General features: G+C 51.5%; 57 protein-coding genes, 1 tRNA gene and 1 pseudogene (2 of these 59 only partly in view). 39 read left to right on the top strand and 20 right to left on the bottom strand.

Annotated elements, in window-relative coordinates; all coding sequences use genetic code 11:
• Positions 1–336 carry the 3' end of a DMT family transporter gene (locus GFB57_RS19800; RefSeq protein WP_003035345.1) on the top strand. Its footprint begins 594 nt before the window's first position, so the window shows 336 of its 930 coding nt (coding positions 595–930); its start codon lies off the left edge, out of view; the stop codon is at positions 334–336.
• Here the strand turns inward: GFB57_RS19800 and GFB57_RS19795 are convergent.
• From GFB57_RS19795 to GFB57_RS19785, 3 genes are all read right to left on the bottom strand, one after another.
• A complete protein-coding gene (locus GFB57_RS19795; RefSeq protein ID WP_003035347.1) occupies positions 333–1,130 on the bottom strand; it encodes an SDR family oxidoreductase in 798 nt (265 codons plus the stop codon). The genes GFB57_RS19800 and GFB57_RS19795 overlap by 4 nt on opposite strands.
• Positions 1,131–1,294: 164 nt before the next feature.
• The gene (locus GFB57_RS19790) at positions 1,295–2,506 is read right to left on the bottom strand and encodes a multidrug effflux MFS transporter (protein ID WP_003035349.1); all 1,212 of its coding nucleotides are present in this window, start codon (positions 2,504–2,506) and stop codon (positions 1,295–1,297) included.
• Positions 2,507–2,978: 472 nt separating this feature from the next.
• Complete coding sequence (locus tag GFB57_RS19785) at positions 2,979–4,664, bottom strand: aspartate:alanine antiporter (protein WP_003035354.1); 1,686 nt, start codon at positions 4,662–4,664, stop codon at positions 2,979–2,981.
• A 269-nt stretch (positions 4,665–4,933) separates the two neighbouring features.
• On the opposite strand from GFB57_RS19785, the gene GFB57_RS19780 reads away from it, so the two are divergent.
• The gene (locus tag GFB57_RS19780; protein WP_003035356.1) at positions 4,934–5,314 is read left to right on the top strand and encodes an inner membrane protein YbjM; all 381 of its coding nucleotides are present in this window, start codon (positions 4,934–4,936) and stop codon (positions 5,312–5,314) included.
• A gap of 34 nt (positions 5,315–5,348) precedes the next feature.
• On the opposite strand, the gene GFB57_RS19775 is transcribed toward GFB57_RS19780, so the two are convergent.
• The gene (locus tag GFB57_RS19775; protein ID WP_003035358.1) at positions 5,349–5,612 is read right to left on the bottom strand and encodes a GrxA family glutaredoxin; all 264 of its coding nucleotides are present in this window, start codon (positions 5,610–5,612) and stop codon (positions 5,349–5,351) included.
• A gap of 172 nt (positions 5,613–5,784) precedes the next feature.
• Between GFB57_RS19775 and GFB57_RS19770 the strand changes: the two genes are divergently transcribed.
• The 10 genes from GFB57_RS19770 (at position 5,785) to rlmC (ending at position 14,650) form a co-directional block, all read left to right on the top strand.
• Positions 5,785–6,075, top strand: coding sequence for a YbjC family protein (locus GFB57_RS19770; RefSeq protein ID WP_003035362.1), 291 nt, complete (start codon positions 5,785–5,787; stop codon positions 6,073–6,075).
• Positions 6,059–6,781, top strand: coding sequence for a nitroreductase NfsA (gene nfsA, locus GFB57_RS19765; protein WP_008320183.1), 723 nt, complete (start codon positions 6,059–6,061; stop codon positions 6,779–6,781). Before GFB57_RS19770 ends, nfsA begins: the two co-directional genes overlap by 17 nt.
• A gap of 59 nt (positions 6,782–6,840) precedes the next feature.
• Positions 6,841–7,743 (top strand): 30S ribosomal protein S6--L-glutamate ligase, encoded by a 903-nt coding sequence (gene rimK, locus GFB57_RS19760; RefSeq protein WP_003836932.1) that lies wholly within the window; start codon positions 6,841–6,843, stop codon positions 7,741–7,743.
• Positions 7,744–7,833: 90 nt separating this feature from the next.
• Complete coding sequence (locus tag GFB57_RS19755) at positions 7,834–8,310, top strand: YbjN domain-containing protein (protein ID WP_003035368.1); 477 nt, start codon at positions 7,834–7,836, stop codon at positions 8,308–8,310.
• A 433-nt stretch (positions 8,311–8,743) separates the two neighbouring features.
• The gene (gene potF, locus GFB57_RS19750; protein WP_003035370.1) at positions 8,744–9,856 is read left to right on the top strand and encodes a spermidine/putrescine ABC transporter substrate-binding protein PotF; all 1,113 of its coding nucleotides are present in this window, start codon (positions 8,744–8,746) and stop codon (positions 9,854–9,856) included.
• Positions 9,857–9,994: 138 nt separating this feature from the next.
• A complete protein-coding gene (gene potG, locus GFB57_RS19745) occupies positions 9,995–11,128 on the top strand; it encodes a putrescine ABC transporter ATP-binding subunit PotG (protein ID WP_003035373.1) in 1,134 nt (377 codons plus the stop codon).
• A 9-nt stretch (positions 11,129–11,137) separates the two neighbouring features.
• Positions 11,138–12,091, top strand: a complete 954-nt coding sequence (gene potH, locus GFB57_RS19740) for a putrescine ABC transporter permease PotH (RefSeq protein ID WP_003035374.1) — start codon at positions 11,138–11,140, stop codon at positions 12,089–12,091.
• A complete protein-coding gene (gene potI / locus GFB57_RS19735) occupies positions 12,088–12,933 on the top strand; it encodes a putrescine ABC transporter permease PotI (protein ID WP_003035376.1) in 846 nt (281 codons plus the stop codon). The genes potH and potI overlap by 4 nt, the downstream gene beginning before the upstream one ends.
• Before the next feature lie 59 nt (positions 12,934–12,992).
• The gene (locus GFB57_RS19730) at positions 12,993–13,481 is read left to right on the top strand and encodes a YbjO family protein (protein WP_003035378.1); all 489 of its coding nucleotides are present in this window, start codon (positions 12,993–12,995) and stop codon (positions 13,479–13,481) included.
• Positions 13,482–13,522: 41 nt separating this feature from the next.
• Positions 13,523–14,650, top strand: coding sequence for a 23S rRNA (uracil(747)-C(5))-methyltransferase RlmC (gene rlmC, locus GFB57_RS19725; protein WP_003035379.1), 1,128 nt, complete (start codon positions 13,523–13,525; stop codon positions 14,648–14,650).
• Positions 14,651–14,792: 142 nt separating this feature from the next.
• On the opposite strand, the gene GFB57_RS19720 is transcribed toward rlmC, so the two are convergent.
• From GFB57_RS19720 to GFB57_RS19710, 3 genes are all read right to left on the bottom strand, one after another.
• Positions 14,793–14,880 (bottom strand) — tRNA-Ser (locus tag GFB57_RS19720).
• Positions 14,881–15,029: 149 nt separating this feature from the next.
• Positions 15,030–15,707 (bottom strand): isochorismatase family protein, encoded by a 678-nt coding sequence (locus tag GFB57_RS19715; RefSeq protein ID WP_003035382.1) that lies wholly within the window; start codon positions 15,705–15,707, stop codon positions 15,030–15,032.
• A 16-nt stretch (positions 15,708–15,723) separates the two neighbouring features.
• Positions 15,724–16,584, bottom strand: coding sequence for a pirin family protein (locus GFB57_RS19710; RefSeq protein WP_003035384.1), 861 nt, complete (start codon positions 16,582–16,584; stop codon positions 15,724–15,726).
• 108 nt (positions 16,585–16,692) lie between these two features.
• Between GFB57_RS19710 and GFB57_RS19705 the strand changes: the two genes are divergently transcribed.
• Positions 16,693–17,604, top strand: a complete 912-nt coding sequence (locus tag GFB57_RS19705; protein ID WP_003035386.1) for a LysR family transcriptional regulator — start codon at positions 16,693–16,695, stop codon at positions 17,602–17,604.
• 79 nt (positions 17,605–17,683) lie between these two features.
• Here GFB57_RS19705 and infA read toward each other — a convergent pair whose 3' ends face one another.
• From infA to trxB, 6 genes and pseudogenes are all read right to left on the bottom strand, one after another.
• Positions 17,684–17,902 carry a translation initiation factor IF-1 gene (infA, locus tag GFB57_RS19700; protein WP_002211347.1) on the bottom strand — a complete coding sequence of 73 codons (219 nt, stop codon included), beginning with the start codon at positions 17,900–17,902 and terminating at the stop codon, positions 17,684–17,686.
• A pseudogene (locus GFB57_RS19695) lies at positions 17,830–18,187 on the bottom strand (hypothetical protein). The gene infA and the pseudogene GFB57_RS19695 overlap by 73 nt, the downstream one beginning before the upstream one ends.
• Positions 18,188–18,892 carry a leucyl/phenylalanyl-tRNA--protein transferase gene (gene aat, locus GFB57_RS19690; RefSeq protein ID WP_003035721.1) on the bottom strand — a complete coding sequence of 235 codons (705 nt, stop codon included), beginning with the start codon at positions 18,890–18,892 and terminating at the stop codon, positions 18,188–18,190.
• A 44-nt stretch (positions 18,893–18,936) separates the two neighbouring features.
• Positions 18,937–20,658 carry a cysteine/glutathione ABC transporter ATP-binding protein/permease CydC gene (gene cydC / locus GFB57_RS19685; protein WP_003035722.1) on the bottom strand — a complete coding sequence of 574 codons (1,722 nt, stop codon included), beginning with the start codon at positions 20,656–20,658 and terminating at the stop codon, positions 18,937–18,939.
• Positions 20,659–22,425 (bottom strand): cysteine/glutathione ABC transporter permease/ATP-binding protein CydD, encoded by a 1,767-nt coding sequence (gene cydD / locus GFB57_RS19680; protein WP_003035725.1) that lies wholly within the window; start codon positions 22,423–22,425, stop codon positions 20,659–20,661.
• Positions 22,426–22,539: 114 nt separating this feature from the next.
• On the bottom strand, positions 22,540–23,508 hold the full coding sequence (trxB, locus tag GFB57_RS19675) for a thioredoxin-disulfide reductase (RefSeq protein ID WP_003035727.1): 969 nt from the start codon (positions 23,506–23,508) through the stop codon (positions 22,540–22,542).
• Between the two features lie 547 nt (positions 23,509–24,055).
• On the opposite strand from trxB, the gene lrp reads away from it, so the two are divergent.
• The 8 genes from lrp (at position 24,056) to GFB57_RS19635 (ending at position 36,343) form a co-directional block, all read left to right on the top strand.
• Positions 24,056–24,550, top strand: coding sequence for a leucine-responsive transcriptional regulator Lrp (lrp, locus tag GFB57_RS19670; RefSeq protein WP_002439523.1), 495 nt, complete (start codon positions 24,056–24,058; stop codon positions 24,548–24,550).
• Between the two features lie 134 nt (positions 24,551–24,684).
• Entirely contained in the window at positions 24,685–28,707 is a 4,023-nt protein-coding gene (ftsK, locus tag GFB57_RS19665) for a DNA translocase FtsK (protein WP_153983856.1), read from the top strand.
• A gap of 111 nt (positions 28,708–28,818) precedes the next feature.
• Positions 28,819–29,430: an outer membrane lipoprotein chaperone LolA gene (gene lolA, locus GFB57_RS19660; protein WP_003035732.1), complete on the top strand. Its 612-nt coding sequence runs from the start codon at positions 28,819–28,821 to the stop codon at positions 29,428–29,430.
• 10 nt (positions 29,431–29,440) lie between these two features.
• A complete protein-coding gene (gene rarA, locus GFB57_RS19655) occupies positions 29,441–30,784 on the top strand; it encodes a replication-associated recombination protein RarA (protein ID WP_003035735.1) in 1,344 nt (447 codons plus the stop codon).
• A 92-nt stretch (positions 30,785–30,876) separates the two neighbouring features.
• Positions 30,877–32,169: a serine--tRNA ligase gene (gene serS / locus GFB57_RS19650; RefSeq protein WP_003035737.1), complete on the top strand. Its 1,293-nt coding sequence runs from the start codon at positions 30,877–30,879 to the stop codon at positions 32,167–32,169.
• 236 nt (positions 32,170–32,405) lie between these two features.
• Positions 32,406–34,850 (top strand): dimethylsulfoxide reductase subunit A, encoded by a 2,445-nt coding sequence (dmsA, locus tag GFB57_RS19645; protein ID WP_003035739.1) that lies wholly within the window; start codon positions 32,406–32,408, stop codon positions 34,848–34,850.
• A 10-nt stretch (positions 34,851–34,860) separates the two neighbouring features.
• A complete protein-coding gene (locus GFB57_RS19640; protein ID WP_003035741.1) occupies positions 34,861–35,478 on the top strand; it encodes a DMSO/selenate family reductase complex B subunit in 618 nt (205 codons plus the stop codon).
• 1 nt (position 35,479) lies between these two features.
• Positions 35,480–36,343 carry a dimethyl sulfoxide reductase anchor subunit family protein gene (locus GFB57_RS19635; RefSeq protein WP_003035744.1) on the top strand — a complete coding sequence of 288 codons (864 nt, stop codon included), beginning with the start codon at positions 35,480–35,482 and terminating at the stop codon, positions 36,341–36,343.
• 109 nt (positions 36,344–36,452) lie between these two features.
• Here the strand turns inward: GFB57_RS19635 and ycaC are convergent, their stop codons facing one another.
• Positions 36,453–37,079, bottom strand: coding sequence for an isochorismate family cysteine hydrolase YcaC (gene ycaC, locus GFB57_RS19630; RefSeq protein ID WP_003035746.1), 627 nt, complete (start codon positions 37,077–37,079; stop codon positions 36,453–36,455).
• 385 nt (positions 37,080–37,464) lie between these two features.
• On the opposite strand from ycaC, the gene GFB57_RS19625 reads away from it, so the two are divergent.
• A complete protein-coding gene (locus GFB57_RS19625) occupies positions 37,465–38,613 on the top strand; it encodes an MFS transporter (RefSeq protein ID WP_003035748.1) in 1,149 nt (382 codons plus the stop codon).
• 213 nt (positions 38,614–38,826) lie between these two features.
• The gene (locus GFB57_RS19620) at positions 38,827–40,248 is read left to right on the top strand and encodes an amino acid permease (protein WP_003035749.1); all 1,422 of its coding nucleotides are present in this window, start codon (positions 38,827–38,829) and stop codon (positions 40,246–40,248) included.
• Between the two features lie 43 nt (positions 40,249–40,291).
• Here the strand turns inward: GFB57_RS19620 and pflA are convergent, their stop codons facing one another.
• The 3 genes from pflA to GFB57_RS19605 all read right to left on the bottom strand — a co-directional run bounded on the left by pflA (position 40,292) and on the right by GFB57_RS19605 (position 42,512).
• On the bottom strand, positions 40,292–41,089 hold the full coding sequence (pflA, locus tag GFB57_RS19615; RefSeq protein WP_048231800.1) for a pyruvate formate lyase 1-activating protein: 798 nt from the start codon (positions 41,087–41,089) through the stop codon (positions 40,292–40,294).
• A 31-nt stretch (positions 41,090–41,120) separates the two neighbouring features.
• Positions 41,121–42,116 (bottom strand): tyrosine-type recombinase/integrase, encoded by a 996-nt coding sequence (locus GFB57_RS19610; RefSeq protein WP_290366896.1) that lies wholly within the window; start codon positions 42,114–42,116, stop codon positions 41,121–41,123.
• Positions 42,117–42,209: 93 nt separating this feature from the next.
• On the bottom strand, positions 42,210–42,512 hold the full coding sequence (locus GFB57_RS19605; protein WP_290366895.1) for a helix-turn-helix transcriptional regulator: 303 nt from the start codon (positions 42,510–42,512) through the stop codon (positions 42,210–42,212).
• A 201-nt stretch (positions 42,513–42,713) separates the two neighbouring features.
• Here GFB57_RS19605 and GFB57_RS19600 point away from each other — a divergent pair, with 201 nt between their 5' ends.
• The 6 genes from GFB57_RS19600 (at position 42,714) to GFB57_RS19575 (ending at position 47,545) form a co-directional block, all read left to right on the top strand.
• A complete protein-coding gene (locus GFB57_RS19600; protein ID WP_290366978.1) occupies positions 42,714–42,983 on the top strand; it encodes a Cox family DNA-binding protein in 270 nt (89 codons plus the stop codon).
• Between the two features lie 20 nt (positions 42,984–43,003).
• Positions 43,004–43,339 (top strand): hypothetical protein, encoded by a 336-nt coding sequence (locus GFB57_RS19595; RefSeq protein WP_153983853.1) that lies wholly within the window; start codon positions 43,004–43,006, stop codon positions 43,337–43,339.
• Between the two features lie 9 nt (positions 43,340–43,348).
• Positions 43,349–43,918: a 3'-5' exonuclease gene (locus tag GFB57_RS19590; protein WP_290366894.1), complete on the top strand. Its 570-nt coding sequence runs from the start codon at positions 43,349–43,351 to the stop codon at positions 43,916–43,918.
• 260 nt (positions 43,919–44,178) lie between these two features.
• Positions 44,179–46,842 carry a toprim domain-containing protein gene (locus tag GFB57_RS19585; RefSeq protein ID WP_290366893.1) on the top strand — a complete coding sequence of 888 codons (2,664 nt, stop codon included), beginning with the start codon at positions 44,179–44,181 and terminating at the stop codon, positions 46,840–46,842.
• A gap of 10 nt (positions 46,843–46,852) precedes the next feature.
• Positions 46,853–47,179, top strand: coding sequence for a hypothetical protein (locus GFB57_RS19580; protein WP_290366892.1), 327 nt, complete (start codon positions 46,853–46,855; stop codon positions 47,177–47,179).
• The gene (locus GFB57_RS19575) at positions 47,180–47,545 is read left to right on the top strand and encodes a DUF2528 family protein (RefSeq protein ID WP_290366891.1); all 366 of its coding nucleotides are present in this window, start codon (positions 47,180–47,182) and stop codon (positions 47,543–47,545) included.
• Between the two features lie 36 nt (positions 47,546–47,581).
• Here the strand turns inward: GFB57_RS19575 and GFB57_RS19570 are convergent, their stop codons facing one another.
• The 3 genes from GFB57_RS19570 to GFB57_RS19560 are packed head-to-tail and all read right to left on the bottom strand — an operon-like array spanning position 47,582 to position 50,715.
• On the bottom strand, positions 47,582–47,851 hold the full coding sequence (locus GFB57_RS19570) for an ogr/Delta-like zinc finger family protein (protein WP_048231788.1): 270 nt from the start codon (positions 47,849–47,851) through the stop codon (positions 47,582–47,584).
• Positions 47,852–47,908: 57 nt separating this feature from the next.
• A complete protein-coding gene (locus GFB57_RS19565) occupies positions 47,909–48,937 on the bottom strand; it encodes a phage portal protein (protein WP_290366890.1) in 1,029 nt (342 codons plus the stop codon).
• Positions 48,934–50,715 carry a terminase family protein gene (locus tag GFB57_RS19560; protein WP_290366889.1) on the bottom strand — a complete coding sequence of 594 codons (1,782 nt, stop codon included), beginning with the start codon at positions 50,713–50,715 and terminating at the stop codon, positions 48,934–48,936. The genes GFB57_RS19565 and GFB57_RS19560 overlap by 4 nt, the downstream gene beginning before the upstream one ends.
• Positions 50,716–50,895: 180 nt before the next feature.
• Between GFB57_RS19560 and GFB57_RS19555 the strand changes: the two genes are divergently transcribed.
• The 10 genes from GFB57_RS19555 to GFB57_RS19510 all read left to right on the top strand — a co-directional run.
• Entirely contained in the window at positions 50,896–51,759 is an 864-nt protein-coding gene (locus GFB57_RS19555) for a GPO family capsid scaffolding protein (RefSeq protein ID WP_290366888.1), read from the top strand.
• Between the two features lie 9 nt (positions 51,760–51,768).
• Complete coding sequence (locus GFB57_RS19550; protein WP_290366887.1) at positions 51,769–52,815, top strand: phage major capsid protein, P2 family; 1,047 nt, start codon at positions 51,769–51,771, stop codon at positions 52,813–52,815.
• Between the two features lie 8 nt (positions 52,816–52,823).
• Positions 52,824–53,525, top strand: coding sequence for a phage terminase small subunit (gene gpM / locus GFB57_RS19545; RefSeq protein WP_153983844.1), 702 nt, complete (start codon positions 52,824–52,826; stop codon positions 53,523–53,525).
• 96 nt (positions 53,526–53,621) lie between these two features.
• Complete coding sequence (locus GFB57_RS19540; RefSeq protein WP_153983843.1) at positions 53,622–54,074, top strand: head completion/stabilization protein; 453 nt, start codon at positions 53,622–53,624, stop codon at positions 54,072–54,074.
• Positions 54,075–54,127: 53 nt separating this feature from the next.
• Positions 54,128–54,577, top strand: coding sequence for a phage tail protein (locus tag GFB57_RS19535; RefSeq protein WP_319886309.1), 450 nt, complete (start codon positions 54,128–54,130; stop codon positions 54,575–54,577).
• Complete coding sequence (locus GFB57_RS19530; protein ID WP_290366885.1) at positions 54,550–55,257, top strand: phage virion morphogenesis protein; 708 nt, start codon at positions 54,550–54,552, stop codon at positions 55,255–55,257. The genes GFB57_RS19535 and GFB57_RS19530 overlap by 28 nt, the downstream gene beginning before the upstream one ends.
• Positions 55,258–55,259: 2 nt before the next feature.
• Positions 55,260–56,783 carry a DUF2586 family protein gene (locus tag GFB57_RS19525; protein ID WP_290366884.1) on the top strand — a complete coding sequence of 508 codons (1,524 nt, stop codon included), beginning with the start codon at positions 55,260–55,262 and terminating at the stop codon, positions 56,781–56,783.
• Entirely contained in the window at positions 56,783–57,241 is a 459-nt protein-coding gene (locus GFB57_RS19520; RefSeq protein ID WP_048231771.1) for a phage protein, read from the top strand. Before GFB57_RS19525 ends, GFB57_RS19520 begins: the two co-directional genes overlap by 1 nt.
• A 14-nt stretch (positions 57,242–57,255) precedes the next feature.
• Complete coding sequence (locus GFB57_RS19515) at positions 57,256–57,465, top strand: HP1 family phage holin (RefSeq protein WP_290366883.1); 210 nt, start codon at positions 57,256–57,258, stop codon at positions 57,463–57,465.
• A protein-coding gene (locus tag GFB57_RS19510; RefSeq protein ID WP_290366882.1) for a lysozyme crosses the window boundary here: on the top strand, positions 57,449–57,671 show its beginning. The gene runs 287 nt beyond the window's last position; only the first 223 of its 510 coding nucleotides appear in the window; its start codon is at positions 57,449–57,451; the stop codon falls past the right edge of the window. The genes GFB57_RS19515 and GFB57_RS19510 overlap by 17 nt, the downstream gene beginning before the upstream one ends.

Raw genomic sequence — 57,671 nt, 5'->3', positions numbered from 1 at the left:
GCTCTGGAGTTGATACGCAATGGTATGCCGGGATGGAATAGCTATGCCAATACAGGCGTTGTTACTGGGCTGGCATACCTTGTTATTTTTCCTTCGTGGCTGTCATATCTATTATGGAACAAAGGGATTAGCGCCATCGGCGCAACGCGTGGAGAGATTTATTCACACTTGATCCCATTGAGTGGCGGATTATTTAGCGTGATGTTTTTGCACGTCATTCTGCATTCATATCATCTGGTGAGCGCGTTGGTTATTATGTGCGGTATAGCATTGTGTTCCCGTCCGAGTGCAAAAAAAGCTCGTAGCAGCGCATGGCGTGAAAAGCGGGTAAATTAACTTACGGTGGCGCCCCCGGTAATATTTACCACTGTGGCGGTCATGGCGCTGGCATGGTCTGAAGCGAGAAAGGTTGTAACCTCAGCGATTTGTGCAAGCGTAGGCAGGCGCGCGAGCATGGTACTTTGCGCCGCCCCCCCTAACCATTGATCGACGGTTAAACCCATTGACTGTGCTTTAGCGGTGAAAATTTCTCCGGTATAGGAGCCAGCCGCTACAGCATCCACAATCGCATGCGACCGCACGCCGACGACACGAATGTTTATTGGTCCCGTCTCGCTGGCGAGCGCCTTAATAAAAGCCTCTGTTCCTGCACAGCCGACGATATGGCCGAGATGCCCGGGCATCGCCATCGGGGCTGCGGGCGCAACGATGGTGAGAATAACGCCCGCTCGATTGCCGCCCATGTGCGGCGTTACGGCTTTTGCGATATTGAACTGCGCCGCAAGAAAAGGGGTGATACCGCTCATAAACTCAGAGAGGGATAATGCATCGATGCGCTTGCCCTGTTCGTGCATAAATCCCGTTGCGTTTACCACCACATCTATTCCACCGGTTTGCTGTACAAGGCGGGTAACTTCCTTCGATGCGTTGTGCTCGTCGAGTACATCGGTGATAAAGGTTTCGACTGTACCACCCGCCGTTCGGATGCCACTGGCGGTCCAATCCAGCTTTTCCTGACGGCGCGCGCCCAGATACACATGGGCTCCTTCGCGCGCCATAGTATGCGCAACTGCACTACCAATAGCGCCGCTGCCACCGAAGATCATTGCGACTTTGCCTGAGAGTAACATAGCAACCCCATCACCATTTAGCACCGAGTAAAGTATGTGCCATAACGGGCATGCTGCAAATTTGAGAAAGCGTTTCCGGGGAACCTCACTCAGCGATGAAAATCAGGTTATGTCGGGGACATTGCTGCTATAGGTCTTATAGCAGCAATGTCTATCAGCTCATTTTAACGCCGATTAGTTACTGTAAGTGTTTGATATTTCTTTAACATGTATATCATTATCAAAATTATCAAAAGCAAGTACATCATCCAGATGCTGGTATTTAGCTCAATTAAAAAACTACCGACACCTCCGATAACTGACGGAATAACCAGCGAGGCGGCTCCCATCAACGCAGAGGTCGCTCCCAGGTTGGTGCGCTGGCTGGACATGGTCAGGTAGGTATAGAGTGATTCGAACATCCCTCCAGCAAACATCAGGATAATAAAGAAGAATATAAAAATATTGACGTGATAACTAAGTATTATTAATGGAATACACAGTACAATAAATGAGGCGATGATTTTCAGCCACGAATTCAAAATTTGCGGCGCAGACCGTTTCTTAAGAAGTTTACCTGATAATGCAGCCCCCAGCAGTAGGAAGCCTCCAATAATTGATGAAAGCACACCAAATTGCGTTGATGAGTATCCAAACGTAACCATAAAAATAAATGGGGAGGCTGTAACATAGCAATAAATCAGCGAAAATGACAGACCAAGAGACAGACAAGGTAGATAAAATCGAGGTTGTTTGCTGATCTCTTTATACGTATTAAATGATGATTTTAATGAATAGGCAACCCTTCTCTCATGACTGAGTGTTTCAGGGAAGTTAAAATAAACGTATATTAACGTTATAATAGCATAGCCACATATCATTAAAAAAATTGCGCGCCATCCCCATAAGTCATTAATTATCCCTCCCAGCAGGGGCGAAGCAATGGGAACGACACCTTCGATAGTGATGATGATGGCATACAGCGTCGCGGCCACTGAACCACGAGTTACATCTCGAACTGCGCTGATTGCTGTAACCAGCGTTATTGATATAGAAAGACCTTGTATGACACGGATCGCCAGAAACATAACCAGATCGGTTGAGAGCGTGAGACAATATGTTGTCACGCCATAAATAACCGCACCTGTAAGCATAATTTTTCGCCGGCCAATAGCATCAGATAATGGACCAAAAATTAGCTGTCCAAAACCAATGCATAGGGTATAAACCATAATCGACAACTGCGTGGTTGAGACATTTTTTTCAAATTCTTTTGCGATGTCGGGAATTGAAGGTAAATAAGTGTCCACTCCCAGAATTCCCATTATCGTCAACATGGCCAGGCCGACAGTAAAGTAAATTATGTTCTTTCTATGAATAACAGTTTGCAGCTTCATTACTTATCACCATGAGTAAATTAAAAGCATGAAAAAGTTCACTATTTAAATAGAGATGTTGTGGATAATTATCGTGTAGGCAATAAAACAGAGTTGAAATGAACTGTCAAACTTTTGACTCAAAAAATTGAGATATGAGTCACAGGTATATAGCCATAATTTTCGATGGTAGGGTTCCAGTTAAATTTAATTGTGTTTGATTGCCAGGCAGCACGAGGAACCATAAGTACACTGACTTCGAATACGGGCATACTGCTGGTGTTGGTGTTGGTGTTGGTGTTGGTGATTGATTTTTTCAGTAGTGAATTTCAGGCAACAAAAAACCCATCAACCTTGAACCAAAACGGCGGGGTTGATGGGCTCCACAAATTGGGGACATCAAAGAAAAGCAGTGGCAATAGTTATGACTGACGCCTTGAAGAAAAGTTCTGCTTACCTGCAAAAAATTTTCGTTTAAGGGTAAATTTCAGCGCTAACCAAGGCCAGGCCAGACAATGACGATGAGTGTCCCCGCTAATGTCAGCAGAACGTTGGCTATCGCGTAGGTTCCGGCATAGCCTAACGCAGGGATGTTGCTGCGTGCGGTGTCGCTGATGATTTCCATTGCCGGAGCACAGGTACGTGCGCCCATCATGGCACCAAACAGCAGGGCGCGGTTCATGCGCAATACGTAAGCACCAAACAAGAAACAGATAACAACCGGAACCAGGCTGACTACCAGACCGGCAATCAACATTTGACCACCGACGGCCCCCAGGCCATTACCAATGCCACTGCCTGCGCTTAAACCGACACCAGCCATGAATACCATCAGGCCAAACTCTTTCACCATGTTCAGCGCACCCTGTGGGATGTAGCCAAACGTTGGATGGTTGGCTCGCAGGAAACCCAGCATGATGCCGGCGAACAGCAGTCCAGCCGCATTCCCGATGCCGAAGCTGAAATTACTGAATTGGAAGGTGATCATCCCGATCATCAGACCGATGATAAAGAAGGCGCAGAAGGCCAGCAGATCGGTCACCTGACTGTGAATCGAAATGAAGCCGATACGATCGGCAATGGTTTTCACGCGACGAGCATCACCGCTGACCTGCAATACGTCACCTTTGTTGAGCACGACGTTGTCATCAATAGGCATTTCAATCTGGCTGCGGATCACGCGGTTCAGGAAACAACCGTGGTCGGTCAGTTTCAACTGGGCCAGGCGACGACCAACGGCATTGTGGTTTTTCACTACAATTTCTTCAGTGACGATGCGCATATCGAGCAGATCGCGATCGAACACCTCTTTACCGTTACGGAAGCTGGGATCGAGGCGGGCATGGGCGTCCGGATAACCCACCAGGGCTATCTCATCGCCCATTTGCAGCACCGCGTCACCATCCGGGTTGGCAAGAATGCCGTTGCGACGGATACGTTCAATGTAACAACCGGTCTGACGATAAATACCCAGTTCGCGCAGATTTTTACCATCGGCCCATGCCACCAGCTCCGGGCCAACGCGATAGGCGCGAATCACTGGGAGGTAAACTTTACGATTGGCGTCAGTATCCAGGCCCCGTTCACGCGCGATTTGTTGGGCGCTGGTTTGCAGGTCCTGATGCTGAAGTTTCGGCAAATAGCGCGCACCAACAATCAGACTGACCAGACCAATCAAATAGGTGAGGGCGTAACCCAAGCTCAGGTTATCGAGAGCGCTTGAAAGTTGTGTTCCTGACATTCCTGAATGGCGCAAGGTGTCACCTGCGCCGACCAGCACCGGCGTTGAGGTCATCGAGCCAGCCAGCATACCCGCCGTCAGGCCGATGTCCCAGCCAAATAGCTTACCCAGCCCCAGGGCGATCAGCATTGCGCTACCGACCATCACCAGGGCAAGCATTAGATAATTTTTCCCATCGCGAAAAAAAATCGAAAAAAAGTTGGGGCCGGCTTCGACGCCGACGCAAAAAATAAACAGCATAAAGCCGAGATTTAATGCATCGGTGTTAATACTAAAGTGCTGCTGACCTAATAATAGGGAGACCACTAAAACGCCAATGGAATTACCGAGTTGGACTGAACCCAGACGTAATTTGCCCAGACACAGGCCCAGAGCCAGGACCACAAATAATAACAGGATGTAATTCCCATTTAACAAATCTGCGACGTTTATATTCACGGAGACTAACTTCTTGTTTACTAGTAAGCTATTGAAAGAAATGGCAATTTACGCTAATGTTTTTGCCAGAAATTAAGGGGCGATAGCATCGTACACAGCCCCGAATAATGCAGCATAACAATATATGCGGCTAGTTTAATCTCATTACGTATCAACGGCTATAAGAATCGTGTGGGTGTGTTTTTGGCATGGAATGCCGAGTTACTTTATCTGACTGGACGCCTGCGGGCGAAAAGAGTGTTCGATAGAGAATGTGTCAGGAGGAACGATTGAAACATAAGCAAAGTTGGGCGAGTGCGGTCTGCTGCTTTGTGCTCTTTATTGTGGTGTGTCTTTCATTAACGCTGAACGTGAAAGGGGCATTCAGAGCAGCAGGGCATCCTGAGGTCGGATTGTTGTTTTTTATCTTACCTGGTGCTGCAGCAAGCTTTTTTTCCCATCGTCGGGAAGTACTCAAACCCCTTCTTGGTGCAATGTTGGCGGCGCCGTGCTGCCTGTTACTGATGCGGTTCGTTTTTATGCCGACGCGTTCATTGTGGCAAGAGCTGGCGTGGTTGTTTAGTGCGGTGTTTTGGTGCGCGCTTGGCGCATTATGTTTTTTATTTATCAGTAGCTTATTCAATCAGCATCAACGGCGGAAAAAGAACTGATGACGCCCTCAAGCTGAGGGCGTAGAAACAGCTATCAGGCGAACAGATTCATATTCTCTTTTGCCCATGCTTCAAAATCCGTGCAGCCGCCGATGTGTTTTTGATCGACGAAAATCTGCGGAACGGTTTCAACTGGCTTACCTACTGTTTTTTCCAGATCTGCTTTAGTAATTCCTTCAGCATGGATATCAATGTAGCGGAAGTTAAAATCGTCATGCTCACTGCTTAATTTTTCTGCTAATTCTTTTGCGCGCACGCAATACGGGCACCCTGGGCGACCAAAAATAACGGCAAACATCTCTTTCTCCTCGAACTTATCAGGCCGGATGGCAATACTTGTTATGATGCCGCGATTTGTGACGGATGGAAAGCAGGTTCAGCCTGTTGCTTTGATATCCTCAAGCTATATCTGTTAAACACGGCAAGCTGGAACGTTTTATAATGAAAGCCATTTCACCGGGAGGCCGCGTATGCGCACAATTGGTGTATTACCCAAAAGCGTATTGATGCTGGAAATAGTTGGGATGGTTTTGTTATCGCTGGCGCTGCTATCGCTTAACGATTACCTCACCTTGCCCGCACCGCTTAACAGCCCGTTAGCCTGTGTGGTGATGATATTTCTGGGCGTACTGCTGATGCTCCCTGCTGCGGTGGCGTTGATGTGGCGTATTGCTCAACTGCTGGCACCGCAACTTATGTCACGCGCACCCGGTGATTCAACTGATTTAGACAGAGACAAAAGAGATGACACCAACCATTGATTTACTCCGCAGCCACCGTTCCATTCGCCATTTTACCGATGATGCTATTTCGGATGCACAGCGTGAGGCGATTATTGCCGCAGCTCAGGGAACGTCAAGCTCCAGTTTTCTACAGTGCACGACGATCGTTCGTATAACGGATAAATCTCTGCGTGAATCGCTGGCTACCTTATCTGGCGGCCAAAAGCATGTGGCGCAGGCTGCTGAGTTCTGGGTGTTTTGCGCTGATTTTAATCGTCATTTGCAGATTTGCCCTGATGCGCAACTTGGGCTGGCGGAACAGCTGCTGCTGGGCGTGGTTGATACTGCAATGATGGCGCAAAATGCGTTGACGGCGGCAGAGTCGCTGGGACTTGGCGGCGTATTCATTGGCGGTCTGCGTAACAATATTGAGCCGGTCACCGAACTGCTGAAGCTGCCGCAGCACGTTCTGCCGCTGTTTGGTTTGTGCCTTGGCTGGCCTGCGGATAACCCGGATATCAAGCCGCGCCTGCCTGCGTCGCTTGTTGTGCACGAAAACCAGTATCAGCCGCTCGATACAGACGTTTTGTCGCAGTATGACGAACAGCTTACACAGTACTATCTGACCCGCGGCAGCAATACGCGTCGTGACACCTGGAGCGATCACATTCGGCGTACCATCATTAAAGAAAGTCGCCCCTTTATCCTGGAATATTTGCATAAACAGGGATGGGCCACGCGCTAAAGATTTTAACCCAGTGTATGATACGCCAGCTTTTACCAGGTCATTCAGAGAGGTGCAGGGTGAAAATTGCCATTTTGTCCCGGGACGGAACGCTCTATTCTTGTAAACGCCTGCGTGAAGCGGCGATGCAGCGCGGTCACCTGGTTGAAGTTATCGATCCCCTTTCTTGCTATATGAACATCAGTCCGGCGGCATCTTCTATTCATTACAAGGGCCGTCAGCTTCCCCATTTCGACGCGGTGATCCCGCGGATTGGTTCCGCGATTACCTTTTATGGGACGGCGGCGCTGCGCCAGTTTGAGATGCTGGGTAGCTATCCGTTGAATGAGTCGGTAGCGATTACACGAGCGCGCGATAAGCTGCGTTCGCTACAGCTGCTGGCGCGTCAGGGAATTGATTTACCCATCACCGGGATAGCCCACTCTCCCGACGATACCAGCGACATGATTGACATGGTTGGCGGTGCGCCGTTAGTGGTGAAACTGGTTGAAGGCACCCAGGGTATTGGCGTGGTGTTGGCGGAAACGCGGCAGGCTGCAGAAAGCGTGGTAGATGCCTTTCGTGGGCTGAATGCCCATATCCTGGTTCAGGAATATATCAAAGAAGCGAAGGGGCGCGATATCCGCTGTTTCGTGGTGGGCGATGAAGTAGTGGCCGCCATTGAACGACGGGCTAAAGAGGGCGATTTTCGTTCTAATCTCCATCGCGGTGGTGTGGCGACTATTGCGAGTATTACGCCGCGCGAAAGAGAAATTGCGCTCAAAGCCGCCCGGACTATGGGCCTGGACGTTGCAGGCGTTGATATTCTGCGCGCTGATCGAGGGCCACTGGTCATGGAGGTCAACGCGTCTCCGGGGCTAGAAGGCGTGGAGAAAACTACCGGGATAGACATAGCTGGCAAGATGATCCAGTGGATCGAACGTCACGCTACACCTGAATTTTGCCTTAAAATCGGCGGCTAAGCGCAATATCGATTGCGATCGTGGTATGACACGCTCTTTTTGCGTAAGCTGTGCCGGTATTTTTTTCATCAATAGAGGTCGCACATTATTATGACATCACTGGTCGTTCCCACTCTGGATACGTTGCGTCAATGGCTCGACGACCTGGGCATGAGTTTTTTTGAATGCGATACCTGTCAGGCGCTGCATTTGCCGCACATGCAGAATTTTGACGGCATCTTTGATGCAAAAGTTGATTTGGTCGATAACGTCATTCTGTTTTCCGCGATGGCAGAAGTCAGACCTTCTGCACTGCTGCCGCTGGCCGCCGATCTGTCCGCGATCAATGCCAGCTCACTGACGGTGAAAGCTTTTCTGGATATGCAGGATGATAATCTGCCAAAACTGGTGGTTTGCCAGTCTTTATCCGTTATGCCGGGCGTGACGTTTGAGCAGTTTGAATGTTTTGTTCGCCAGAGCGAAGAGCAGATATCGATGGTGATCCTTGAAGCCGGTGCGCATCAGCTGTTATTTAATGCTGAAGAAGATGCGCAGAATAGCACCGCTGAAATTCATTTCCTCCATTAATTCTTCCTGAATCTGGACATATATTGCGCAGCCGCTGCCAGAGCGGTTGCGTATTGCCCGTTTTTATTCTGTATTTAACCTTTTATTAAAGAATTATTCACCTCTATTCAGCGCCTTCCGCTTTACGTCATAGACAATTCCTGCATAAAAAATTGATAAAAGACGTTTTTTAATCTGGGCTATATCCACAATTCCTGGCTAAAGTTATTCTTGCGAAGCTTACCAACGTCATCATTTAAACAGCCCCTTGTGACCTGTTCTACGGCCACAATGTATGTTGAATGCATGGACGGATGCCAGCGAGCAATAGCGGCGTGAGGAGAGGTCTCTCTTTACATCGGTGCCGCATGAAAGAATATGCACGTTTCTTGCATATCATTAGAGTGTGACATTTTTGTTCGTTTGTTAACGAACTTTCAGAAGGAAAGAGATTATGACCGCCTTAAATAAAAAATGGTTATCAGGCCTGGTTGCGGGTGCTCTGATGGCCGTCTCTGCCGGCACGCTCGCTGCTGAACAAAAAACGCTGCATATATATAACTGGTCTGATTATATTGCCCCGGACACGGTGGCTAATTTTGAAAAAGAGACCGGAATTAAAGTCATCTATGACGTATTTGATTCCAATGAAGTGCTGGAAGGTAAGCTCATGGCTGGCAGTACCGGCTTTGACCTTGTCGTTCCATCCGCCAGCTTCCTTGAGCGTCAACTGACCGCGGGCGTATTCCAGCCGCTGGATAAGAGCAAATTGCCGGGCTGGAAAAACCTTGATCCTGAACTGCTGAAGCTGGTGGGCAAACACGATCCGGACAACAAGTTTGCGATGCCGTATATGTGGGCTACGACCGGTATTGGTTACAACGTGGATAAAGTTAAAGCTGTGCTGGGGCCGGATGCGCCGGTTGACAGCTGGGATTTGATCCTCAAGCCAGAAAATCTGGAAAAACTCAAAAGTTGCGGCGTCTCTTTCCTTGATGCCCCCGAAGAGGTGTTCGCCACAGTGCTGAACTATTTGGGTAAAGATCCAAACAGTACCAAAGCGGATGATTACACCGGGCCGGCAACGGATCTGTTGTTGAAACTGCGACCGAATATTCGCTATTTCCACTCTTCGCAGTACATCAACGACCTGGCAAACGGTGATACCTGCGTCGCAATCGGCTGGGCTGGGGACGTATGGCAGGCCGCAAACCGTGCGAAAGAAGCGAAAAATGGCGTCAATATCTCCTTCTCAATTCCTAAAGAAGGTGCAATGGCGTTCTTTGACGTATTCGCGATGCCTGCCGATGCGAAAAACAAAGACGAAGCCTATCAGTTCCTCAACTACCTGCTGCGCCCTGATGTGATTGCGCATATCTCCGACCACGTGTTTTATGCCAATGCCAACAAAGAAGCGACGGCTCTGGTCAGCCCTGAAGTTCGTGACAACCCGGGTATTTACCCGCCTGCGGATGTGCGAGCTAAGTTGTTCACACTGAAAGTACAGGATCCGAAGATCGATCGTGTACGTACCCGCGCATGGACGAAGGTAAAAAGCGGGAAATAAACCGATGTTTGGGACATGACCCGGCAGGGTTTGTGCCTGCCCGGCAGCGTTGAGCCCGGACACATATAACCCGGCAATACGCACCGTTATGGTGCGTTATTTGCACCGTTTCTTTGTTTTATGCCGGAGAGCACCTGAGTGAATGATGCAACCCCACGCCCACAAGCGAAAATCCGCAAGGCGCTGACCCCGCTGCTTGAAATTCGCAATCTGACCAAGTCATTTGACGGTCAGCACGCCGTTGATGACGTCAATCTTACTATCTACAAAGGTGAAATATTTGCTCTGCTCGGCGCGTCCGGCTGTGGCAAATCGACACTGCTGCGGATGCTGGCGGGATTTGAACTGCCGACTACCGGGCAAATCATGCTTGATGGCGTCGATTTAGCGCATGTCCCGCCTTATCTGCGTCCAATTAATATGATGTTTCAGTCCTACGCCTTGTTTCCGCATATGACTGTCGAGCAGAACATTGCCTTTGGTCTCAAGCAGGACAAACTGCCGAAGGCTGAAATCGCCAGTCGGGTGAATGAGATGCTGGGACTCGTGCATATGCAGGAGTTCGCTAAACGCAAACCACATCAGCTTTCTGGCGGCCAGCGTCAGCGCGTGGCATTGGCGCGCAGCCTGGCAAAACGTCCAAAACTGCTGCTGCTGGATGAACCAATGGGGGCGCTGGATAAAAAACTCCGAGACCGCATGCAACTGGAGGTAGTGGATATCCTGGAACGCGTCGGTGTGACCTGCGTGATGGTGACGCACGATCAGGAAGAAGCCATGACGATGGCGGGTCGTATTGCGATCATGAATCGTGGAAAATTTGTCCAGATTGGTGAGCCAGAAGAGATCTACGAGCATCCGACCACGCGTTACAGCGCAGAGTTTATCGGTTCGGTAAACGTTTTTGAGGGACTGCTGAAAGAACGTCGGGAAGATGGTCTGGTGATTGAGTCTCCAGGACTGGTACATCCGCTGAAAGTGGACGCCGATGCTTCTGTTGTCGATAACGTCCCGGTGTATGTTGCGCTACGTCCGGAAAAAATCATGCTCTGCGAAGCGCCTCCGCCAGAGGGTTATAACTTCGCGGTAGGCGAAGTGGTGCACATTGCCTATCTGGGTGATTTGTCGGTGTACCACGTACGTTTGAAAAGCGGTCAGATGTTGAGCGCCCAGCTACAAAATGAGCATCGTTATCGTAAAGGGTTACCAACCTGGGGTGACGAAGTCCGTTTATGTTGGGATGCGGACAGCTGTGTGGTGTTGACGGTTTAAGGAGCGAAGATGAGTACACTTGAACCTGCGGCACGCGTGGATAACGCGGGGCGATTCAGGCTGTTTATGTCGCGGCTACAAATGAAGCACGGGCGCAAGCTGGTGATCGCACTGCCGTATGTGTGGCTGCTGCTCCTGTTTCTGCTGCCTTTTCTGATCGTCTTCAAAATCAGTTTGGCTGAAATGGCGCGCGCTATTCCACCCTATACCGACCTCGTTTCATGGGCTGACGATCAGTTATCCATCACGCTCAACTTAGGCAACTTCCTGCAACTGACGGACGATCCGCTCTATTTCGATGCCTACCTGCAATCGTTACAGGTGGCGGGAATTTCGACAATCTGTTGTCTGCTGCTGGGATACCCGCTGGCATGGGCCGTCGCGCACAGTAAACCCTCAACGCGTAATATTCTGCTGTTGCTGGTGATCCTACCGTCCTGGACCTCGTTTTTAATTCGCGTGTATGCCTGGATGGGGATCCTGAAAAACAACGGCGTCCTGAACAACTTTCTAATGTGGCTGGGCGTCATCGACCAACCGTTGACTATTTTGCACACCAATCTGGCGGTCTATATCGGCATTGTTTACGCCTATTTGCCCTTTATGGTGCTGCCGATTTATACCGCGCTGACCCGTATTGATTACTCGCTGGTGGAAGCGGCGCTGGATTTAGGTGCCCGACCGCTGAAGACTTTCTTTAGCGTGATTGTGCCGTTGACCAAGGGCGGGATTATTGCCGGGTCAATGCTGGTGTTTATTCCGGCTGTTGGCGAGTTTGTGATCCCTGAGCTGCTGGGTGGCCCGGACAGCATCATGATTGGCCGTGTGCTTTGGCAGGAGTTTTTCAATAACCGCGACTGGCCGGTGGCTTCTGCTGTCGCCATTATTATGTTGCTGTTACTGATTGTGCCGATCATGTGGTTCCACAAATATCAGCAAAAAAGCGTGGGGGAACACGGATGAATAACTTACCGGTCGTTCGCTCGCCGTGGCGTATTTTTATCCTGGTAGTTGGCTTTACCTTCCTGTACGCGCCGATGCTGATGTTGGTTATCTATTCGTTTAACAGCTCGAAGCTGGTGACGGTTTGGGCGGGGTGGTCAACGCGTTGGTATGGCGAGCTTTTTCACGATACCGCGATGATAAGCGCTGTAGGCATGAGCCTAACGATTGCCGCGGGCGCTGCGACGATGGCGGCAATCCTTGGCACCATTGCCGCCGTGGTAATGGTGCGCTTTGGTCGTTTTCGTGGTTCGAATGGTTTCGCCTTTATGATCACCGCGCCGCTGGTTATGCCAGATGTCATTACCGGTTTGTCGCTGCTGCTGCTGTTTGTAGCGTTGGCTCACGCCATCGGCTGGCCGGCTGATCGCGGAATGCTGACCATCTGGCTGGCGCACGTCACCTTCTGTACAGCGTACGTAGCGGTGGTGATTTCTTCACGTTTGCGCGAACTGGATCATTCCATTGAGGAAGCAGCGATGGATCTTGGCGCCACGCCGCTGAAGGTCTTTTTCGTCATCACGCTGCCGATGATTATGCCGGCGGTGATTTCCGGTTGGCTATTAGCCTTCACGCTGTCACTCGATGATCTGGTTATTGCCAGCTTTGTCTCTGGTCCTGGTGCCACAACGTTACCGATGCTGGTGTTCTCCAGCGTACGTATGGGGGTGAACCCGGAGATCAACGCGCTGGCGACGCTGATTCTTGGTGTGGTAGGAATTATCGGATTTATCGCGTGGTATCTGATGGCGCGAACAGAAAAACAACGGATCCGCGATATCCAACGTGCAAGACGCGGCTGAAAAAACTAAAATCTGCCAACCTGTCTATACGGCGCAGCTGTGGTGGTTGCGCCGTTTTCATGGAAGACGACGCGTTGGGATTTTTTAAGAAATCATCCACATCACATGCTCGCTTAAACGTCCCTGCTTTGGTGCAGGTGGCGGCGCTGGCTATTATTATGATCCGCTGTCTCGATCTGTTGATGATTTTTAATACGCTTGGGTTTCGTGGAACCAGTGAGTTTATTCATCGCAGTGTGCAGACCTGGAATTTGACGCTGGTGTTTCTGGGCAGTCTGGTGCTGCTATTTATCGAAATTTACTGTGCATTTTCGCTGGTAAAAGGACGGAACTGGGCACGCTGGATCTATCTGTTGACCCAGATTATCGCCAGCGTCTATCTGTGGGCAGCTTCGCTGGGCTACGGATATCCCGAACTGTTCAGTATTGCGGGGGAGTCCAGACGCGAAATCCTGCATACGCTGGTGATGCAAAAACTACCGGATATGCTGGTATTGCTGCTACTGTTTGTTCCTGCGTCCAGCAGGCGGTTCTTCCGTTTGCAATAACGTGTATAATCTTGGCCCCCGGTTAATTTGTAGGTCTTTGTATGCAGTGCGCACTTTATGACGCCGAACGCTGTCGCTCCTGTCAGTGGATAACACAGCCTGTCGCCGATCAACTCTTCGCTAAAACAGCCGATCTACAGAATCTGCTGGCCGATTATCCGGTCGGAGAATGGTGCGCGCCGGTCAGTGGTCCGGAAAGCGCGTTTCGCAATAAAGCCAAAATGGTGGTCAGCGGCAGTGTGGAAAAACCGTTGCTGGGGATGTTGCATCGTGACGGTACGCCGGAGGATTTGTGCGACTGTCCGCTCTACCCTGAGTCTTTTGCGTCCGTATTTTCCGCGCTTAAGCCGTTTATCGCCCGAGCAGGGTTAACGCCCTATAACGTTGCGCGTAAACGCGGGGAACTGAAATATTTGCTGTTAACGGAAAGCCGGTTCGATGGTGGCATGATGCTGCGTTTTGTCCTGCGTTCTGAAGCAAAACTGGCACAGTTGCGCGCGGCGCTGCCCTGGCTGCAGGCACAGTTCCCACAGTTAAAAGTGATCACTGCCAATATTCAGCCGGTGCATATGGCGATTATGGAAGGGGAGACAGAGATCTTCCTGACGGAACAACAGGCGCTGGCGGAACGCTTTAACGATGTACCGTTGTGGATCCGCCCACAGAGCTTTTTCCAGACTAACCCGGTGGTGGCGGGGCAGTTGTATGCCACGGCGCGCGACTGGGTGCGACAGCTTCCGGTTAATCACATGTGGGATCTGTTTTGCGGCGTTGGGGGTTTTGGTCTGCACTGCGCTACACCGCAAATGAAACTGACGGGGATTGAAATCGCGCCAGAGGCGATTACCTGCGCGAAGCAGTCGGCGCAGGAACTTGGATTGCAGAATCTGCATTTTCAGGCGTTGGATTCAACTCAGTTTGCTACCGCTCAGGACGAAGTTCCGGATCTGGTGCTGGTGAATCCGCCGCGTCGCGGGATTGGGAAACCGCTGTGCGATTTTCTTTCCCACATGGCACCGCGTTTTATTGTTTATTCCAGCTGTAATGCGCAAACCATGGCGAAGGATATTCGTGAGTTGCCTGGGTATCGCATTGAACGCGTTCAGCTTTTCGATATGTTCCCGCACACCTCGCATTATGAAGTGTTAACGCTGCTCAGCCGACAATAACTGCTATGCCTGATGGCGCTTCGCTTATCAGGCCTACAGGTTGTTCGTCATTCGTAGGCCGGATAAGGTGCTTGCACCGCATCCGGCAAATGCAATATGCGAAAAAAAAGCCCGTACTTGCGTACGAGCTCTTCTTTAAATATGGCGGTGAGGCGGGGATTCGAACCCCGGATACGTTGCCGTATACACACTTTCCAGGCGTGCTCCTTCAGCCACTCGGACACCTCACCATATTGTATTGCTGCCTGACCGCTTGGGGGGCAACGGGGCGCTACTATAGGGAGTTGCGCTAAAACGGTCAAGCAGAATTTACGTGTTAACTCTCGTTTGGTTACGCAATATACATATTCCTCCGCCCAGGCAGGCGCGGAGGATAGGATTAGCGCTGAGAGTCCAGTTTTTCACCGTTGGTCACGACTTCCTGGGCTTTACTGTAGCTCTCGATCAGCAACTGATAAGCCGGGAAGACTTTGGTATACACTTCCGCCCATTCGGCGGCGTCTTCACGGTTCCATGTGCCCTGAATTTCAGACGCGACGGCGGCGGTATCCATCGGCACGACGCCAGCCTGAACAACGCGAGCCAGGGTGATTTCCTGCGCCATTTTGCTGTAAGTACCGGAAGCGTCGATCACTGCGAAGACCTTATAGCCTTCCGCAACCGCGCTGATAGCTGGGAAAGCCATGCACACGCTGGTAATCGTACCGGCGATAATCAGCGTCTTGCGACCTGTTGCTTTTACCGCTTTCACGAAGTCTTCGTTATCCCAGGCGTTGATTTCGCCTTTACGCGCCACGTATTGGGCATGTGGCGCATTAGCGTGGATCTCCGGGATCAGCGGGCCGTTAGGTCCCTGCGGTACGGATGCCGTGGTAATCACAGGTATCTTCGCCAGGGTCGCCATTTTAGCCAGCGCGGCGGCACGCGCACGCAGTTCTGGCATTGGCATGTCGCCGACGGTCTGGAACAACCCGCTCTGATGATCGATAAGCAGCATGACGGAATCATTTACATCGATGACCGGACGTGAACCATTAAAGTTTGCAGGACTGGACATATTCTTCTCCTTCGATTCAGATTTGGCCAAAGCGGCCGGAGTTAAAATCGCGTACGGCTTCAGCGATTTCTTGTTTCGTGTTCATTACAAACGGACCGTAACCAACAATCGGCTCGTTCAACGGTTCTCCAGAAAGCAGCAGCACGCTGGCGTCGCTGGAGGCTTCAATATGCAGCGTTTTCCCTTGCTGGCTCAGCACCACCAGTTGCGCTTCACTGGCAGACGTAGTGCCGTTTACGGTGATATTCCCTTTCAATACCACCAGCGCAGTGCTCCATCCTTCCGGCTGGGACAACGTGAGCTGATGATTACGTTGTAAACGCATATCCCAAACGTTCAGCGGCGAGAAGGTATGTGCCGGGCCTTTTGTATCCTGATAGCTGCCCGCAATCACCCGAACGCTTCCTGCTTCATCAGGCAGGGCGACAGAGGGGATCACATCGCTGCTGATACCCTGGTAACCCGGAACGGCCATTTTGTCCTTTGCTGGCAGATTGACCCACAGCTGTACCATTTCCAGTTCGCCGCCCTGACGGGTAAATTCTGGTGAATGGAACTCTTCGTGTAATATTCCTGCACCCGCGGTCATCCACTGCACGTCGCCGGGGCCGATAATGCCGCCGCGACCGGTTGAATCACGGTGTTCAACTTCGCCGCTGTAAACGATGGTCACCGTCTCAAAACCACGGTGAGGGTGCTCGCCTACGCCGCGTTTTTCGTTACCCGGCGTAAACGTATGTGGACCGGCGTAATCCAGCAGCAGGAACGGACTTAGTTGTTCAGCATGAGACTGGTAAGAAAACATCGAGCGAACCGGAAATCCATCGCCAACCCAGTGCGGGCGAGGTGCGGTGTAGACGCCTGTTACGTGTTTCATTTGTGCCTCCTCAGTGGCGTTATCTTGATGTGAATAAGCTTATATTCATGACAGCGAGCTGAGTAGTAGCTAAAATAGTTCTCACTGTCTCATAAATAGGACAATTAGATGACGAAGCCAGATCTCAATGATTTTGCATGGTTTGTGCATGTTGTAGAGGAAGGAGGATTCGCGGCGGCGGGTCGGGCGCTTGATGAACCGAAATCAAAACTAAGCCGACGGATAGCGCAACTGGAAGAGAGGCTGGGAGTTCGACTGATTCAGCGAACCACCCGCCAGTTTAACGTGACGGAAGTGGGGCAAACCTTTTACGAACACTGTAAGGCGATGCTGGTGGAAGCGCAGGCGGCGCAGGATGCCATTGCCGCGTTACAGGTTGAACCGCGTGGCGTGGTGAAGTTGACGTGCCCGGTCACGTTGCTGCATGTGCATATCGGGCCGATGCTTGCTCGTTTTATGGCGCGTTATCCTGACGTATCAGTGCAACTGGAGGCGACAAATCGTCGTGTTGACGTCGTTGGAGAAGGTCTGGACGTGGCGATTCGCGTCAGGCCCAGACCATTTGAGGATAGCGACCTGGTGATGCGCGTGCTGGCGGACAGGGGGCATCGTTTGTATGCCAGCCCGCAGTTAATCGAGCAAATGGGGGCGCTACACTCTCCGGCGGAGCTGACACGCTGGCCTGGTTTGAGTCTCGCCTCGGGCAAACATGTACATCGTTGGGAGTTATTTGGCCCACAGGGCGCGCGGGCAGAAGTGCATTTCACGCCGCGAATGATTACCACCGATATGCTGGCGCTACGTGAAGCCGCAGTTGCCGGTGTGGGGGTAGTGCAGCTTCCGCAACTGATGGTAAAAGATCAATTAGCCGCGGGTGAACTGATAGCGTTGCTCGACGGTTGGGAACCGAAGCGAGAAATTATTCACGCAGTCTTTCCATCACGCAGGGGATTATTGCCGTCAGTGCGCGCTTTAGTAGATTTCTTAACGGAAGAATATGCGCGGATGATTGAGGATTAAATACATATCCTCAGCCCACAAAAAAGGCCGGTTAAACCGACCTTTTATTATCTGGACGCCATTCGGGCGTTAAAAACAATCAGCGACTACGGAAGACAATGCGGCCTTTGCTCAGGTCGTACGGGGTCAGCTCAACAGTCACTTTGTCGCCCGTCAGGATGCGGATATAGTTTTTGCGCATTTTACCGGAGATGTGTGCAGTAACCACGTGACCGTTTTCTAACTCTACGCGGAACATGGTATTAGGTAACGTATCGAGAACGGTACCCTGCATTTCAATATTGTCTTCTTTGGCCATCTAATCCTCTGGGGTATCACTACCGTAATTTGAACCGGCAAGATAATGCCGAAGTTCTTTTAATAAGTAAAGATTTGTGCGTTTAAAACACAGCAAATCGGGTTTGGCGCATTACTCTAACCACACACGGCAAAGCCGCACTTAAAGCGCAACGTGTAAGGGAACGAGGAGATAAACGATAGGCGTTGCCTGACGCGAACTGTTCCTTAACGGCGGCGGGGTAATGGGCTAAACCAACTCTGCGCGACAATTATAACACCCCGACAAAAAATGTGCCGAAAACATTCACCCCTGAGGCGAAAATAACGTCCTGGGAACCCAGAAATGGCTCGGTAGCCGCTGCTGGCGCAGTCTGCTCAGGTGTTCAAGGTACTCCCGACGAGGGGTTTCGACGGCGCCCAGCGAAGCTGTGTGGCTATTTAATACCTGGCAGTCGATTAATTTTCCGCCCTGACGGATAAATTCAGCGCAAAAAACAAGCAGTGCGGTTTTGGACGCATTTTCCTGACGGCTGAACATTGATTCGCCACAAAATAGTGTACCTTGCGCCACGCCATACATACCGCCCACTAATTCATTTTTTCGCCACACTTCAATGGAGTGCGCATGGCCCAGTTCGTGCAGGCGATGGTAGGCGTCCACTACATCATGCGTTATCCAGGTGCCTTCTTCCCGGTCGTTCGCGCAGCCTTCAATCACCTGACCGAACGCGTAATTGAGCGTCACGCGATAAGGCGAGTTTTTATGAAAGCGTTTCATGCTGCGGCTGAGATGAAATTTCTCGGGCCAAAGAATGGCGCGTGGATCGGGCGACCACCAAAGGATGGGGTCGCCAGGCGAAAACCACGGGAAAATTCCGCGCTGATAGGCCATTAATAGTCGGGCTGGACTGAGATCGCCGCCAAGCGCCAACAAACCGTTAGGCTCGCGTAAAGCGCCTTCCGGTGAAGGGAAGGCTATAGAATGACGGGACAATTGCACCAGGCGCATGACTGCGAAACTCCACTACGCGAGTTTGATCGTTCAATAATAGCTTACAGACGTTGCTTAAACTGGTAATAACGTCCCTGCCGGGCTAACAAATCTGCGTGATTACCTTGCTCAATAATGTGTCCGTTGTCCATCACTATTATTTGATCAAAACGTGACAAGCCGCGCAGACGATGTGTCACCATCAGTACGGTTTTATCACGCATGGCATCGCCAATTAATTCAAGCATTTGGCTTTCTGTTGTTGCATCAAGTCCTTCGGTCGGTTCGTCCAGCAGCATCAGTGGGGCATCGTGCAATAAGGCACGGGCGATAGCCAGACGACGAAGTTCGCCACCAGAAAGCTGTCGACCCCCTTCGCCTAACCAGGCGTTGAGTCCATCACCCTCAAGCAGTTTGTCCAGACCGACGCGGCACAGCATTGCAGATAATGTGTCATCACTGGCGTGCGGTGCCGCCAGCAGAAGATTGTCGCGAAGCGTCGCGCTGAACAGGTGCACGCGCTGTGGCACGACGCTGATGCTCTGGCGCAGCGTGGTTTCACTGAGGGCTGAAATCGGCTGCTCATTAATCAGAATTTCGCCGTGCTGCGGATCCCATGCACGGGTAAGCAATTGCAGTAACGTTGACTTACCGCATCCGGTGCGGCCGAGAATCGCAATATGCTCACCGGGCTGAGCCTTCAGGGAAAGGGTGTCGAGCGCTTTTTGTGCTTGTCCCGGATAACTGAATGATACATCGCGTAGCGTGAGAGTGACCTGCTCAGAAACCGGGGAACCGGCATCCGGGAAGGTGACTTCTGGCTGCTGTTCAGTCAGTTCGGTGATGCGCAGCGCAGAGGCAATAACCTGTCCGAGATGCTGAAACGCGCCGGTGACGGGGGCTAATGCTTCAAATGCGGCCAACGCACAGAAGACAAACAGCGCGATCAGCGCACCCGGCTGGGTATTGCCACCTACGCCACCTGAGGCCATCCATAACATCACAACCACTGCCAGTGCGCCGACTAACAGCATGACCGCCTGTGATAGCGCCGTTAATTCAGACTGACGACGTTGGGCTTCATGCCACTGCAACTCGGTGGCTTCCATTTGGGCGCGGTAACGTTCACTGGCACCAAAGATGGTCAGTTCAGCCTGGCCCTGCAGCCAGGATGTTAGCTGCTGACGATACTGCCCACGTAAATGCGTCAAGCTTTGCCCGGTGCTTTTACCTGCCTGATAAAAGAGTGGGGGCAAGATAAATAAGGTCAGCAGCATAATACCGCCGAGAGTAATAGCTAGCGTGAAATCGAGAACGCTTAGCCCCAGCGTGACCACCATGATAACGACAAAAGCGCCTACAAGCGGGGAGAGCACGCGTAAATAGAGATGATCGAGCGTGTCGACATCCGCCACCACGCGATTAAGCAATTCACCTTGTCCATAACGGGACAGGCCAGCAGGAGAGAGCGGCAGCAGTTTGCTGAAGGTATATATACGCAAATGTTGCAGCACGCGGAACGTCGCGTCGTGGCTGACCAATCGCTCGAAATAGCGGCCCGCGGTGCGGGTGATTGCCGCACCGCGTACCCCGGCGGCAGGGAGCATATAGTTAAAACTGTAAATCCCGGTGACACCCACCACAGCAGAAGCCGACAGGAACCAACCGGAAAGCGTCAGCAAACCAATACTTGCCAACAGTGTGACGATCGCCAGAACGATCCCCAGGGTTAACATCCATTTGTGACGTTTATACAGTGTCAGATAAGGTAGCAAAGCGCGCATTTAGATGTCCTCCTGACGATGAGCCAGTAATGTCGCAAACGCCCCGTTGGCTGCGCTAAGTTCTGCATAAGTGCCTTGTTCAACGATCTGTCCGTCCTGCATCACCCAGATAGCGTCCCAGTCGGCAAGGTCTTCAAGTTGGTGTGTCACCATCAGCGTAGTCTGGCGGCGTGACGCTGCGTTCAACGCTTGCATCACGCGTTGTTCGCTGTGTGCATCCAGGCTGGCGGCGGGTTCATCCAGCAGCAGCAACTGACACGGATTGAGTAAGGCGCGAGCCACGGCAACGCGCTGCGCTTGTCCGACAGAAAGTCGAGCCGCCTGATCGCCTACTGGTGTATCTACACCCTGCGGCAGTAGCGGTAAAAACTCACTGACCCAGGCGCGGTCGAGTGCGGCCTGCAGCTGTTCTTCGCTGGCATCGGGGCGAGCGAGCAGCACGTTATCGCGTAACGTGGCGGCAGGGAGCTGCGGATTTTGTCCAACCCAGGACAGCTGTTTGCGCCAGCAATCAGGCGACAGGTCGCGTAGTTCAAAGCCGTTAATTCTCAGCGATCCCTGATAAGAGAGAAATCCGGACAGGACATTGAGCAACGAACTTTTTCCGGAGCCGCTGCGGCCAACCAGCACCGCGCGTTGACCGGCTGGCAGGGTAAAGTTGAGCGGGCCTGCAAGCACTTTACCTTCCGGCGAGGTGATGACCAGATCTCGTGCTTCGATTGACACGGCGTCTTTTGTCGCCAGCTCAATATCGCCACGCTCAGGATGTGCAAGCGGGGTTTCCATGAAGGTTTTCAGACTGTCTGCTGCACCAACGGCTTGTGCTTTGGCGTGATAAAACGTGCCCAGATCGCGCAGGGGCTGGAAAAATTCCGGCGCCAGAATGAGCGCGAGGAAGCCGGCAGCCAATGTGACACCTGTGCCGTAGTGTCCAAAATCGAGTTCGCCAAGGTAGGAAAAGCCGAAGTAAACCGCGACCAGTGCGATGGACAGGGAGGTAAAGAACTCAAGGACACCGGATGACAGGAAAGCCAGGCGCAGGACTTCCATAGTGCGCTGGCGGAAATCCTGTGACGCAGCGCGGATGCTTTCCGTTTCGGCTTCACCGCGACCAAAGATTCTTAGCGTCTCCATGCCCCGCAGGCGGTCGAGGAAATGGCCGCTGAGGCGAGCAAGAGCCTGAAAATTGCGGCGGTTAGCGTCGGCAGCACCCATACCAACCATCGCCATAAACAACGGGATCAGCGGGGCAGTTCCAAGCAGAATAAGGGCGGCCACCCAGTTTGACGGGAATACCGCCGCCACGATCAATAAGGGGACGCATACGGCCAACGCCATTTGCGGCAGATAACGTGCATAGTAATCATGCATATCGTCAATCTGCTCCAGGATCAACGTGGCCCAACTCCCGGCCGGTTTGCCTTGTATCCAGGCCGGACCTGCCTGTTGCAGACGGTCAAGCACCTGGCGGCGAATTTCAAAGCGAATATGCTGTCCTGCGTGAAACCCGACCCGTTCGCGTAACCAGACGACCCATGCCCGCAGGATGAAAATCAATACCAGCACGATGAAAGGAAGCAGAAGCGCCTCTCGGGGAATATTGGCCATGATCATATGGTCCAGAATTCGGGCCATGAGCCAGGCCTGAGCGACAATTAACAGGCCGCTCACGAACCCCAACAGGCGCGAAATGTTCAGCCATCGTTGGGAAATTACACTTTGCTGTTTTAACCAGCGGGTCAGCTCTTTTTGACGGGTTTTATTCATTGCACGCTTAGCAGGTGAGTTATTGGAATTTTTGGGCAGGGCAATGTTACAACGAGGCAAAAATAAAGGCGACTTATAGTCGCCTTTTTTACTTTTGTTACTGATTTGTAAAACTTATTTGCAAGCGTCCGCCAGACCGTCGAGATAACGTTCTGCATCAAGCGCGGCCATACAGCCCGTGCCCGCAGACGTAATCGCCTGGCGATAAATATGGTCCATCACGTCACCGGCTGCGAAGACACCCGGAATGCTGGTTTGAGTGGCATTGCCGTGAATACCGGACTGAACTTTGATGTAGCCGTTTTCCAGTTCAAGCTGACCGTCGAAAATAGCGGTATTCGGGCTGTGACCGATAGCGACAAATAACCCTGCAACGTCCAGTGATTCCACGTTGTCAGTGTTTTGCGTATCGCGCAGACGCAGTCCGGTTACGCCCATTTGATCGCCGGTCACTTCTTCCAGCGTGCGGTGGGTGTGAAGCACGATGTTGCCGTTTTCAACTTTATCCATCAAACGTTTGATGAGAATTTTCTCCGCGCGGAAGCTGTCGCGACGGTGAATCAAATGCACTTCAGATGCGATATTCGCCAGATATAGCGCTTCTTCAACAGCGGTGTTGCCGCCGCCGATCACCGCAACTTTTTGGTTACGGTAGAAGAAACCGTCGCAGGTCGCGCAGGCGGAAACGCCACGGCCTTTGAATGCTTCTTCTGAAGGCAGACCCAGGTAACGTGCTGAAGCGCCGGTGGCGATGATCAGTGCGTCACAGGTGTATTCACCGCTGTCGCCGGTCAGACGGAAAGGACGGTTTTGCAGATCAACTTTGCTGATGTGATCAAAAATGATTTCAGTGTCAAATTTTGACGCATGTTCGTGCATACGCTCCATCAGCAGCGGGCCAGTAAGATCGTGCGGATCGCCAGGCCAGTTTTCCACTTCTGTTGTTGTGGTCAACTGACCACCTTTTTCCATACCGGTAATCAGTACCGGTTGCAGGTTCGCGCGTGCAGCGTAGACCGCAGCGGTATATCCCGCAGGGCCAGAGCCCAGAATAAGAAGTTTACTGTGTTTGGTTGCGCCCATGAGATCCCCATAGTTGTTGGCAGGCAATGAGCAGGATTGTAGGGAATTTACAGACGTAAAAAAAGAGTATGGCGATTTTGTTAACAATATGTGTAATAGCAGAAACCGATGAACGGGGTGATCAGCCGTAATACTATAACGATTTCTACTTAAAATCGGTCAGTTATAAGGTGATAAAATGACGATTTTCCATCACTGCGAATGAATAACTGGCATGTTGTACTAAAAATCGATGTTTTGCTTTGACAATCCCCTGCTGTTTTGCGAAAACATTCAAGGAAGAAAAAAACTGTGTCATGTATGTGCTGCATAATCATGCATGTAGATATCATGTTTACCGTGTTAGCGAAATCTACGCATGGTGTGGACAGATGCCATTCGTGATGTCGATAGCCGCCGACAGGCAACGGTCTTCTCACCATAAACCCAGACATTGCGAACCGAAAATCCCTCTGGGTTGCGGTTTATTTTGATGGGTAGCGACTCTGAACAGTGATGTTGGTAGAGTCAGGCAGGAGTAGGGAAGGAATACAGAGAGACAATAATAATGGTAGATAGTAAGAAGCGCCCTGGCAAAGATCTCGACCGTATCGATCGTAACATTCTTAATGAGCTGCAAAAGGATGGGCGTATTTCTAACGTCGAGCTTTCTAAACGTGTGGGACTTTCACCAACGCCCTGCCTTGAGCGTGTGCGTCGGTTGGAAAGACAGGGTTTTATTCAGGGCTATACAGCGCTGTTAAACCCGCATTATCTGGATGCATCACTTCTGGTTTTTGTTGAGATTACTCTGAATCGTGGCGCCCCGGATGTGTTTGAACAATTCAACTCTGCAGTACAAAAACTTGAAGAAATTCAAGAGTGTCATTTGGTTTCCGGTGATTTCGACTATTTGCTGAAAACACGCGTACCGGATATGTCGGCATACCGTAAGCTGTTGGGGGAAACCCTGCTGCGTCTGCCTGGCGTGAATGACACACGTACTTATGTAGTCATGGAAGAAGTCAAACAGAGCAATCGTCTGGTAATTAAGACGCGCTAACACGGAACAGGTGCAAAATCGACGCAGTTTGATTACACTCCTGTTAATCCATACAGCAACAGTGCCGGGGTAACCCGGTGCTGTTGTCCGTTTTAGCATCGGGCAGGAAAAGCCTGAAACCTGGAGAGCCGTTTTTGAGCCAGGAATACACTGAAGACAAAGACGTCACATTGACGAAGTTAAGCAGCGGGCGCCGACTTCTGGAAGCGCTACTGATTCTTATTGCCCTTTTTGCCGTCTGGTTGATGGCTGCCTTACTCAGCTTTAACCCTTCGGATCCCAGTTGGTCACAAACCGCATGGCATGAACCTATCCATAATCTGGGGGGAATACCCGGAGCATGGTTGGCGGACACGCTGTTCTTTATTTTTGGCGTCATGGCCTACACCATTCCCGTCATCATTGTTGGCGGCTGTTGGTTTGCCTGGCGACACCAGGCCAGCGACGAATACGTCGATTATTTTGCCGTCTCGCTGCGCATTATTGGCGTTCTGGCGCTGATTCTCACTTCCTGCGGGCTGGCCGCAATTAACGCCGATGACATCTGGTATTTCGCCTCTGGCGGCGTGATCGGCAGTCTGCTCAGCACTACGCTACAACCCTTACTGCACAGCAGCGGCGGCACGCTGACGTTGTTGTGCATTTGGGCGGCGGGATTAACGCTTTTCACCGGTTGGTCATGGGTGAGCATTGCGGAAAAACTGGGCGGCTGGTTACTCAATATCCTGACGTTTGCCAGCAACCGTACCCGCCGCGACGATACCTGGGTCGATGACGAAGAATATGAAGATGAAGAAGAGTCTGTCGATGCCGCTGATGGCAAACCCCATGAATCGCGTCGGGCTCGTATTCTGCGCGGTGCGTTAGCGCGCCGTAAGCGTCTGGCAGAGAAATTTACCAACCCGCTTGGTCGTCATACCGATGCGGCGCTGTTCTCCGGCAAACGCATGGATGATGAAGACGAAATTGAATACAGCGCCCGTGGCGTGGTTGCCGATCCTAACGATGTGCTGTTTTCCGGCAATCGCGCGACGCTGCCTGAATATGACGAGCTTGACCCACTGCTTAACGGCCACTCGGTGACCGAGCCTGTGGCTGCAGCAGGTGCAGCTACAACGGCCGCTCAGGCCTGGAGCGCGCCGGTAGATCCGTTGCTGCAAACCTCGCCCGTGACCAACATTGTTATGGAGCAACCGGCGCCAGCCGTAGCCTGGCAATCCGCACCAGGCCCGCAAACCGGTGATGCCGCGATTGCACCAACGCCTGAAGGTTATCCGCATTCAGCCCAGTACGCGCAACCTCCGGTGCAGCAGCCGTATGAGCCATGGCAACAGCCGGTTGTGGAGGAGAGTCCGCAGCCGCAATATTACGCACCGCAGCCGGAATCTGTTTATGCGCAGCCAGTCGCGCCGCAGTCGGAACCTGTTTATCAGCCAGAGCCTGTGCTGCAGCCTGTCTATCAACAGGATCCGACCTCTCAACAGAACGCCACATTCCAGCAGCCTGCTTATCAGCCGGAGCCTGCGCCGCAACCTGTTTATCAGCAGGAATCAATCCCTCAACAGAGCACTACGTTCCAGCAGCCTGTGGTTGAACAACCGCTTGTGGTGGAACCTGAGCCCGTGGTTGAAGAAGTTAAACCGACTCGTCCGCCGCTCTATTACTTTGAAGAAGTCGAAGAGAAACGTGCGCGTGAGCGTGAGCAACTGGCCGCATGGTATCAGCCGATTCCAGAACCTGCTCAGGAGCCTGAGCGTATTAAACCGTCTACGCCATCTATGCCGACGACTGCATCCATACCGCCCGTTGAGTCTGTTGCAGCTGTTGCACCGCTGGCTGCCGGTGTAAAAAGCGCCGCTTTAGGGGCGGGTGCAGCAGCAGCTGCACCTGTCTTTAGCCTTGCGGGCAGCGGTGCGCCGCGTCCGCAGGTGAAAGAGGGGATTGGCCCGCAGTTACCGCGCCCAAATCGTGTGCGCGTGCCTACTCGCCGGGAATTGGCGTCGTATGGCATCAAACTGCCGTCACAGCGTATGGCTGAAGAGAAAGCGCGCGAAGAGCAGCTTGATACAGATGCGTACAATGACGATGAAATGGATGCAATGCAGCAGGACGAGCTGGCACGCCAGTTCGCTCAGTCGCAGCAGCATCGTTATGGCGAAGAGTATCAGGACGATACCCACCAGACTGATGACGAAGATTCAGCCGCAGAAGCGGAACTGGCTCGCCAGTTTGCTTCTTCTCAGCAGCAGCGCTATTCCGGTGAACAGCCTGCCGGAGCGAATCCGTTCTCGCTCGATGACTTTGAATTTTCGCCAATGAAAACGCTGGTAGATGAGGGGCCGCATGAGCCACTGTTTACGCCTGGCGTGATGCCGGAGCCTGCGCCGCAGTACCAGGAACCAGTTGCACCGCAGCAGCATTATCAGCAGCCGGCGCAGCCTGTCGCACCGCAGCAGCATTATCAGCAACCGGCGCAGCCTGTCGCACCGCAGCAGCATTATCAGCAACCGGCGCAGCCTGTCGCACCGCAGCAGCATTATCAGCAGCCAGCGCAGCCTGTCGCACCGCAGCAACATTATCAGCAGCCAGCGCAGCCTGTTACGCCGCCGCCGCAGGATAGTCTGATCCATCCGCTGCTGATGCGTAATGGCGACAGCCGTCCGGTGCACCGTCCAAGCACGCCGCTGCCATCGTTAGATCTGCTTACACCGCCGCCGAGCGAGGTTGAGCCGATAGATACGTTCGCGCTGGAGCAAATGGCACGTCTGGTGGAAGCGCGTCTGGCGGATTTCCGCATTAAAGCCGATGTGGTGAACTACTCTCCAGGCCCAGTGATTACCCGCTTTGAGCTTAATCTGGCTCCTGGGGTTAAAGCGGCGCGTATTTCCAATCTGTCGCGCGATCTGGCGCGTTCATTGTCGACCGCAGCGGTACGTGTGGTCGAGGTTATTCCAGGTAAACCGTATGTCGGACTGGAGTTACCGAATAAAAAACGTCAAACCGTTTATCTGCGTGAAGTGCTGGATAACGCTAAATTCCGTGATAACTCATCTCCGCTGACTGTGGTGCTGGGTAAAGATATTGCGGGCGAACCGGTGGTGGCCGATCTGGCAAAAATGCCGCACCTGCTGGTAGCAGGGACAACCGGATCCGGTAAGTCTGTTGGGGTGAACGCCATGATCCTCAGTATGCTCTACAAGGCACAGCCGGAAGACGTTCGCTTTATCATGATTGACCCGAAAATGCTGGAACTGTCGGTTTATGAAGGCATTCCGCATCTGCTGACCGAAGTCGTGACCGACATGAAAGATGCTGCTAACGCCTTGCGCTGGAGCGTCAATGAAATGGAACGTCGCTACAAGCTGATGTCGGCGCTTGGCGTGCGTAACCTTGCCGGTTATAACGAGAAAATCGCCGAAGCCGCCCGCATGGGGCGTCCGATTCCGGACCCTTACTGGAAGCCGGGTGACAGTATGGATGTTCAGCATCCGGTGCTGGAAAAACTGCCGTATATTGTTGTGCTGGTGGATGAATTCGCCGACCTGATGATGACGGTTGGCAAAAAGGTGGAAGAACTGATTGCTCGTCTGGCGCAAAAAGCGCGTGCGGCGGGGATCCACCTGGTGCTGGCAACCCAGCGACCGTCGGTTGACGTTATCACCGGACTGATTAAAGCGAACATTCCAACGCGTATCGCCTTTACCGTGTCCAGTAAAATTGACTCGCGTACCATCCTTGACCAGGGCGGAGCGGAATCGCTGTTAGGTATGGGTGACATGCTCTATTCCGCACCGAACTCGACGATCCCTGTGCGTGTTCACGGCGCCTTTGTCCGCGATGAAGAAGTTCACGCAGTGGTACAGGACTGGAAAGCGCGCGGTCGTCCACAATACGTCGACGGCATTACTTCTGACAGCGAAAGCGAAGGAGGCGGTGGCGGCTTTGATGGTGGCGAAGAGTTGGATCCGCTGTTCGATCAGGCGGTAAACTTTGTGACCCAGAAACGCAAAGCCTCAATCTCCGGCGTCCAGCGTCAGTTCCGCATTGGCTACAACCGAGCGGCGCGCATCATCGAGCAGATGGAAGCGCAGGGTATTGTCAGCGAACAAGGGCATAATGGTAATCGTGAAGTGCTGGCTCCGCCGCCCTTCGAATGATTGCAAAGTTAAGTAATTCAGTATTTTCTACTTTCCTCATGCTGATTTTTGGCCTGAAATGGATAGCAGAGGGATCTCCCCGTTGGGAGTGACGTATTTTGAGGAATAACGATGAAAAGAATCGCAATCACCTGTGCATTACTGTCGAGCTTTGTGGTGAGCAGTGTCTGGGCTGACGCTGCCAGAGACCTGAAAAGCCGTCTGGATAAAGTCAGTAGCTTCCATGCCAGCTTTACTCAGAAGGTCACGGACGGCAGCGGCGCAGCGGTGCAGGAAGGTCAGGGTGATTTATGGGTTAAACGTCCTAATCTGTTTAACTGGCATATGACCCAGCCTGATGAGAGCATCCTGGTTTCCGATGGGAAAACGCTGTGGTTCTTTAACCCGTTTGTTGAACAGGCGACCGCGACCTGGCTGAAAGACGCCACGGGAAATACGCCGTTCATGCTGATCGCGCGTAACCAGGCCAGTGACTGGCAGCAGTACAACATTAAGCAAAACGGCGATGATTTCGTGCTGACGCCAAAAACCAGCAGCGGTAACCTGAAGCAGTTTACGATCAATGTTGGGCGTGACGGAACGATCCATCAGTTTAGCGCCGTTGAGCAAGACGATCAGCGCAGCAGCTATCAGCTGAAATCTCAGCAGAATGGTGCGATTGAACCTTCCAAATTCACCTTTACCCCGCCGCAAGGTGTAACGGTTGACGATCAACGTAAGTAGAGGCGTGTGAGTGAGCAATCTGTCGCTCGACTTTTCTGATAATACCTTTCAGCCACTGGCCGCGCGTATGCGGCCAGAAAATTTAGCGCAGTATATCGGCCAGCAGCATTTGCTGGCTGCGGGTAAACCCTTGCCGCGCGCTATCGAGGCGGGACACCTGCACTCCATGATTTTATGGGGGCCTCCGGGGACGGGAAAAACTACGCTTGCCGAAGTCATTGCCCGTTACGCCAACGCCGATGTCGAACGCATTTCGGCGGTTACGTCTGGTGTAAAAGAGATTCGTGAAGCGATTGAGCGTGCGCGTCAGAACCGTAACGCTGGTCGGCGTACGATCCTGTTTGTCGACGAAGTTCACCGTTTTAATAAAAGCCAGCAGGATGCGTTTTTACCGCATATTGAAGACGGTACCATCACGTTTATTGGCGCCACCACTGAAAACCCCTCGTTTGAACTGAACTCGGCGCTGCTGTCACGCGCACGCGTTTACTTACTGAAATCGTTAACCACCGACGATATTGAACTGGTGCTGGACCAGGCGATGTCAGATAAAGCGCGGGGTTACGGCGGCCAGGATATCGTACTGCCGCCAGAGACGCGTCGGGCTATTGCCGAACTGGTTAATGGTGACGCGCGCCGGGCGCTGAATACGCTGGAAATGATGGCCGATATGGCCGAAGTTGATGATTCTGGCAAGCGCGTATTGAAACCAGAATTGCTCACTGAAATTGCCGGTGAGCGCAGCGCACGCTTCGATAATAAAGGCGATCGCTTTTACGATCTCATCTCCGCATTACATAAATCGGTTCGCGGCAGTGCACCGGATGCCGCGCTTTATTGGTATGCGCGCATCATTAGTGCAGGCGGTGACCCGCTGTATGTTGCTCGTCGCTGCCTGGCAATTGCCTCTGAAGATGTGGGCAATGCCGATCCTCGCGCCATGCAGGTGGCAATTTCCGCATGGGACTGCTTTACCCGTGTGGGACCAGCGGAAGGCGAACGTGCGATTGCTCAGGCGATTGTTTATCTGGCCTGCGCGCCGAAAAGTAATGCAGTTTACACCGCCTTCAAAGCTGCGCTGGCTGATGCACGTGAACGTCCGGATTACGACGTGCCGGTTCACCTGCGCAATGCGCCGACGAAGCTGATGAAGGAGATGGGCTACGGTCAGGAGTATCGTTACGCCCATGATGAACCAAATGCCTATGCCGCCGGAGAAGAGTACTTCCCGCAGGAAATGGCACAAACGCGCTATTATCACCCCACAAACAGAGGTCTTGAAGGCAAGATTGGCGAAAAGCTCGCCTGGCTCGCCGGACAGGATCAAAATAGCCCTATAAAACGCTACCGTTAGTGTTATCGTTGCGGTAATGTTGTCTCTGTATCCCTGTGACCGCAGGCTGTGGTCACTTTCTCCTATTTTAATTCGATAAGCACAGGATAAGCATGCTCGATCCCAATCTGCTGCGTAATGAGCCAGACGCAGTCGCAGAAAAACTGGCAAGCCGGGGCTTTAAGCTGGATGTAGATAAGCTGCGCGCTCTTGAAGAGCGTCGTAAAGTTCTGCAGGTACAAACTGAAAACCTGCAGGCAGAGCGTAACTCTCGATCGAAATCCATCGGCCAGGCAAAAGCGCGCGGGGAAGATATCGAGTCTTTACGTCTGGAAGTGAACAAACTGGGCGAAGAGCTGGATGCCGCGAAAGCTGAACTTGATACCTTACAGGCTGAGATCCGCGATATTGCGCTGACCATTCCTAACCTGCCAGCGGACGAAGTTCCGGTGGGTAAAGATGAAAATGACAACGTCGAAGTCAGCCGCTGGGGTACACCACGTGAGTTTGATTTCGAAGTGCGCGATCACGTTACTCTGGGTGAAATGCACACGGGTCTTGATTTCGCCGCGGCGGTTAAGCTGACTGGCTCTCGTTTCGTTGTTATGAAAGGCCAGATCGCGCGCATGCACCGTGCGCTGTCTCAGTTCATGCTGGATCTGCATACCGAACAGCATGGTTACAGCGAAAACTACGTTCCGTATCTGGTTAACCATGACACGCTGTACGGAACAGGCCAACTGCCGAAATTTGCTGGCGATCTGTTCCACACCCGTCCGCTGGATGAAGAAGCTGACAGCAGCAACTATGCGCTGATCCCAACGGCAGAAGTGCCGCTGACCAACCTGGTACGTGACGAAATCATTGACGAAGATGTGCTGCCGATCAAAATGACTGCGCATACGCCGTGCTTCCGTTCTGAAGCAGGTTCTTACGGTCGTGATACCCGTGGTCTGATCCGTATGCACCAGTTCGATAAAGTTGAGATGGTGCAGATCGTTCGCCCGGAAGATTCGATGGATGCGCTGGAAGAGATGACCGGTCATGCTGAGAAGGTCCTGCAACTGTTGGGTCTGCCGTATCGCAAGATCATCCTGTGCACAGGCGACATGGGCTTCGGCGCATGCAAAACCTACGATCTGGAAGTGTGGATCCCGGCGCAGAACACCTATCGCGAAATCTCATCTTGCTCCAACGTGTGGGATTTCCAGGCTCGTCGTATGCAGGCGCGTTGCCGCAGTAAATCCGATAAAAAGACCCGTTTAGTACATACGCTGAACGGTTCTGGTCTGGCGGTAGGACGTACGCTGGTTGCGGTAATGGAAAACTATCAGCAGGCTGATGGTCGCATTCAGGTTCCGGAAGTGTTGCGTCCGTACATGAATGGCCTGGAATTCATCGGCTAAGCTACCTTTCCCTGCTAAAAAAGCGCCTTCGGGCGCTTTTTTTATGCCCGTTTGACGTCGGACAATAACGACTACCTCCATAGGAGTAATACTGCCTTCAAATGAAAGTCAGTATTTATCTCTGTCTTTTCGCAAATTCAGTATCTACCAGTCTGTATATCGATAGTAACGTTATATAAAAATCTATACAACGAATATTTGCCTTTTGTTTATTGTGAGCAGCAGAGTGAGCCACTATGAAAACTAAGATCCCCGATGCCATGCTGGCAGCTGAGGTTAGTCGCCGAGGTTTGGTGAAAACGACGGCGATAGGCGGACTGGCGGTGGCCAGTAGCGCGTTTACCCTGCCATTTACCCGTATTGCAAATGCTGCAGAAGCCCTTAATCCAACACAGGCCAGTGAGAAAGTCATCTGGAGCGCGTGTACGGTGAACTGTGGTAGCCGCTGTCCTCTGCGTATGCACGTGGTAGATGGTGAAATAAAGTATGTTGAAACCGACAACACCGGTGATGACAACTACGACGGTTTGCATCAGGTACGCGCCTGTCTGCGAGGTCGCTCCATGCGTCGTCGCGTCTATAATCCCGATCGTCTGAAATACCCGATGAAACGCGTCGGCAAGCGTGGCGAAGGTAAATTTGAGCGTATCAGCTGGGATGAAGCCTACGACATCATTGCCAGCAATATGCAGCGTCTTATCAAAGACTACGGCAACGAGTCTATCTACCTGAACTACGGCACAGGTACGCTGGGCGGCACCCTGACACGCTCCTGGCCACCGGGCAAAACGCTGGTAGCACGATTGATGAACTGCTGTGGTGGCTACCTGAATCACTACGGTGACTACTCTTCAGCGCAAATCGCCGCCGGGTTGAACTACACCTACGGCGGCTGGGCAGACGGTAACAGCCCGTCAGACATTGAAAACAGCAAGCTGGTGGTTCTGTTCGGGAATAACCCAGGTGAAACCCGTATGAGCGGGGGTGGGGTAACCTATTACCTTGAACAGGCGCGACAGAAATCCAATGCCCGCATGATCATTATCGATCCTCGCTACACGGATACTGGCGCGGGTCGTGAAGATGAGTGGATCCCCATCCGTCCGGGTACGGATGCCGCGCTGGTAAATGGGCTGGCCTATGTTCTGATCACCGAAAACATGGTTGATCAACCGTTCCTTGACAAATATTGCGTAGGTTACGACGAGAAAACCTTACCGGCCGATGCACCGAAAAACGGTCACTATAAGGCGTATATTCTTGGGCAGGGCAAAGACGGTATTGCCAAGACCCCGGAATGGGCTGCGCAAATTACCGGTATTCCTGCTGAACGAATCGTCAAACTGGCACGTGAAATCGGTAGCGCTAAACCGGCATACATCAGCCAGGGGTGGGGACCGCAGCGTCATGCTAATGGTGAAATAGCGACCCGCGCTATTTCTATGCTGGCTATTCTGACCGGTAACGTTGGGATTAACGGCGGCAACAGCGGGGCGCGTGAGGGCTCATACAGTTTGCCGTTTGAACGTATGCCTACGCTGGAGAACCCTGTAGAAACCAGTATCTCGATGTTTATGTGGACGGACGCCATTGAGCGAGGTCCGGAGATGACGGCGCTGCGTGACGGTGTTCGTGGTAAAGATAAACTCGATGTTCCGATTAAGATGATCTGGAACTATGCGGGTAACTGCCTGATTAACCAGCACTCCGACATCAACCGCACACACGAAATCCTACAGGATGATAAGAAGTGCGAGATGATCGTTGTCATCGACTGCCATATGACCTCCTCGGCGAAATACGCGGATATTTTGCTGCCGGACTGTACTGCTTCGGAGCAGATGGACTTCGCACTGGATGCCTCCTGCGGGAATATGTCGTATGTGATTTTCACCGATCAGGCGATCAAACCACGCTTCGAATGCAAGACTATCTACCAGATGACCAGCGAGCTTGCGAAACGCCTTGGCGTTGAGCAGCAGTTTACAGAAGGTCGCACTCAGGAAGAGTGGATGCGTCATCTGTACGAGCAGTCGCGCAAAGCGATTCCTGATCTGCCAACGTTTGAAGAATTCCGCAAGCAGGGGATCTTTAAACAGCGCGACCCACAAGGGCATCACGTGGCGTACAAGGCGTTCCGTGAGGATCCTGACGCCAATCCGCTGACTACTCCGTCAGGTAAGATCGAAATTTATTCGCAGCAACTTGCCGAGATCGCGGCGACCTGGGAACTGCCGGAAGGTGATGTGATTGATCCACTGCCGATTTATACCCCAGGATTTGAAAGCCTGAACGATCCTCTGGTGGAGAAATTCCCTCTGCAACTGACCGGTTTCCATTACAAGTCTCGTGTCCACTCGACCTATGGCAACGTGGATGTTCTGAAAGCATCCTGCCGTCAGGAAATGTGGATCAACCCGATGGATGCGCAGAGACGCGGCATTAACAACGGCGACAAGGTGCGCATCTTTAACGATCGTGGTGAAGTGCACATCGAGGCGAAAGTAACGCCGCGTATGATGCCTGGCGTGGTGGCACTAGGCGAAGGAGCGTGGTATGACCCGGACGCAAAACGCGTGGACCAGGGCGGTTGTATTAACGTCCTGACGACCCAGCGTCCGTCTCCTCTCGCGAAGGGGAACCCATCACACACGAACCTTGTTCAGGTTGAAAAGGTGTAAGGAGTAACCGATGACAACCCAGTATGGATTTTTTATTGATTCCAGCCGTTGCACCGGTTGCAAAACCTGCGAACTGGCCTGCAAAGATTTTAAAAATTTAACCCCGGAGGTCAGCTTCCGCCGCATTTATGAATACGCGGGCGGTGACTGGCAGGAGGATAACGGCGTCTGGCATCAGAACGTCTTTGCCTATTACCTCTCCATTGCGTGTAACCACTGCGAAGACCCTGCCTGTACCAAGGTGTGTCCGAGCGGCGCGATGCACAAACGTGAAGATGGCTTTGTCGTTGTCGATGAGGACGTGTGCATTGGCTGTCGGTATTGCCACATGGCCTGTCCTTACGGCGCGCCGCAGTACAATGCTGAAAAAGGGCATATGACTAAATGCGATGGCTGCCATGAGCGCGTCGCTGAAGGTAAAAAACCTATCTGCGTCGAATCCTGCCCACTGCGTGCGCTGGATTTTGGTCCGATTGAAGAGCTCCGCAAAAAGCATGGCACCCTGGCTGCGGTTGCGCCACTGCCGGGTGCGCACTTTACCAAACCGAGTATTGTCATCAAACCTAACGCCAATAGCCGCCCGACCGGGGATACCACAGGTTATCTGGCCAATCCGAAGGAGGTGTAAGATGGGAAGTGGATGGCATGAATGGCCGCTGATGATCTTCACGGTTTTCGGACAGTGTGTGGTTGGTGGCTTTATCGTTCTTGCGCTGGCGTTGATGAAAGGTGACTTGCGTCCAGAATCGCAGCAGCGCGTGATTGCCTGCATGTTTGGACTGTGGGTATTAATGGGCATTGGCTTCATTGCTTCTATGCTCCACCTGGGCTCGCCGATGCGCGCCTTTAACTCGCTCAATCGCGTTGGGTCTTCGGCGTTGAGTAACGAAATTGCCAGCGGTTCAATCTTCTTTGCCGTTGGTGGTATCGGCTGGCTGCTGGCCACGTTGAAAAAAATGTCGCCCGCATTACGCAATCTGTGGTTAGTTGTCACCATGGTGCTGGGTGTGGTTTTTGTCTGGATGATGGTACGCGTTTATAACACCATTGATACTGTGCCGACCTGGTACAGCGTCTGGACTCCGCTGGGCTTCTTCCTGACGATGTTTATGGGCGGTCCGCTGCTGGGGTATCTGTTACTGAGAATTGCTGGCGTGGATGGTTGGGCTATGCGCCTGCTGCCGGCAATTTCAGTGCTTGCTCTGGTCGTAAGCGCCATCATGTCTGTCATGCAGGGGGCTGAACTGGCGACGATCCACAGTTCGATTCAACAGGCTTCTGCGCTGGTTCCGGATTACGGCTCGCTGATGGCGTGGCGGATTGTGGCGCTGGCATTAGCGTTGTGCTGCTGGATTGTACCGCAAGTGAAGGGTTACCAGCCTGCCGTTCCGCTGCTTTCCGTGGCGTTTATTTTGCTGTTAGTCGGCGAGCTGATTGGTCGTGGCGTGTTCTACGGGCTGCATATGACAGTCGGTATGGCGGTGGCGAGTTAATCCAAACTATGCCGGATGGCAGCTTGCGTCTTATCAGGCCTACAGATCCGTAGGCCTTAAAGCTGCGCGTCATCAGGCAATATGTCAGGCCAGGGTTTTCGCCCTGGTTTTACTTCTGCTTAGTTAACGTGTCGTAGCTGGTCATCAGATTGCGGTAGTCCGGAATGTGATTCGAGAACAGCGTTGCCAGACCTTCGATATCGTTGCGCCAGTCGCGGTGCAGCTCGCACGCTACTCCGAACCATGTCATCAACTGAGCGCCTGCTTGAGACATCCGATCCCAAGCTGAATGACGGGTAATTTCATTAAATGTGCCTGAAGCATCGGTTACCACAAAGACGTCAAAGCCTTCTTCAATAGCTGAGAGCGCAGGGAAGGCGACGCAAACTTCCGTCACGACACCGGCGATAATCAGCTGCTTTTTGCCGGTCGCTTTCACTGCCTTCACGAAATCTTCGTTATCCCATGCGTTAATGTTTCCTGGGCGAGCAATATAGGGCGCATCGGGAAATTGCGCTTTCAGTTCCGGTACCAGCGGCCCGTTTGGTCCTGTCTCAAAACTGGTTGTCAGAATGGTTGGGAGGTTGAAGTATTTTGCTAAGTCACCCAGGGCTAGCACGTTGTTTTTAAATTTATCGGGATCGATATCCCGAACCAGAGAGAGCAGGCCAGCCTGATGGTCGACCAGCAGTACTGCCGCATTATCTTTATCAAGTCTTACGTAAGGTTTAGTCATGATATTTCTCCTGTTCAGCATCAGTGGGGGAAATTTGATGAGTTTAAGTCTACGAAAAGAACGATGTCTGGAGTAGATGCCTAAATAAGAACTCACTGTTCTATTTTGAAGACAATGCAGCTCAGCATCCCGCATTGAGTTTAGTAAGAAATAAAAGTAAGGGTAATCCATGAAATTTTTCGACTGAACGTAACGCGAGATTTTTGTTTTAGATCAATAAAAACAAGCAGATGTGATTTTGTGTTTTTTATCTATTCACATTAAGAATCAGTAATGCAAATCGATCGACCAGAAAGCGCCTCAGCCCTTTGATTACGCCGATTGACAATGTTTTTAGCAGTGGCATGATGCGCATGAAATTTGAACTTCCTCACGGTTTTTATTCATGTCCACCTATACCCGTCCCGTCATGCTATTGCTGTGCGGGCTACTTCTGTTGACCCTGGCGATCGCCGTGTTAAACACGCTCGTCCCGCTTTGGCTCGCCCATGAAAATCTGCCCACCTGGCAGGTAGGCGTGGTGAGCTCGTCTTACTTTACCGGTAATCTGGTAGGGACGTTGTTGACAGGGTATTTAATAAAACATCTGGGTTTTAACCGCAGCTATTACATCGCCTCGCTTATTTTTGCCGCGGGCTGTGTCGGGCTGGGGATTATGGTGGGATTCTGGAGCTGGATGACCTGGCGTTTTATCGCCGGTGTTGGCTGCGCCATGATTTGGGTGGTGGTGGAAAGCGCGCTGATGTGCAGCGGGACTTCGCGTAATCGCGGACGTTTGCTTGCCGCCTATATGATGATCTATTACGTGGGGACGTTTTTAGGCCAACTGCTGGTGAGTAAAGTATCCACGGAATTGATGAATGTCCTGCCGTGGGTGACGGGTACTATCCTGGCGGGTGTTTTGCCACTGCTGTTTACGCGCATTGCCAATCAGCAGGGTGATGGGCAGCAGTCTACGCCTATTGTCTCCATGCTGAAACTCCGCCAGGCGCGTCTGGGCGTGAATGGCTGTATTATTTCCGGGATTGTGCTGGGGTCTTTGTATGGCCTGATGCCGCTGTATCTCAATCATCAGGGGGTGAGTAACGCCAGCATTGGTTTCTGGATGGCGGTCCTGGTAAGTGCAGGTATTCTGGGGCAATGGCCGATTGGCCGTCTGGCGGACAAGCTGGGACGTCTGTTGGTTTTACGCGTCCAGGTCTTCGTGGTGATCGTCGGGAGTATCGCCATGCTGAATCAGGCGGCGATGGCGCCCGCGTTGTTTATGTTGGGTGCGGCAGGCTTTACCCTCTACCCGGTCGCGATGGCCTGGGCCTGTGAAAAGGTGGAACATCATCAGCTGGTCGCCATGAATCAGGCATTGTTATTGAGCTATACCGTGGGCAGTCTGCTGGGTCCTTCATTTACTGCGATGCTGATGCAGAATTATTCAGATAGCTTGCTGTTTATCATGATCGCCAGCGTATCGTTTATTTATTTACTGATGCTGTTGCGTAAAACGGGCCATACACCCAATTCTATTGCGCACATTTGACCTGATTTAACAGAATATGAACAGGTTCCCATACATACTGTTTATGTATGCTTTATGGGAACCTGCATTATTTAATCACACACTTCTTTCCTAAAAATAAAGTGTGCAGAAGGTTATAGTTTTACATCCTGCCGTTTCCGCTCGCTCATTTTACCGCGCATAATCCCACGCCTCATTTATTGATAATCATAAAGCTTCCACGAAGGATTGCGTATGGCTGGTGTGCAGGAAAAACAATTGCGATGGTACAACATTGCATTGATGTCTTTTATTACCGTTTGGGGTTTTGGCAACGTCGTTAACAACTATGCCAATCAGGGATTGGTTGTTGTCTCCTCTTGGATATTTATTTTCGCGCTCTATTTTATTCCTTATGCGTTGATCGTCGGTCAGCTTGGCTCGACTTTTAAAGAGGGCAAAGGCGGCGTCAGTACCTGGATTAAACATACCATGGGGCCAGGGCTGGCCTATCTTGCTGCATGGACCTATTGGGTTGTGCATATTCCTTATCTGGCGCAAAAACCGCAGGCTATTCTGATTGCGCTGGGATGGGCGCTGAAAGGCGATGGTTCGTTGATTAAAGAGTACACCGTCGTGGCGTTGCAGGGGCTGACGCTGGCGCTGTTTGTCTTTTTCATGTGGGTTGCGTCCCGTGGCATGAAGTCGCTGAAAATTGTTGGGTCAGTTGCAGGCATCGCGATGTTTGTGATGTCCATTTTGTATGTCGTGATGGCGGTAACTGCGCCTGCAATTACGGATGTGCAGATAGCGACAACTAATATCACCTGGGAATCGTTTATCCCGCACATTGATTTTACCTACATTACCACGATCTCCATGCTGGTCTTTGCCGTGGGCGGCGCGGAGAAAATTTCGCCATACGTTAATCAGACACGTAATCCGGGCAAAGAATTTCCGAAAGGGATGCTCGTTCTGGCTGTTATGGTGGCGGTATGTGCGATTCTCGGATCGCTGGCTATGGGAATGATGTTTGACTCCCGGCATATTCCAGATGATCTGATGACGAATGGTCAATATTACGCCTTCCAGAAACTGGGTGAGTATTATGGTATGGGTAATTCGCTGATGGTTATTTACGCGATTGCCAATACGCTGGGACAGATTGCGGCATTGGTATTTTCTATTGATGCACCGCTTAAAGTTCTGCTGGGTGATGCTGATCGTAAATATATTCCCGAGAGCCTGTGTAAAACCAACGCTTCCGGTACGCCGGTAAATGGTTATATTCTGACGCTGGTGCTGGTGGCGATTCTGATTATGTTGCCAACACTGGGAATTGGCGACATGAACAATCTGTATAAATGGCTATTGAATCTTAACTCTGTCGTGATGCCATTGCGTTATTTATGGGTGTTTGTGGCATTCATTGCCGTTATTCGTCTGGCGCAAAAATATAAATCAGAATATGTCTTTATTCGCAACCGATCGCTTGCGATGACCGTGGGGATCTGGTGCTTTGCCTTTACCGCATTTGCCTGTCTGACCGGGATTTTCCCGAAAATGGAAGCCTTCACCCCTGAGTGGACATTCCAGCTCACGCTGAATATTGTGACGCCATTTGTGCTGGTTGGACTGGGATTGATTTTCCCGTTACTGGCGAGAAGAGGGCGTTAAGGCAGAGTCAGGTGGGTAACGTATCTGTTACCCACCATAAAACTCAATACATCACTTTATGTCCATATTGCTCGAGAATACCCTTCACGCGCTCCATGGTCTCTTTCTTCGGCGGCTTAACGCCGTCGAGTTTGTACTCTTCGCCCATTGCCACCCATTTGTGTTTGCCCAGCTCGTGGTAAGGCAGCAGCTCGATTTTTTCAACGTTGCCCATATCGCGGGTAAATTCGCCAAGGCGGTGTGCGGAGTCGTCATCGTCAGACCAGCCAGGTACGACAACATAGCGGATCCACACTTTGATGTCTTTGTTGGACAGGTAACGCGCGAACTCGAGTGTACGATGGTTAGATACACCCACCAGATTCTGATGGATTTCATCGTTCATTTGTTTGAGATCGAGCATGACCAGGTCGGTGACTTCCAGCAGCTCATCGATCACCGGATCGTAGCGGCGAACAAAACCGTTAGTATCCAGACAAGTATGAATACCTTCTTTTTTACAGGCCCGGAACCAGTCACGTACGAATTCAGCTTGCAAGATAGCTTCGCCGCCAGACGCTGTCACGCCGCCGCCGGAGGCGTTCATAAAGTGGCGGTAGGTCACCACCTCTTTCATTAATTCGTCAACGGTAACTTCTTTACCGCCGTGCGTATCCCACGTGTCGCGGTTATGGCAATACAGGCAGCGCATCAGGCAGCCCTGAAAGAAGGTAATAAAACGGATGCCCGGGCCATCAACAGTGCCACAGGATTCAAAGGAGTGAATGCGACCAATAACTGCCTTTTCAGGTGCAGTGATTGCTGTATTTTCTGTATCTTTACAATGGGTTAAGTTGCTCATATCGCTTTAAGTAACTCTAGTTAACTCTGGTTTATGGACACATTATGGACATTCTGGACACCGGATTCAGGGTGATTGCGTCCTGTAAAAAATCAGGGGCAAAGTGCGCATAGACCATTGTTTGCTGGATGGTCGAATGCCCAAGTATGCGTTGCAATGTGATTATGTTACCTCCATTCATTATAAAATGTGTGGCAAATGTGTGCCTCATTACATGAACGGCCTGCCCATCAGGTAGATCCGGTTTTACTTCCTTCAGGATTCGACGGACTGTGCTGTACTTGGCTTTGAACAAAAGCCCGGATTTCTTTCCCTTGATACGTAATGCCAGCTCTGCAGAGATGGGAACAGTTCGCCGTTTGCCGTTCTTGGTTTTCATGAACGTCACCATGTTTTGGATAATATGCTCAGCCTTCAAACGGGATACCTCTCCCCATCGTCCACCAGTAGCCAGACAGACCAGAGCAATATTCAGCTCATCTCCATCGAGTCTGGCCAGCAGCTCCTGAATTTCATCATCAGTCAGAAATGCCATTTCTGCTTCAGCTTCTTTAAGGCGCTTCACTTCACGCATGGGGTTATGGCCATGATATTCACCGGCATCAATCAGTTTGGTGAATAAACCGCTTAATATCGCCACATGTCGATTCACACTAGCCGGCTTTAAACCTTCACCCATAAGTATGACGCGGTAGTCGATAATTGCCTTTTTCGTTAGCTGGTCCGCACGATATACACCCATTTCTGCAAAACGGTGGAGAATTGTGGTTAACCTGCCGCGCTCAATATCGCCTCGCTCATGCAGTTTTCCGTGATAGATCCACCATAAGTCCAGCAGTTCGGTCAGCTTTCTCCGGTCTGCAGGTTTTTCCAGCCAATCTTTATTGTGAAAATTAACCAGGATATGACGCTCAAAGAGTTGGGCTTCACCCTTGGTGTTAAACTTCCGCCGAATACGTTTTCCGTCTGCACCCTGCGGCCTTACGTCCACTTCATATCGACCATCATCAAGCTTTTTAACAGACATAAAGCCCTCCGATGATGCGTGTTTCTACGTCTTGTTTCTGTTCATGACAAAAGGTAACCGTACATTTACTGCATAGATAAGCGGCGTGAATGCTTAGCCAATCTTTTTGCCTGAGTGCTGCAAGGTTGTTTCGTCTTGCCCAGAGTGTGCGAGAACCGGTGCGATTTGTCCGGATGCGGGATCTGTTTCATCGAACATGAACCAGTCGCGGTATTTTCTGAACCTTGCATGTTTGAAGATTTTTGCTCCAGCCTCGAAAGACATTTTCATCCTTCCCGCTTCATAGTTAGACAAGCTGCTATAAGGAATATCAACTAGTTGCGCCATTTCCTTTCGATTTAACCGTTCTGATTCTCGTATCAGGGTGAGTTTTTCGCTCTGTTCGTATGTTGACATAAGTATTCGTATCCGATAATTTAAACCCAATGCGAACCCAAACTAACTTCAGGTGACTTAATTTCACTTCAATTAGCTAGGGCAATCAGTACGGAGAATATCAAAATGACCACTAAATCAGAATCGGCAGAACATCTTTCATCGTCGATTTTCAGTACAAAACACCGCAGTTCTTCACAGAAAGCTGAAGACGAAAAACCGATGAATTTATCGAACCTCGCCGCCCTGGTATCAAAGGAGGTGTTTGCAGCCTCTATTGGCAAAACACCGAAGGCAGTTGTTGAGATGGCCAAGCAGGGGAAGCTGCCGGCGTTCTACATGTCAGATCCGCAGAAGCCGAACGGCAATGCTGAGTTATGGATAAATATTGAGGAATGGAACAAATACGCTGCTCATCTTGTAGAGCAGGCTCCGGCAGAGTGGCATAACTGGAAAAACCGTATCAGCCATAGCAAATCAACGCATAAATAAAATCATCGTTGGATAACATCATGAAAACAAAATATGCCACGCTTATTCGTAATTTGTTGCAGAGCTATCAGGCTCAGGTGACGGTAATCGAAAAAGAAAATTATTCTGTCCACAGTGACGGTATTCAGTTAATGGAATTAAACCTTCAGTTGGCTAAATGTCTGGAGGGGATTTCAGCAACGGCACGATTCAATAACGATACGGTTGATTTCGAAGAATTGCATAAAATTACCCTGATGGCGTTTAAAGGTGATATTCCGACTGAACATAATATTCCGGCGCTTTCTTCATTGGCCTCCGGTGAAATACGTAAAAGCAATTCTAACCTTAAGCCACTTACTGCTGTTCAACGTTAAGGGAATACTATGAAACATGTAATGATTGACCTTGAAACAATGGATAATAAACCAACCGCAGCCATAACAGCTCTTGCTGCTGTTTTCTTTAACCCTGAAACGGGTGAAATGGGTGAGCGTTTTTATCGTCGTATCAGTCTTCTTAACAGCGTGGACTATGGCTGTACTATGGGGGCTGATACTGTCCTGTGGTGGATGCGCCAGTCAACGGAGGCGCGTAGTGAATTTCTATGTGATGATTGTCAGGATATGGATTTTGCCCTGCAGGATTTTTCTGCATTCATCCAGGAAAATGGCGACCCTCACTATGTGCAGGTATGGGGTAAAGGCCCGTCTTTTGATAACGTTATTATTCGGCATGCCGCAGAACGATGTGGCTTCACGCATCCTTTCTGGAATTACTGGAATGATCGTGATGTCAGAACGATGGAACAACTGGCAAAAGACCTTGGTCTGAATTTGAAAAATATTATTCCCTTCGATGGCATACCACATCATGCACTTTACGATGCTATTCATCAGGCAAAAACGGTTTCCTACGTTTGGATGTATCTTATTAATATTGCCAGTGTGAAATAACTATGCTCACAGTGACCTCTCATGCAAGTGAATGTGTCATAAATAAAGCATTCACTCTGCTAAGCGAATATTACAGTGGCAAAAAGAATTATCAGCTTGTTAAACCACATTTTTATATAAAGATGAATGTATCTCTGCGCTGGCGCTTGCTCAGTAAAGATGATGGTAAAAGTTGGGAATTAATGACCCATGAACGTTATAACAAGCAATTCAGAATATAACTTTTTGCCTTGATGGCTGCTTTAATTACTGGGATTTCTATGAACGTCACCATTCAACAGGAAGTTGTCAGACGGTTAATTAATGACTTCTCCTTTAAAGAACGTGAACAGTATTTACAGCAGGGCGTTTGCCCTGCATGTCACAAGAAAGAACTGTTTACCAGTATCGAAAAGCCATGGATGTTGAAGTGTGGCCGCGAGAATAAATGCGGTAAAGAAATACTGGTCAAAGAGTTGTACCGGGACATTTTTGAGGACTGGTCAAAGCGTTATCAGCCCACACCCGAAACACCAAATGCCACTGCAGAAGCCTATCTCCGCGAAGCCAGGGGACTGGATACCGCGAAACTGGCTGGTTGCTATACCCAGGGTACTTTCCTCAAGAATGGTCTCGGCAGCGCCACGGTGAAGTTTAAGCTGGCGAACGGCAGCGGCTGGGAGCGCATCATTGATCAACCAGACCGTTTTAACCAGAAAGCCAATTTTATTGGTAATTATGCTGGCTACTGGTGGGAATATCCCGGTCTGGATTTGTCCGCGCAGAAAGAGATTTGGATCACCGAGGGTATTTTTAATGCCATTGCGCTTAATGAAGCGGGAAAGGCCGCAGTGGCCACCCTCAGCAGCGTTAATTATCCAAAGGCGCTGCTCGATATGCTGACTGAAATCCTCGGCGATAAGCCCCGTCCACGGCTGGTATGGGCATTTGATGATGATAAAGCCGGTCGCAGCCATATCATAAAATTTGCACGTCGCGCCCGGGATGCTGGCTGGGAAGTCTCTGCAGCGTTGCCCTCGGAAAATGGGTCGTCCCTTGACTGGAATGACCTGCACCTACGTGAACGGCTTGAACCACACAATATTACCCAGTATCGCCATTACGGACGTCTACTGCTGGCAGAAAGCCCGGCAGCGAAGGCGCTGGAGATGTACAACCATAACAGCTGGCGCAGCTTCTATTTTACCTTTGGTTTTCGCACTTACTGGTTTGAACTGGACTTTGAAAAATACTCCAGGGCATACGACCGCATACAGGAGCTGGAGGGGATATTTGACGATGAACTTGCCAAAGAGAAAGCCATTAAGGAATCGGGAAGCCTTGAAGAAATCGCCAATTGCGTGATGCAACCGCTGTATTACCAGGTATCAAAACCCACCGATGAGGCGTGGTATTACCTGCGTGTTATGGCTCCCAATATGCCGACGGTAAAAAGCACGTTTACCGCCAGTCAGTTGACCAGTTCTGCAGAGTTTAAAAAACGTCTGTTGCATATGGCCAAAGGTGCACTCTTTACCGGCACTACTAAGCAGCTGGATATCATTTTTCGTTCTCTGCAGAACATCAAAGAGGTAAACACCATGAACTGGCTCGGGTTCAATAAAGACCATAATGCCTGGATATTTAATGATGTTGCCATCAGTAAAGGACGTGTTTTCACGCTGAATGAGGAGGACTATTTTGATATTGAAAAGCTATCCATCAAAAGCCTGAGCCTGACACCCTCGTTAAACCTGAATGTGGATCTGCGCGATTTTGAAACGAACTGGGTTAATGACATCTGGACGGCATTCGGAACCAAAGGCTATATCGCGCTGGCATTCTGGCTGGGGTCTTTTTTTGCTGAGCAGCTGCGCCAGCGTAATAAATCCTATCCATTCCTTGAGATAGTGGGCGAACCGGGAACCGGTAAATCCACTCTGATAGAATTTCTGTGGAAGCTCTGCGGCCGTGAAGATTACGAAGGGTTCGACCCATCGAAATCAACGGCTGCCGCGCGTGGCCGTAACTTCTCTCAGGTATCAAATCTGCCTGTTGTTCTGATTGAAGGTGATCGCCAGTCGGTTGAAGGGAAGTCCAAAAACCTCCGGGCGTTTGATTATGACGAACTGAAATCTCTCTATAACGGACGAGCATCCCGCGCCCTCGGTATCAAGACCAACAATAACGAGACATACGAACCACCGTTCAAAGGTGCAATAGTCATCGCGCAGAACGCCGATGTTGATGGCTCAGAGGCGCTGCTATCCCGTCTGATTCATATTGCAACTGACCGTTCTGGCCAGACGCCTGAGACAACAGCTGCTGCTGTACGTCTTGAGCAGATGCCGGTTCAGGCAGTATCAGGGTTTTTGATAAAAGCGACATCGATGGCTGATGAACTGCTGGCAGAGTACGACAAGCATCTTGCTATAGCTCAGCAGCAATTTAAGACGCAGGGCATCATTAAATCTAACCGTATCAGTCTCAACCACGCGCAAATTCAGGCGATGCTGGCCGTTTTGCCACTGGTTGTGCCGGTACCTGCAGATCGCATTCAGCAGACCTGGAAATATGCAGTAACGCTGGCAGAAGAACGTCAGAGAGCGCTCAATAAGGATCACCCACTGGTGCAGGAATTCTGGGAAATGTTTGATTACCTGGACGGTCAGGAATCAGCAGGAATGAACCACTCTGCCATATCTGAACCGAACGAGATTGCTGTCAACTTTAACCATTTTGAAGAAGTGGCAGCGCATTACCGGCAGCGCCTCAACTTTACGATGGTTGATATCAAAAAGCTGCTTAAGAACGGGAGTAAACGCAAATATCTGCGTACCTGCTCTGTGCGTAGTGATGTCAGCAAACAATTCAATCAGGGAAAAGACACCGCATATCGTCGTTCTGAAACGTATTACTGTTGGGTATTTAGTCGGGAAAAATAAGGGGAATATTATGAATATTTTTTGCAAACTTTATGAGGTTGGTAGTTTTCAGGTGCTTGTTGAGAAAGTCATTGATGATGAAGATAAACCGGCTATTTTATTTCGCTGGAATCCAGAAGACGGGGTAATTAAAGTTGTTGATTATAGCCTCAGCTTCGATTCTCTCTCTGCCAGAGATGTCGTTTTTCGTAATATGAATTTAACATTTATCCGGTTAATGATGGAAAAAAATCAACACTATTTTGACTTACTTAATGGAAGAAAAACAACACTAAACGATATTAGCGTTGGCTGGATTGGGGTTGATCCGGCGCAGGCTAACGGGGAGGGAAAATAAATGACAAATATCAAAGTGTATAAAATTGATTATGATTTGAAAGCTAGTGTCACCATTGAGATAGACCACGATATCGTTAGTGAGGCTGATTTCCATGAAATAAATAACTTCTGGATGAATGCAGACTGGCGCGTTGAGCAGAACGGTGGGGTTATTAACGCTGTTTTGAAAATGCTGGCGCGAGAAATTATGTACATCCAGTTCCCGGATGGTTATACCATTGATGGTTTGATTAAACAGTTTGACTGGGATTCTGGTAATGGGCAGGAAGGATGGCCACCGATGGATGGAAGTCACGGTATTAAAATTATTGATACCGAAGATTTAGAATTAGAAAATGATGATATGTCTATTGAGATATTATAAAAAAGGCACCGAATAGCGGTGCCTGATATTGTGGTTTTATAACATTGCAGGCCTGTCCAGCCCTTTCAGCCTTCCCATCAGCTCGACCTTTTTCTTTGGGTCGAGCGAGCCAATTAGCCCCACCAGTAAGTCATCTAATGATTTTCTGCTGGGGCTGAGAGTATGTTTAAACGATACCTGCAGAACATATGTATGGCCGCAATTCACGTCACTGCAGGCACAATACGCTTCAGTGAGTTGAGGGTGAATGGGATTGGTTGATTTAATCACCGCTCTGGCCCCGCATTCTGGACATTTAATCCGCATTTTATGCTCCTTGCTATCACCAGATTTAATATTCATTTGCGCTTAAAATTTACCCCATTATGCGTCAATTGGTTCCGATTGTGTAAAGATAATGCGCAAATTTGCAGGGATGTCACTATCATTATTCACGGCGTCCCGGATAAGTTTTTGTATCGGGGTAACCTCATCCCGCTGGTAAGCGTCCCGTGTTTTTGTGATATCCGGGAATGAGCTGTTGTTGTTCGGCATCATCCCGGCCAGTCCAGGCGGGAAACGATGGGCATTCAGGATGTCCTGCATCGAGATATTCTTGATGTTCACAAACTCATCTTTCGCGGTCATGTCGCTGACAGGTAAGAGTTGTACACCTTTTTCTTTCCCGCCCGGGATGTTGATCAACATAGATTTGAAGTTGCCTACACCTTTGCCGGCGGCAATTTGTTCTTTTAATTCGTTCTCCATTTCGTCTGTCATATTCGGATCCGTTGTGTACAGGATGTATCCGAGATGAGCGCCGTTTTTGTAATAACGGCGTCGGAAAATAGTGGCTTCGTTGTTGAGCATGGCACTGTGGATTCCGCCGAGATAATCGGGTTTACCGTATACCTGCTGACGTGTGTCATAGAGTTTGATAAAGACAATTTCTTTCTCGGCATACGTCAGCGCTCCGCTTTTCTGCAGGATGTAATATTTCTGGTCCTTTCCGCGGCGCAGATAAAGTGAGGGCAGGGGATGCAGGCCAATCACCTTACCAAAAGCATTACGCAGTTTGAGCAACGCAACATCGCCAAATGTGAGCAGGTTCATTACTGCAGCCTGAATATTTTCCTGCATCATGCCGCCACCGCTGACAAAATCGGCGGTGATCATGTTGGTTCTGGCTCGCAAAATACCACCATGCTGGCCGTTGATATCCGGTAATTCAGCAAGCGCCAGCCGGTTGACTGGCAGGGTGTAGAACTGGCTCGAACTGTCGTAATACACCGGTTCATATTCCAGTGGGTTGAGGATAGCCCGCTCCGGGTTGCCAAAGGTGATCATGCTCATTTTCTGCTGTGCCGGCGCGGTGTTTTCTGCCGTTACGGGTTTACGGTTCTTTTTGCTCATCCCAGAATCCATCTCGATTTGCGTTTATGTTCGGTATTCAGCGGCTCGTTCTGCATAGCGTGTGATATCGCCCAGAATGAGTCGGCGTGCCCGGTTTCCTGTGACCGCGTAGCGACGAACGTCATGGCGTTACCGCTGGCGGTGGTGGTGCGTTTGATGGCCATAAAGCTGGCCGCGATGTCCTTGTCTTCCCGGTCCCACTCGATGCGATTGCCGCCAACCACGTCGATCATCTTCAGTACCAGACGGTTTTTACTTTCCACGCTGTAGTGGATAGGTACGGCCTCCCGGGGCGCGAATGCGCTGACAATATCGAATACGCCGGCACCGATGCCGGTGACGTCGATCCCGATGTAGGTGAGGTTGTACGCCTCTTTGATTTTTTTGATTTGCTCGGCCTGGAACTTGAATGACAGGCCTGTCCAGACCCATTTTCTCAATACCCGATATTTTTCGGCGGCATACAGCGGCACCGCGATAACCACAAATGTGGCGTTGTCGGTAGTGCGGCTGGGGTCATAACCTCCCCAGACTTCCCGGTTGCCGAAGGGGCGCGGGTCATCTGGCTTGAAGTCCTGCCACATTGCCGGGTCGGTACCGCATTTCATCAGCTGGTCGAAGCCAAAAACGGCATCTTTATCGTCAACGAACACACACATAAACAGCATGTCGAAGGCGGGGCCGCTGTAGCGGTCACGCAGGTCATCAATATTTGCCAGATTAAATCCGGCTTTTACCGCGTCTTCGATGGTGACAATAAAGCGCCATTGTTTATCCGGGCATAGCCTGCCACCGTCACGCAGCTCGGCCTCGGTCGGGAACTCAATGTGTTTACGTTCCGGGCGCCCCCTACGCCATTCGTCCCCGGTCCAGAACGGATACGCCTCATGCGCTTTTGAGCTGGGTGTAGAGAAATAGGTGATGCGCCAGTGGTCATGCGTGGCCATCGCTGATGCAACGTCATTCAGTTTGCGGAATTTCGGGATCCAGAAATACTCATCGATATAGACGTTGGCGCTTTCTGATTGGGCTGTATTGCTGTTCGTTCCCAGAAAACTCATCTCAGCGCCGTTGCTCAGGCGTATCGGGTTACCGGTCAGCTCGATGCCGAGAAATTTATGCGCTATCTGCACGATATAGCGTCGGAATACTTCAGCCTGGCGTTTTGATGCAGACAAGAAAACCTGTGGCTTTCCATTGAGGATCGCGTCTTCCAGTGCCTCACCGGCAAAATACCAGGTGGCACCGAGCTGTCGGGCTTTAAGGACATTACGGATTTTCTGATGCAGGTTTTCTCGCAGCGTCAGCTGGTACCCAAACAGTACCGACACCCACTCGTTAAAGCTGTCAGCGGTTATCTCACTGACATCATTTTTGCGCTTACGGCCTTTGCGTTGCTGGTTGGTACCTTCATCTGTGAGGGTACCAGCCGCGCATGATTTGCCACTCTCCTGCAGGTGTTGCAGCTGCAGCAGCTTCTCTTCCCGCTTTGCGCGCTGAGCCAGCAGTTTTACGTGATGGCCAACGAGCTGATCCAGCTCCTGCAGCTCGAGCTGTGATTTGCCGTCACGGTCTGTCAGTACCTGGATACGGCGTGATAATGCTGCCTCTACACCTTCCTCGCTCAGCAGGTCACGCCAGCTGAACTTCTTTGCCCAGTAGTAGATGATGCGCACGCTGGGTAGTCGTAGCTCCTCTTTGATCTCCTGCGGTGTCCACCGTTTGAGATACAGGGCGCGGGCGACGTCCCTGATTTCCTCTGAATATTTCTGCGCCATATTCCCTCTGGCCATTGTTCCTTTTTGACCATTCTGACGGGATGGCAAGAGATTACATTCCGCTAAATTCCGCTGCGTTCCGCTATCAATACGTAGCGAAATCCCTCGAAATCCCACTAAGTGAATTTCTTTTCTTGTTCCGTTTTACTGGTGCCCAGGGACAAAGAGGACAGGGACGTTATGCCACGTTTACGCACAGACTGGATTTGTGTTGCTACCGCAGGGAAAACAGCGGACGGACGCGAAATCAAGGAAGAATGGCTGCAGGAAGCGGCCGATACCTATAATCCACAAACTTATACCGCTCTTATCTGGCCACGCCACGACACACTTGAGGCGCGAGCGTGGAGCTATAACTACGGTGAAGTTGCTGGGCTGAAAGCAGAACGTGTGGATGGTGTTCTCAAATTGTTTGCCCAGCTCATGCCAAATGACTGGCTGATTGCCACCAACGAATCCGGGCAGAAACTTTTTACATCTATTGAAGTTGTCGAGAATTTTGCCGGCACCGGGAAATATTATTTGTTTGGGCTGGCGGTTACAGATATTCCGGCCTCTCTGGGTACTGATCGCCTGATGTTTAGTATGGGCAGTACGCAATCTGCGCTGGAACAGGGAGGAGCAGAAATGTTTTCTCTCGGTGAACTCAGAGAAGTTAGCGAAGAAGCCAAAGCCCGGGAGAAGAACTTCCTCCAGCGCTTCTTCAGCCGCAACAAAGACAACCCACCTCAAACCAAGGACGAGGACGAAATGACCAAGGAACAGTTCGATGCGCTGATGGGGCGCATGGATACGCAGGATGCGGCGATTACCGGCATTCAGGAACAGGTGAAAGCGTTCAGTGTCGGTAATCAACCCGCCGATCCTCAAAAGCAGGAAATTAAGCCGGAAGACAAACCGACCACGGTTATCACGGCCGAGCAGTTTACTCAGTTGGAAGGGAAGCTGGATGGCCTTGTGCAGAAGTTTGAGCAGGTGGCCAGCGCGAACACCACCAAAAAACCGGATGAAAATCCAGGCGAAGAAAACAAAGTCTGGTTGTAAGGAACAGGGATGAAACCACAAACCGAAAAGCTCGTACAACAGGTACGTGACATTCTGGCCAAACAGTATGGCGCTGATCCAGCCGTGATTTTGGCGGGTAAATCATTTGCCATTACAGGACCACAGGAAGAACGTCTGCTGGGTGCGGTTCAGGAATCTGTTGATTTCATGAGCCTGATTAATATGCCACTGGTGACGGATATTGCCGGTGAGAAAGTATTTGCTGGCATGCAGCAAACTATCACCGGCCGCAAAGCAACCGGTCGCTACCGCCGTAATATTAACCCCGCCGGTGCGAAATACACCTGTGCGCCGACAGACAGTGGTGTGATTGTGCCATGGCATCTGGCCGATACCTGGGCGCGTATGGGCGATCAGTTTATGGCGTTGTATGCGCAGTTTGTGCAGCGCCAGATTGCACTCGATCAGTTGATGATTGCTTGGAATGGTACGTCTGTTGCTGACAGTTCTGATCCGGCCACCAACAAGCTGCTGCAGGATGTGAACACAGGCTGGCTGCAGTGGATGCGAACCAATCTGGCCAAAAATATTCTGACTGGCGGTAAGACTGCCGACAAAATCAAAGTCGGGACCGATGCAACGGCTGACTATACCAGTCTCGATCATCTTGCTTATGACCTGCGTCAGGGACTTGACCCCGTACACCGTCAGCGTACTGACCTGGTACTGATGGTCGGTGCTGACATTATCGCTAAAGAAGCGGATGCTGCCGGCAAGATGCATGGTCGTACTCCGACCGAACGTGCGGCCATGAAACAAATGGATCTGATGGGGTCATTCGGTGGTCTGCCGGCTGTCATTCCTCCACAGTTCCCGGCGCGTGGGTGTGTCATCACCACTTACTCTAACCTGTCGATTTATACCCAGACGGATTCGATGCGTCGTGGCTTCAAAGACGATGATGAGCTGGCAGGCCTGGTGGACTCCTACTACCGCAACGAAGCGTACGTGGTGGAAGACGAAACCCTGTTTGTGGGTATCGAACCGGCGAACGTCGTGCTGGAAGGCGACAAAGGCACAACCACTAATCCGTAAGGGGTGTTATGAGCCTGTTTCGTGATCATCAGCGCCGTGTTGAAGCGGCGCAGGCAATGGCTGCGGGTAACGTTGAGGCAGCAACCAATGCTCCTAACAGCCTGCATCTGCTGGTCACGGCACTGGCGGTGGATGTGCAACGGTTGCGCAGCCTGTCGCAGATTGGGCAGCGGATTGTGATGAAGCGTGACGAACTGCTACCACGATGGATGCCGTATGTGCGGGAATATCTTGCAGGCGACTCCGTCCATCTGCACCCGGTGTTCTCGTACTGTGTGATCTGGCTGTTCGACGTGGAAGATTTCAGCCTGGCACTGGACTGGGCTGACCTCGCCATTGAACAGGGGCAGGACACACCGGCAAATATCCGCAGCGATTTTCCGCATTTTGTGGCGGATACAATGCTGGCATGGGCTGAGCGTGAAGCGGATAACGGCCGCGCGGTAGAACCGTACTTTTCACGCGTCAGTCAACGTGTCCTGGAGGAATGGCCGGTCAACGAGATCGTCAAAGCCAAGTATCTGCGGTTCTCTGGCCTGCAGCTGTTGCGTGGGAAAGATGGCAGGCCATTAGCATCTGCCATCGATGATGATGTGCAGTTAGCCAAAGCAGATATGTTTCTGGCAGCGGCACAGGATATGTACCCACAGATTCAGGTTCGTACGCTTAGGGACAAAATTGCACAGCGCCGGCGCAAGCTGACGCTGTAACGAGCACCGACCCACGGCGGCTCGCAGGGGAGACAACAGGCATCAGCCTAAATTGTCGTGGAGCCTGGTCTGAGCCGTCTTTTCCAGGGAGAACGTATGTTCAACGGCAAGCCAATTGATTATCAGGATATTGCTGTCACTAACGATGGATTCTGGCCTGACCTGAATGTGAAAGACTTTCAGGACAGCCGGAATATCCCGGCAGATATCGCTGCCGGCACGGTGGCCGATGCCCTTGTCAGCGCGATGGCGCAGGTCAATGCCAGCCTGATTGCGCGTCGTGATTACTGGACGGGGATGGGTATCGTTAAAGCCTCTGCCGTTTCGGGGCCGTCATATGAAGGGGAAAGTTACGTTGTCGCGCAGTACCGTAAAGCGGTATTTGCCCGGGCGAAAGCGGACCTGATGGGCGAATGGATCAGCGTTGTCCGGGTAAAAACGGATGCGCAGCCGGCGGCAGAGGAAACCCGGGACAGCCTCCTGGCTGAAGCCAACTTTGCGTTGCGTAGCCTCAAAGGGCTGTCACGCGTAGGAGTGTCCATCATATGAGCCTGCTGGAATCGCTGACTGATTTTGTAAGAAGCAACATGCCGGAACGCGCCATGGACGGGTTTGACAGCCTCATGGATGAGGTGCGTTTCGTGCCGGCCGCGCGCGACCTCGGAGCGGGGCAGTATCGTCTGGCCATCATGCAGTATACGGCCACGCTGGCATGGGAGCGTTTCCCGTACCGTATCTGTCCACCGCAACTGATTATGGCGCTGCTGCTGTCCTGGTACCAGAACGACGGGGCTGCGGCGATGGATGCCATCAATGTGGACTGGGAACTGCCCGAACTGGATGTGGAAATCATCGATAACGAAACGGCCATTGTGGTGGTTACCGCTCAGATGGCTGAACCTCTCGATCTCCTGGAAGATGCGGACGGTGCTATTCCGCTGGATGGCCAACGCTGGAAGCTGGCCGATGCGACGGTCTGGACGGCTGAACAGGCCACACTCTTTTTCGGTAGCGGGAACGGGACATGGCCGGTGCAATCCGAGGTGAGTTAAACCCCACGCAACTGAAAGCGCTGCGTGATGCGCTGAAGTCACTGGAGCTGCCGCCGGCAAAGCGCCGCCGTCTGCTGTGGCGGCTGGCGAAATTTGGTCTGGTGGCAGCAGCAAAGCGAAACGTACGCAATCAGCAGTCACCAGAAGGGGCTGCATGGGCACCGCGTAAAACAAAGCGCAGAGGCAAGATGCTGCGCAATTTGCCAAAGCTCATCCGCATCCGGGAAATGCCGGAGATTGATGCAGTCAGGCTTTATCTGAGCGGGGGAAACTACCGCAACGGCACACGCGAAGTGCCTGCCGGCACGGTGGGATATGCACAGCAGAACGGTATGACGGCGACAATCAGTGCCCGTCAGTCATCCGGCAGCAGCCGCCAGTCAGGACCGGCAACACTGCGACAGGCAAAGCGTCTGCGCAAAGCCGGATTCAAGATGCGCAGCGGTAAACGCTGGCGAACGCCGGGTTACAAAGAAATTCAGTCGAAGGTCAGCGCTGCTCAGGCGGGGTTGTTGATTCGCAAGCTGGAGGGGACTCCGGCAAAACAGACATGGACCGTCACTCTGCCTGCCCGTGAGTTTCTGGGTATCGGGGAAACGGATTTTATGAACGCACTCGCTCGCCAGCTGCAGGCCATTGGTTTCGGCTGGGATGTGAATGCACAGGATATAAGGGGTTAAGGATGGCCTGGCCTGTTGTAGACGTCGATCAGCTTAATCAGCTGCAGGGCGAAACCAAAGAAATCGAACGGGTGATGTTGTTCATCGGTTCACTGAAAGCCACCGGTGGAGCGGCTACTGCAGCGATACTGACTGGTGGCGCACTGGCGACGGCAGACAAAGCCATTGCCAAATTTACCGCCGTTAGTGACGGTGCTTTGAAACTGACCATTGATGGTACCGAGAAAAGTATTACTGCTGTCGATTTATCTGCGGTTACAACACTGGCTCAGGTCGCTACGGCCTTACAGACAAAGCTCAGCACGCTGGCCACGGTTACATGGGATGATGCCAACAGCAAATTTCAGGTGACTACGCTGACCACCGGCGCGGCCGCAACCATTACCGTTACCAGTGCAGCATCATCGGGAACTGATCTGGGTCCTTTGCTGAAACTGACTTCTGCTGCCGGCGCGACAGTGGCTCAGGGAACGGACGGCGCATCCGTTCCCAATGCCAACAAGGTTATCCCGGTCAATACCCAAACTGACTTTGATCAGCTGTTGGGCAGTGGCGACAGCGTGCTGAAAACGGATCTTCAGGCAGCGATGCGCAACGCCGGCGATAACTGGTTTGGCTATGTGTGGATTTTGAATGAGTCCGATCCTTCGGTCACGTTTGCCAATGCGGCCGAAGCAGCGCAGGCGGTCTGTTCTGTTGAAGGTGTTCTGGTCAGTGACGATATCTCCAGTGAGGCAGATATTACGCTGGCCAGCGGTCTGATTGCTGACATCAATGCGAAATGGCAGCGCTGGGTTCACGTCTATCTTTCCGTTCAGGGTGTTCAGCCTACAGAGACCTGGGCTGACTATCTCTCCCGCGCCACTGCATACCAGCATGGCGTGGCAGAAAGTAGCGTAACGCTGATTCCCCGCCTGTTTGGTGCAGAGCCGGGTGTGTATGTCGGTCGTCTGTGTAATCGTTCAGTCACCATTGCTGACAGTCCGTCACGCGTCAAAACAGGTCCTGTGGTGGGGCTTAACAGCACCGGCAAGCTACCGGTGGATAAGGACGGTATCGCGCTGGAGCTTGCCACATTGCAGGCGCTGAACAAGGCGCGTTTCTCGGTACCGATGTGGTACCCGGATTATGATGGCTATTACTGGGCAGATGGCGTCACGCTTGATGTTGAGGGCGGCGATTTTCAGGCCATCGAGAACAAACGTGTTATCGATAAAGTCTGTCGTCGCGTTCGCCTGCTGGCCATCCCGAAAATCTCTGATCGTGCGCTGAACTCCACGCCGACCAGTATTGCAACGCATCAGCAGTATTTTGCGGGGCCTATGCGTGAGATGTCCAAAACGGTACGCATTCAGGGCGTGACGTTCCCGGGCGAATGCATGCCACCACAGGATGGTGATGTGCAAATCCTCTGGCGCAGCAAAACGCAGGTGGAGGTTTACATTGTTGTACGCACTTATGACTGCCCGAAAGGCATTAAGGCGTCAGTAATGCTGGATTTGAGCTTACAGGGAGGTAATGCCTGATGGGGAATCGTATTTCCGGTCAGTCCGTTGACTGCAACTTTGCCGGCGAACTGATCCACTTTGACAAAATTTCACTCGATATCACCGACAACACGGCTGCAGCGCAGACGCGCGGTGTGCCGGATGGTTCAGTCTCCGGTGACGTGGCTGCAGACGGTGAGGTGGAGTTTTCTTCCCGGGTGCTGAAAGACCAGCTCACACCGATGGCCGCGCGGGCCGGATCATGGCGAGCTATCCCTGAGTTTGACGCTATGTGGTACGCCAAAGCCGGTGATGAAGAACTGAAGGTGGAGGCGTTCGGCTGCAAACTGGTGGTGACTTCACTGCTTGATATCGATCCGAAAGGTGGCGCAACGCTGACGCACAAGGCGAAATTCTTCGTTACCTCGCCGGAGTTCATCAAAATCAACGGCGTGCCGTACCTGTCCAGTGACGATGTACGCAACCTGATTGGCTGAGGCTGAGGATGGACATGGATAAAGTCACCTCTTTCATCGCGTACTGGCTCAGTGTCATGCTGGCTGCGTTCGGCGGCATGACGCTGCAGGAATTTGCGACATGGTTTGGTGTATTCGGTGTGGCCGTCACGGCGTTCGTCAACTGGTACTACCGCCGTAAGACGTTTCTGCTACTGAGAGACAACGGGCTGAGGCCGGAGGTGGGCCGTGAAATCTCTCGTTAAAGCCTGCTCGGTGGCCGCAGTGCTGGCGCTGGCCGCACTGATGCCGGATTTTCACCTGTTGAAAACGTCCCCGGAAGGATTGGCATTAATCGCCAATCTGGAGGGGTGCCGGCTGCGGCCGTATCAGTGCAGTGCCGGTGTCTGGACATCCGGCATCGGGCATACCGCTGGCGTGGTACCGAAGCGTGATATCACCGAGCGGCAGG

This window comes from Citrobacter sp. S39 (assembly GCF_009495675.1).
Taxonomy (GTDB): domain Bacteria; phylum Pseudomonadota; class Gammaproteobacteria; order Enterobacterales; family Enterobacteriaceae; genus Citrobacter; species Citrobacter freundii.
Note: the sequence above shows the minus strand (reverse complement) of the source record. Positions and strands in the feature narration are given on the sequence as shown.

Excerpts from the sequence above, each read along its gene's own strand:
- infA (WP_002211347.1), bottom strand. The coding sequence starts at position 17,902 with ATGGCCAAAGAAGACAATATTGAAATGCAGGGTACCGTTCTCGATACG.
- GFB57_RS19515 (WP_290366883.1), top strand. The coding sequence starts at position 57,256 with ATGGATAAAGTCACCTCTTTCATCGCGTACTGGCTCAGTGTCATGCTG.
- GFB57_RS19770 (WP_003035362.1), top strand. The coding sequence starts at position 5,785 with ATGCGCACAATTGGTGTATTACCCAAAAGCGTATTGATGCTGGAAATA.
- GFB57_RS19560 (WP_290366889.1), bottom strand. The coding sequence starts at position 50,715 with ATGGCGCAGAAATATTCAGAGGAAATCAGGGACGTCGCCCGCGCCCTG.
- GFB57_RS19570 (WP_048231788.1), bottom strand. The coding sequence starts at position 47,851 with ATGCGGATTAAATGTCCAGAATGCGGGGCCAGAGCGGTGATTAAATCA.
- GFB57_RS19710 (WP_003035384.1), bottom strand. The coding sequence starts at position 16,584 with ATGAAACACGTAACAGGCGTCTACACCGCACCTCGCCCGCACTGGGTT.
- GFB57_RS19605 (WP_290366895.1), bottom strand. The coding sequence starts at position 42,512 with ATGTCAACATACGAACAGAGCGAAAAACTCACCCTGATACGAGAATCA.
- GFB57_RS19610 (WP_290366896.1), bottom strand. The coding sequence starts at position 42,116 with ATGTCTGTTAAAAAGCTTGATGATGGTCGATATGAAGTGGACGTAAGG.
- cydD (WP_003035725.1), bottom strand. The coding sequence starts at position 22,425 with ATGAATAAAACCCGTCAAAAAGAGCTGACCCGCTGGTTAAAACAGCAA.
- GFB57_RS19715 (WP_003035382.1), bottom strand. The coding sequence starts at position 15,707 with ATGTCCAGTCCTGCAAACTTTAATGGTTCACGTCCGGTCATCGATGTA.
- cydC (WP_003035722.1), bottom strand. The coding sequence starts at position 20,658 with ATGCGCGCTTTGCTACCTTATCTGACACTGTATAAACGTCACAAATGG.
- GFB57_RS19565 (WP_290366890.1), bottom strand. The coding sequence starts at position 48,937 with ATGAGCAAAAAGAACCGTAAACCCGTAACGGCAGAAAACACCGCGCCG.
- GFB57_RS19555 (WP_290366888.1), top strand. The coding sequence starts at position 50,896 with ATGCCACGTTTACGCACAGACTGGATTTGTGTTGCTACCGCAGGGAAA.
- GFB57_RS19550 (WP_290366887.1), top strand. The coding sequence starts at position 51,769 with ATGAAACCACAAACCGAAAAGCTCGTACAACAGGTACGTGACATTCTG.
- aat (WP_003035721.1), bottom strand. The coding sequence starts at position 18,892 with ATGCGCCTGGTGCAATTGTCCCGTCATTCTATAGCCTTCCCTTCACCG.
- gpM (WP_153983844.1), top strand. The coding sequence starts at position 52,824 with ATGAGCCTGTTTCGTGATCATCAGCGCCGTGTTGAAGCGGCGCAGGCA.
- GFB57_RS19755 (WP_003035368.1), top strand. The coding sequence starts at position 7,834 with ATGACATCACTGGTCGTTCCCACTCTGGATACGTTGCGTCAATGGCTC.
- GFB57_RS19580 (WP_290366892.1), top strand. The coding sequence starts at position 46,853 with ATGAATATTTTTTGCAAACTTTATGAGGTTGGTAGTTTTCAGGTGCTT.
- GFB57_RS19620 (WP_003035749.1), top strand. The coding sequence starts at position 38,827 with ATGGCTGGTGTGCAGGAAAAACAATTGCGATGGTACAACATTGCATTG.
- lolA (WP_003035732.1), top strand. The coding sequence starts at position 28,819 with ATGAAAAGAATCGCAATCACCTGTGCATTACTGTCGAGCTTTGTGGTG.
- GFB57_RS19535 (WP_319886309.1), top strand. The coding sequence starts at position 54,128 with ATGGACGGGTTTGACAGCCTCATGGATGAGGTGCGTTTCGTGCCGGCC.
- GFB57_RS19575 (WP_290366891.1), top strand. The coding sequence starts at position 47,180 with ATGACAAATATCAAAGTGTATAAAATTGATTATGATTTGAAAGCTAGT.
- ycaC (WP_003035746.1), bottom strand. The coding sequence starts at position 37,079 with ATGACTAAACCTTACGTAAGACTTGATAAAGATAATGCGGCAGTACTG.
- lrp (WP_002439523.1), top strand. The coding sequence starts at position 24,056 with ATGGTAGATAGTAAGAAGCGCCCTGGCAAAGATCTCGACCGTATCGAT.
- GFB57_RS19600 (WP_290366978.1), top strand. The coding sequence starts at position 42,714 with ATGAATTTATCGAACCTCGCCGCCCTGGTATCAAAGGAGGTGTTTGCA.
- GFB57_RS19625 (WP_003035748.1), top strand. The coding sequence starts at position 37,465 with ATGTCCACCTATACCCGTCCCGTCATGCTATTGCTGTGCGGGCTACTT.
- rlmC (WP_003035379.1), top strand. The coding sequence starts at position 13,523 with ATGCAGTGCGCACTTTATGACGCCGAACGCTGTCGCTCCTGTCAGTGG.
- potH (WP_003035374.1), top strand. The coding sequence starts at position 11,138 with ATGAGTACACTTGAACCTGCGGCACGCGTGGATAACGCGGGGCGATTC.
- GFB57_RS19530 (WP_290366885.1), top strand. The coding sequence starts at position 54,550 with ATGGCCGGTGCAATCCGAGGTGAGTTAAACCCCACGCAACTGAAAGCG.
- GFB57_RS19705 (WP_003035386.1), top strand. The coding sequence starts at position 16,693 with ATGACGAAGCCAGATCTCAATGATTTTGCATGGTTTGTGCATGTTGTA.
- serS (WP_003035737.1), top strand. The coding sequence starts at position 30,877 with ATGCTCGATCCCAATCTGCTGCGTAATGAGCCAGACGCAGTCGCAGAA.
- GFB57_RS19730 (WP_003035378.1), top strand. The coding sequence starts at position 12,993 with ATGGAAGACGACGCGTTGGGATTTTTTAAGAAATCATCCACATCACAT.
- GFB57_RS19795 (WP_003035347.1), bottom strand. The coding sequence starts at position 1,130 with ATGTTACTCTCAGGCAAAGTCGCAATGATCTTCGGTGGCAGCGGCGCT.
- GFB57_RS19790 (WP_003035349.1), bottom strand. The coding sequence starts at position 2,506 with ATGAAGCTGCAAACTGTTATTCATAGAAAGAACATAATTTACTTTACT.
- GFB57_RS19640 (WP_003035741.1), top strand. The coding sequence starts at position 34,861 with ATGACAACCCAGTATGGATTTTTTATTGATTCCAGCCGTTGCACCGGT.
- dmsA (WP_003035739.1), top strand. The coding sequence starts at position 32,406 with ATGAAAACTAAGATCCCCGATGCCATGCTGGCAGCTGAGGTTAGTCGC.
- GFB57_RS19775 (WP_003035358.1), bottom strand. The coding sequence starts at position 5,612 with ATGTTTGCCGTTATTTTTGGTCGCCCAGGGTGCCCGTATTGCGTGCGC.
- nfsA (WP_008320183.1), top strand. The coding sequence starts at position 6,059 with ATGACACCAACCATTGATTTACTCCGCAGCCACCGTTCCATTCGCCAT.
- potI (WP_003035376.1), top strand. The coding sequence starts at position 12,088 with ATGAATAACTTACCGGTCGTTCGCTCGCCGTGGCGTATTTTTATCCTG.
- pflA (WP_048231800.1), bottom strand. The coding sequence starts at position 41,089 with ATGAGCAACTTAACCCATTGTAAAGATACAGAAAATACAGCAATCACT.
- potF (WP_003035370.1), top strand. The coding sequence starts at position 8,744 with ATGACCGCCTTAAATAAAAAATGGTTATCAGGCCTGGTTGCGGGTGCT.
- GFB57_RS19585 (WP_290366893.1), top strand. The coding sequence starts at position 44,179 with ATGAACGTCACCATTCAACAGGAAGTTGTCAGACGGTTAATTAATGAC.
- GFB57_RS19595 (WP_153983853.1), top strand. The coding sequence starts at position 43,004 with ATGAAAACAAAATATGCCACGCTTATTCGTAATTTGTTGCAGAGCTAT.
- GFB57_RS19520 (WP_048231771.1), top strand. The coding sequence starts at position 56,783 with ATGGGGAATCGTATTTCCGGTCAGTCCGTTGACTGCAACTTTGCCGGC.
- GFB57_RS19590 (WP_290366894.1), top strand. The coding sequence starts at position 43,349 with ATGAAACATGTAATGATTGACCTTGAAACAATGGATAATAAACCAACC.
- GFB57_RS19635 (WP_003035744.1), top strand. The coding sequence starts at position 35,480 with ATGGGAAGTGGATGGCATGAATGGCCGCTGATGATCTTCACGGTTTTC.
- GFB57_RS19525 (WP_290366884.1), top strand. The coding sequence starts at position 55,260 with ATGGCCTGGCCTGTTGTAGACGTCGATCAGCTTAATCAGCTGCAGGGC.
- GFB57_RS19540 (WP_153983843.1), top strand. The coding sequence starts at position 53,622 with ATGTTCAACGGCAAGCCAATTGATTATCAGGATATTGCTGTCACTAAC.
- trxB (WP_003035727.1), bottom strand. The coding sequence starts at position 23,508 with ATGGGCGCAACCAAACACAGTAAACTTCTTATTCTGGGCTCTGGCCCT.